Origin of the sequence: Sphingobium trunci (genome assembly GCF_022664535.1) — a bacterium.
GTDB lineage: Bacteria > Pseudomonadota > Alphaproteobacteria > Sphingomonadales > Sphingomonadaceae > Sphingobium.
Map to the genome: position 1 here is coordinate 1 of NZ_JAKUJY010000021.1, position 54,741 is coordinate 54,741.

60 protein-coding genes and 1 pseudogene (1 of these 61 only partly in view) are annotated in these 54,741 nt (G+C 64.9%); 37 read left to right on the forward strand and 24 right to left on the reverse strand.

What is annotated here, in order from left to right; genetic code table 11:
* The first annotated feature begins 21 nt into the window (after positions 1 to 21).
* On the forward strand, positions 22 to 1,800 hold the full coding sequence (locus MJ601_RS16355; RefSeq protein ID WP_242128474.1) for an AMP-dependent synthetase/ligase: 1,779 nt from the start codon (positions 22 to 24) through the stop codon (positions 1,798 to 1,800).
* Between the two features lie 3 nt (positions 1,801 to 1,803).
* Here MJ601_RS16355 and MJ601_RS16360 read toward each other — a convergent pair whose 3' ends face one another.
* From MJ601_RS16360 to MJ601_RS16370, 3 genes are read right to left on the reverse strand one after another with little or no spacing between them, the layout of a single operon-like run.
* On the reverse strand, positions 1,804 to 2,205 hold the full coding sequence (locus MJ601_RS16360) for a hypothetical protein (RefSeq protein ID WP_242128345.1): 402 nt from the start codon (positions 2,203 to 2,205) through the stop codon (positions 1,804 to 1,806).
* A 54-nt stretch (positions 2,206 to 2,259) separates the two neighbouring features.
* On the reverse strand, positions 2,260 to 2,982 hold the full coding sequence (gene gloB / locus MJ601_RS16365) for a hydroxyacylglutathione hydrolase (protein WP_242128475.1): 723 nt from the start codon (positions 2,980 to 2,982) through the stop codon (positions 2,260 to 2,262).
* A gap of 5 nt (positions 2,983 to 2,987) precedes the next feature.
* Complete coding sequence (locus tag MJ601_RS16370) at positions 2,988 to 3,422, reverse strand: VOC family protein (protein WP_242128477.1); 435 nt, start codon at positions 3,420 to 3,422, stop codon at positions 2,988 to 2,990.
* Positions 3,423 to 3,646: 224 nt separating this feature from the next.
* Here MJ601_RS16370 and MJ601_RS16375 point away from each other — a divergent pair.
* Positions 3,647 to 3,775, forward strand: a pseudogene (locus MJ601_RS16375) (SIMPL domain-containing protein); the annotation flags it as partial.
* 87 nt (positions 3,776 to 3,862) lie between these two features.
* Here MJ601_RS16375 and MJ601_RS16380 read toward each other — a convergent pair.
* Positions 3,863 to 4,390 (reverse strand): helix-hairpin-helix domain-containing protein, encoded by a 528-nt coding sequence (locus MJ601_RS16380; protein ID WP_242128347.1) that lies wholly within the window; start codon positions 4,388 to 4,390, stop codon positions 3,863 to 3,865.
* Positions 4,391 to 4,455: 65 nt separating this feature from the next.
* On the reverse strand, positions 4,456 to 5,739 hold the full coding sequence (gene purD / locus MJ601_RS16385; RefSeq protein ID WP_242128349.1) for a phosphoribosylamine--glycine ligase: 1,284 nt from the start codon (positions 5,737 to 5,739) through the stop codon (positions 4,456 to 4,458).
* 7 nt (positions 5,740 to 5,746) lie between these two features.
* On the opposite strand from purD, the gene xseA reads away from it, so the two are divergent.
* From xseA to MJ601_RS16405, 4 genes are all read left to right on the forward strand, one after another.
* Positions 5,747 to 7,267, forward strand: coding sequence for an exodeoxyribonuclease VII large subunit (xseA, locus tag MJ601_RS16390; protein WP_242128351.1), 1,521 nt, complete (start codon positions 5,747 to 5,749; stop codon positions 7,265 to 7,267).
* Between the two features lie 39 nt (positions 7,268 to 7,306).
* Positions 7,307 to 7,516, forward strand: a complete 210-nt coding sequence (locus tag MJ601_RS16395) for a DUF2093 domain-containing protein (protein ID WP_242128353.1) — start codon at positions 7,307 to 7,309, stop codon at positions 7,514 to 7,516.
* Entirely contained in the window at positions 7,517 to 8,353 is an 837-nt protein-coding gene (locus tag MJ601_RS16400; RefSeq protein ID WP_242128355.1) for a M23 family metallopeptidase, read from the forward strand.
* 289 nt (positions 8,354 to 8,642) lie between these two features.
* Positions 8,643 to 11,687 (forward strand): TonB-dependent receptor domain-containing protein, encoded by a 3,045-nt coding sequence (locus tag MJ601_RS16405; protein ID WP_491572927.1) that lies wholly within the window; start codon positions 8,643 to 8,645, stop codon positions 11,685 to 11,687.
* Positions 11,688 to 11,763: 76 nt separating this feature from the next.
* Here the strand turns inward: MJ601_RS16405 and clpB are convergent, their stop codons facing one another.
* Entirely contained in the window at positions 11,764 to 14,343 is a 2,580-nt protein-coding gene (gene clpB / locus MJ601_RS16410; protein ID WP_242128359.1) for an ATP-dependent chaperone ClpB, read from the reverse strand.
* Positions 14,344 to 14,443: 100 nt separating this feature from the next.
* Complete coding sequence (locus MJ601_RS16415) at positions 14,444 to 16,072, reverse strand: M28 family metallopeptidase (protein ID WP_348635594.1); 1,629 nt, start codon at positions 16,070 to 16,072, stop codon at positions 14,444 to 14,446.
* A 137-nt stretch (positions 16,073 to 16,209) separates the two neighbouring features.
* Here MJ601_RS16415 and MJ601_RS16420 point away from each other — a divergent pair, with 137 nt between their 5' ends.
* The 3 genes from MJ601_RS16420 to MJ601_RS16430 all read left to right on the forward strand — a co-directional run bounded on the left by MJ601_RS16420 (position 16,210) and on the right by MJ601_RS16430 (position 19,988).
* Positions 16,210 to 19,077 carry a M16 family metallopeptidase gene (locus tag MJ601_RS16420; protein ID WP_242128363.1) on the forward strand — a complete coding sequence of 956 codons (2,868 nt, stop codon included), beginning with the start codon at positions 16,210 to 16,212 and terminating at the stop codon, positions 19,075 to 19,077.
* Between the two features lie 23 nt (positions 19,078 to 19,100).
* A complete protein-coding gene (locus MJ601_RS16425) occupies positions 19,101 to 19,403 on the forward strand; it encodes a hypothetical protein (RefSeq protein ID WP_242128365.1) in 303 nt (100 codons plus the stop codon).
* Between the two features lie 141 nt (positions 19,404 to 19,544).
* Complete coding sequence (locus MJ601_RS16430; protein WP_242128366.1) at positions 19,545 to 19,988, forward strand: MarR family winged helix-turn-helix transcriptional regulator; 444 nt, start codon at positions 19,545 to 19,547, stop codon at positions 19,986 to 19,988.
* 2 nt (positions 19,989 to 19,990) lie between these two features.
* On the opposite strand, the gene MJ601_RS16435 is transcribed toward MJ601_RS16430, so the two are convergent.
* The 5 genes from MJ601_RS16435 to MJ601_RS16455 are packed head-to-tail and all read right to left on the reverse strand — an operon-like array spanning position 19,991 to position 24,435.
* Entirely contained in the window at positions 19,991 to 20,614 is a 624-nt protein-coding gene (locus MJ601_RS16435) for a LutC/YkgG family protein (RefSeq protein WP_242128368.1), read from the reverse strand.
* Positions 20,611 to 22,032 carry a lactate utilization protein B gene (locus tag MJ601_RS16440; RefSeq protein WP_242128370.1) on the reverse strand — a complete coding sequence of 474 codons (1,422 nt, stop codon included), beginning with the start codon at positions 22,030 to 22,032 and terminating at the stop codon, positions 20,611 to 20,613. Before MJ601_RS16440 ends, MJ601_RS16435 begins: the two co-directional genes overlap by 4 nt.
* Complete coding sequence (locus MJ601_RS16445; RefSeq protein WP_242128372.1) at positions 22,029 to 22,784, reverse strand: (Fe-S)-binding protein; 756 nt, start codon at positions 22,782 to 22,784, stop codon at positions 22,029 to 22,031. The genes MJ601_RS16440 and MJ601_RS16445 overlap by 4 nt, the downstream gene beginning before the upstream one ends.
* Complete coding sequence (gene lra1, locus MJ601_RS16450) at positions 22,784 to 23,548, reverse strand: L-rhamnose 1-dehydrogenase Lra1 (protein ID WP_242128374.1); 765 nt, start codon at positions 23,546 to 23,548, stop codon at positions 22,784 to 22,786. Before lra1 ends, MJ601_RS16445 begins: the two co-directional genes overlap by 1 nt.
* Before the next feature lie 20 nt (positions 23,549 to 23,568).
* Positions 23,569 to 24,435, reverse strand: a complete 867-nt coding sequence (locus MJ601_RS16455) for an IclR family transcriptional regulator (protein WP_242128375.1) — start codon at positions 24,433 to 24,435, stop codon at positions 23,569 to 23,571.
* 168 nt (positions 24,436 to 24,603) lie between these two features.
* Between MJ601_RS16455 and rhmD the strand changes: the two genes are divergently transcribed.
* From rhmD to rhaT, 5 genes are all read left to right on the forward strand, one after another.
* The gene (rhmD, locus tag MJ601_RS16460; protein ID WP_242128377.1) at positions 24,604 to 25,812 is read left to right on the forward strand and encodes an L-rhamnonate dehydratase; all 1,209 of its coding nucleotides are present in this window, start codon (positions 24,604 to 24,606) and stop codon (positions 25,810 to 25,812) included.
* Positions 25,813 to 25,849: 37 nt separating this feature from the next.
* Positions 25,850 to 26,707: a 2,4-didehydro-3-deoxy-L-rhamnonate hydrolase gene (locus MJ601_RS16465; RefSeq protein ID WP_242128379.1), complete on the forward strand. Its 858-nt coding sequence runs from the start codon at positions 25,850 to 25,852 to the stop codon at positions 26,705 to 26,707.
* Positions 26,704 to 27,453: an SDR family NAD(P)-dependent oxidoreductase gene (locus MJ601_RS16470; protein WP_242128381.1), complete on the forward strand. Its 750-nt coding sequence runs from the start codon at positions 26,704 to 26,706 to the stop codon at positions 27,451 to 27,453. The genes MJ601_RS16465 and MJ601_RS16470 overlap by 4 nt, the downstream gene beginning before the upstream one ends.
* 66 nt (positions 27,454 to 27,519) lie before the next feature.
* Positions 27,520 to 28,428, forward strand: coding sequence for an amidohydrolase family protein (locus tag MJ601_RS16475; RefSeq protein ID WP_242128382.1), 909 nt, complete (start codon positions 27,520 to 27,522; stop codon positions 28,426 to 28,428).
* Positions 28,425 to 29,489 carry an L-rhamnose/proton symporter RhaT gene (gene rhaT / locus MJ601_RS16480; protein WP_242128384.1) on the forward strand — a complete coding sequence of 355 codons (1,065 nt, stop codon included), beginning with the start codon at positions 28,425 to 28,427 and terminating at the stop codon, positions 29,487 to 29,489. Before MJ601_RS16475 ends, rhaT begins: the two co-directional genes overlap by 4 nt.
* A gap of 66 nt (positions 29,490 to 29,555) precedes the next feature.
* On the opposite strand, the gene MJ601_RS16485 is transcribed toward rhaT, so the two are convergent.
* The 7 genes from MJ601_RS16485 to ybgC form a co-directional block, all read right to left on the reverse strand.
* Positions 29,556 to 29,804, reverse strand: a complete 249-nt coding sequence (locus MJ601_RS16485) for a hypothetical protein (RefSeq protein ID WP_242128386.1) — start codon at positions 29,802 to 29,804, stop codon at positions 29,556 to 29,558.
* A gap of 268 nt (positions 29,805 to 30,072) precedes the next feature.
* Positions 30,073 to 30,582, reverse strand: a complete 510-nt coding sequence (gene pal, locus MJ601_RS16490; RefSeq protein ID WP_242128387.1) for a peptidoglycan-associated lipoprotein Pal — start codon at positions 30,580 to 30,582, stop codon at positions 30,073 to 30,075.
* Between the two features lie 115 nt (positions 30,583 to 30,697).
* Positions 30,698 to 32,032 carry a Tol-Pal system beta propeller repeat protein TolB gene (gene tolB, locus MJ601_RS16495; protein WP_242128389.1) on the reverse strand — a complete coding sequence of 445 codons (1,335 nt, stop codon included), beginning with the start codon at positions 32,030 to 32,032 and terminating at the stop codon, positions 30,698 to 30,700.
* Positions 32,029 to 32,997 (reverse strand): cell envelope biogenesis protein TolA, encoded by a 969-nt coding sequence (locus MJ601_RS16500; RefSeq protein WP_242128479.1) that lies wholly within the window; start codon positions 32,995 to 32,997, stop codon positions 32,029 to 32,031. The genes tolB and MJ601_RS16500 overlap by 4 nt, the downstream gene beginning before the upstream one ends.
* A gap of 18 nt (positions 32,998 to 33,015) precedes the next feature.
* Entirely contained in the window at positions 33,016 to 33,483 is a 468-nt protein-coding gene (gene tolR, locus MJ601_RS16505) for a protein TolR (RefSeq protein WP_242128390.1), read from the reverse strand.
* Positions 33,484 to 33,514: 31 nt separating this feature from the next.
* Positions 33,515 to 34,234, reverse strand: coding sequence for a protein TolQ (tolQ, locus tag MJ601_RS16510; RefSeq protein ID WP_242128392.1), 720 nt, complete (start codon positions 34,232 to 34,234; stop codon positions 33,515 to 33,517).
* A complete protein-coding gene (gene ybgC / locus MJ601_RS16515) occupies positions 34,231 to 34,698 on the reverse strand; it encodes a tol-pal system-associated acyl-CoA thioesterase (RefSeq protein WP_242128393.1) in 468 nt (155 codons plus the stop codon). The genes tolQ and ybgC overlap by 4 nt, the downstream gene beginning before the upstream one ends.
* A gap of 153 nt (positions 34,699 to 34,851) precedes the next feature.
* On the opposite strand from ybgC, the gene MJ601_RS16520 reads away from it, so the two are divergent.
* Entirely contained in the window at positions 34,852 to 35,730 is an 879-nt protein-coding gene (locus MJ601_RS16520; RefSeq protein ID WP_242128394.1) for a 3-hydroxybutyryl-CoA dehydrogenase, read from the forward strand.
* Between the two features lie 3 nt (positions 35,731 to 35,733).
* On the opposite strand, the gene pspF is transcribed toward MJ601_RS16520, so the two are convergent.
* A complete protein-coding gene (gene pspF / locus MJ601_RS16525; protein WP_242128395.1) occupies positions 35,734 to 36,762 on the reverse strand; it encodes a phage shock protein operon transcriptional activator in 1,029 nt (342 codons plus the stop codon).
* Between the two features lie 188 nt (positions 36,763 to 36,950).
* Between pspF and MJ601_RS16530 the strand changes: the two genes are divergently transcribed.
* From MJ601_RS16530 to MJ601_RS16570, 9 genes are all read left to right on the forward strand, one after another.
* Complete coding sequence (locus MJ601_RS16530) at positions 36,951 to 37,124, forward strand: hypothetical protein (protein WP_242128397.1); 174 nt, start codon at positions 36,951 to 36,953, stop codon at positions 37,122 to 37,124.
* Between the two features lie 39 nt (positions 37,125 to 37,163).
* Positions 37,164 to 37,832: a phage shock protein PspA gene (pspA, locus tag MJ601_RS16535; RefSeq protein WP_242128398.1), complete on the forward strand. Its 669-nt coding sequence runs from the start codon at positions 37,164 to 37,166 to the stop codon at positions 37,830 to 37,832.
* 3 nt (positions 37,833 to 37,835) lie between these two features.
* Positions 37,836 to 38,117, forward strand: a complete 282-nt coding sequence (gene pspB / locus MJ601_RS16540) for an envelope stress response membrane protein PspB (RefSeq protein WP_242128400.1) — start codon at positions 37,836 to 37,838, stop codon at positions 38,115 to 38,117.
* Position 38,118: 1 nt separating this feature from the next.
* Positions 38,119 to 38,499, forward strand: coding sequence for an envelope stress response membrane protein PspC (gene pspC / locus MJ601_RS16545; RefSeq protein ID WP_242128402.1), 381 nt, complete (start codon positions 38,119 to 38,121; stop codon positions 38,497 to 38,499).
* Between the two features lie 164 nt (positions 38,500 to 38,663).
* On the forward strand, positions 38,664 to 38,867 hold the full coding sequence (locus MJ601_RS16550) for a hypothetical protein (RefSeq protein ID WP_242128480.1): 204 nt from the start codon (positions 38,664 to 38,666) through the stop codon (positions 38,865 to 38,867).
* 29 nt (positions 38,868 to 38,896) lie between these two features.
* The gene (locus MJ601_RS16555; protein ID WP_242128404.1) at positions 38,897 to 39,148 is read left to right on the forward strand and encodes a hypothetical protein; all 252 of its coding nucleotides are present in this window, start codon (positions 38,897 to 38,899) and stop codon (positions 39,146 to 39,148) included.
* A 31-nt stretch (positions 39,149 to 39,179) separates the two neighbouring features.
* Positions 39,180 to 39,413, forward strand: coding sequence for a hypothetical protein (locus tag MJ601_RS16560; protein WP_242128406.1), 234 nt, complete (start codon positions 39,180 to 39,182; stop codon positions 39,411 to 39,413).
* A gap of 53 nt (positions 39,414 to 39,466) precedes the next feature.
* Positions 39,467 to 39,880 (forward strand): SufE family protein, encoded by a 414-nt coding sequence (locus MJ601_RS16565; protein WP_242128408.1) that lies wholly within the window; start codon positions 39,467 to 39,469, stop codon positions 39,878 to 39,880.
* A gap of 67 nt (positions 39,881 to 39,947) precedes the next feature.
* Positions 39,948 to 40,442 carry a hypothetical protein gene (locus MJ601_RS16570; RefSeq protein WP_242128410.1) on the forward strand — a complete coding sequence of 165 codons (495 nt, stop codon included), beginning with the start codon at positions 39,948 to 39,950 and terminating at the stop codon, positions 40,440 to 40,442.
* Between the two features lie 8 nt (positions 40,443 to 40,450).
* On the opposite strand, the gene ggt is transcribed toward MJ601_RS16570, so the two are convergent.
* Positions 40,451 to 42,145: a gamma-glutamyltransferase gene (ggt, locus tag MJ601_RS16575; RefSeq protein WP_242128412.1), complete on the reverse strand. Its 1,695-nt coding sequence runs from the start codon at positions 42,143 to 42,145 to the stop codon at positions 40,451 to 40,453.
* 55 nt (positions 42,146 to 42,200) lie between these two features.
* Complete coding sequence (locus tag MJ601_RS16580) at positions 42,201 to 43,238, reverse strand: quinone-dependent dihydroorotate dehydrogenase (protein WP_242128482.1); 1,038 nt, start codon at positions 43,236 to 43,238, stop codon at positions 42,201 to 42,203.
* Positions 43,239 to 43,692: 454 nt separating this feature from the next.
* Between MJ601_RS16580 and MJ601_RS16585 the strand changes: the two genes are divergently transcribed.
* The 12 genes from MJ601_RS16585 (at position 43,693) to MJ601_RS16640 (ending at position 51,896) form a co-directional block, all read left to right on the forward strand.
* A complete protein-coding gene (locus tag MJ601_RS16585) occupies positions 43,693 to 44,523 on the forward strand; it encodes a helix-turn-helix domain-containing protein (protein ID WP_242128414.1) in 831 nt (276 codons plus the stop codon).
* 105 nt (positions 44,524 to 44,628) lie between these two features.
* Entirely contained in the window at positions 44,629 to 45,039 is a 411-nt protein-coding gene (locus MJ601_RS16590; RefSeq protein WP_242128415.1) for an RrF2 family transcriptional regulator, read from the forward strand.
* The gene (gene sufB / locus MJ601_RS16595; RefSeq protein WP_242128417.1) at positions 45,036 to 46,520 is read left to right on the forward strand and encodes a Fe-S cluster assembly protein SufB; all 1,485 of its coding nucleotides are present in this window, start codon (positions 45,036 to 45,038) and stop codon (positions 46,518 to 46,520) included. Before MJ601_RS16590 ends, sufB begins: the two co-directional genes overlap by 4 nt.
* Positions 46,521 to 46,629: 109 nt before the next feature.
* Entirely contained in the window at positions 46,630 to 46,821 is a 192-nt protein-coding gene (locus tag MJ601_RS16600) for a hypothetical protein (protein ID WP_242128419.1), read from the forward strand.
* 19 nt (positions 46,822 to 46,840) lie between these two features.
* Positions 46,841 to 47,296, forward strand: a complete 456-nt coding sequence (locus tag MJ601_RS16605; protein ID WP_242128420.1) for a hypothetical protein — start codon at positions 46,841 to 46,843, stop codon at positions 47,294 to 47,296.
* Positions 47,297 to 47,299: 3 nt separating this feature from the next.
* Complete coding sequence (gene sufC, locus MJ601_RS16610; RefSeq protein WP_242128422.1) at positions 47,300 to 48,046, forward strand: Fe-S cluster assembly ATPase SufC; 747 nt, start codon at positions 47,300 to 47,302, stop codon at positions 48,044 to 48,046.
* Positions 48,043 to 48,810 carry a SufD family Fe-S cluster assembly protein gene (locus tag MJ601_RS16615; protein ID WP_242128424.1) on the forward strand — a complete coding sequence of 256 codons (768 nt, stop codon included), beginning with the start codon at positions 48,043 to 48,045 and terminating at the stop codon, positions 48,808 to 48,810. Before sufC ends, MJ601_RS16615 begins: the two co-directional genes overlap by 4 nt.
* Positions 48,807 to 50,021, forward strand: coding sequence for a cysteine desulfurase (locus tag MJ601_RS16620; RefSeq protein ID WP_242128426.1), 1,215 nt, complete (start codon positions 48,807 to 48,809; stop codon positions 50,019 to 50,021). The genes MJ601_RS16615 and MJ601_RS16620 overlap by 4 nt, the downstream gene beginning before the upstream one ends.
* On the forward strand, positions 50,014 to 50,478 hold the full coding sequence (locus MJ601_RS16625) for an SUF system Fe-S cluster assembly protein (RefSeq protein WP_242128428.1): 465 nt from the start codon (positions 50,014 to 50,016) through the stop codon (positions 50,476 to 50,478). Before MJ601_RS16620 ends, MJ601_RS16625 begins: the two co-directional genes overlap by 8 nt.
* Positions 50,478 to 50,837, forward strand: a complete 360-nt coding sequence (locus MJ601_RS16630; RefSeq protein ID WP_242128429.1) for a HesB/IscA family protein — start codon at positions 50,478 to 50,480, stop codon at positions 50,835 to 50,837. Before MJ601_RS16625 ends, MJ601_RS16630 begins: the two co-directional genes overlap by 1 nt.
* Positions 50,838 to 50,849: 12 nt before the next feature.
* Entirely contained in the window at positions 50,850 to 51,647 is a 798-nt protein-coding gene (locus MJ601_RS16635; protein ID WP_242128431.1) for a Rossmann-fold NAD(P)-binding domain-containing protein, read from the forward strand.
* Between the two features lie 93 nt (positions 51,648 to 51,740).
* Entirely contained in the window at positions 51,741 to 51,896 is a 156-nt protein-coding gene (locus MJ601_RS16640) for a hypothetical protein (protein ID WP_242128432.1), read from the forward strand.
* Here the strand turns inward: MJ601_RS16640 and MJ601_RS16645 are convergent.
* Together MJ601_RS16645 and MJ601_RS16650 are read right to left on the reverse strand one after the other, a co-directional pair.
* Positions 51,893 to 52,786 carry a DMT family transporter gene (locus MJ601_RS16645; protein ID WP_242128433.1) on the reverse strand — a complete coding sequence of 298 codons (894 nt, stop codon included), beginning with the start codon at positions 52,784 to 52,786 and terminating at the stop codon, positions 51,893 to 51,895. The two genes, MJ601_RS16640 and MJ601_RS16645, sit on opposite strands and share 4 nt — an antisense overlap.
* A complete protein-coding gene (locus tag MJ601_RS16650) occupies positions 52,783 to 53,814 on the reverse strand; it encodes a threonine aldolase family protein (RefSeq protein ID WP_242128435.1) in 1,032 nt (343 codons plus the stop codon). Before MJ601_RS16650 ends, MJ601_RS16645 begins: the two co-directional genes overlap by 4 nt.
* A gap of 159 nt (positions 53,815 to 53,973) precedes the next feature.
* Between MJ601_RS16650 and MJ601_RS16655 the strand changes: the two genes are divergently transcribed.
* On the forward strand, positions 53,974 to 54,741 hold the 5' portion of the coding sequence (locus MJ601_RS16655) for a branched-chain amino acid aminotransferase (protein WP_242128436.1). The gene runs 324 nt beyond the window's last position; 768 of the gene's 1,092 nt are visible here — the first part of the coding sequence; its start codon is at positions 53,974 to 53,976; its stop codon lies off the right edge, out of view.

The window sequence follows — 54,741 nt, forward strand, 5'->3', positions numbered from 1 at the left end:
GGCGATTTGAGGAGATGCCGTTTGAAGGCGATCGAGCGTTTTCCCAATCTGGTGACCATGTTCTTCGCCCGGGCCAGAGCCATGGGCGATGCGCCCTTCCTCTGGCGCAAGACGGCGGGCCAATGGCAGTCGCTCAGTTGGACGGACGTGGCGCACCAGGTCGCCTCGCTCGCCAGCGCGCTCCAGGCGCAGGGGCTGAAACCGGGCGATCCGGTCATGCTGGTCAGCGAGAACCGGCCGGAATTCTGCATCGCCGACCTGGCGATCATGGCGGCGGGCTGCGTCACCGTGCCGACCTACACCACCAACACCACCCGCGATCACCAGCATATCCTGACAGACAGCGGCGCCCGCGCCGTCATCGTCTCCACCGCCAAGCTGGCACAGAATCTGATGCCCGCCGTGCTGCGGTCGCAGGCGAGCTTCGTCGTTGGCATGGAACCGTTGCGCGGCACGCAGGGCCATGTCGACTGCCACCTCTGGAGCGACCTGATCGCCCATCATCCCACCGATATCGACGCCTGCGCCGCCAGCCAGACCGCGCAGCGGGAGGATCTGGCCTGCATCATCTACACCAGCGGCACCGGTGGGGCGCCGCGCGGGGTGATGCAGCATCATGGCTCCATCCTCTGCAATATCGAGGGTGCCGGGCGGCTGGTCGAGGAGGATTTCGGCTGGGACGAGGAGGTTTTCCTCTCCTTCCTTCCCCTGTCCCACGCCTATGAGCATAGCGGCGGCCAGTTCCTGCCGATCATGCTGGCCGGGCAGATCTATTATGCCGAGGGGCTGGAAAAGCTTGCCAGCAATATAGAAGAAACGCGGCCGACGATCATGGTCGTCGTGCCCCGCCTGTTCGAGGTGCTGCGCACCCGCATCATCAAGTCGATCGAGAAACAGGGCAAATTCCCCGCCTATCTGCTGGGGCAGGCGCAGCGCATCGCGACGAAGGAGCAGGGGGGGCGCAAATCGCTGATCGACCTGCCGATGAAGGCGCTGCTGGCGCGCACGCTCAAGCCGAAGATCGCGGCCCGCTTCGGCGGCCGGATGAAGGCGCTGGTATCGGGCGGCGCGCCGCTCAATCCGGATGTGGGGCTGTTCTTCGATGCGATGGGGCTGACCCTGCTGCAAGGCTATGGCCAGACCGAAGCCGGGCCGGTGGTGAGCTGCAACCGACCCCGCGCGGGCATCGCCATGGACACGGTCGGCCCGCCGCTCGACGGGGTGGAGGTGAAGATCGCGGAGGATGGCGAAATCCTCGTCCGCGGCGAACTGGTCATGCACGGCTATTGGCGCAATCCCGCCGAAACCGAAAAGGCGCTGCAAAATGGCTGGCTGCACACCGGCGACATTGGCGAGATCGATGCGCGTGGCCGCATCCGCATCACCGACCGCAAGAAGGACCTGATCGTCAATGACAAGGGCGACAATGTCTCGCCCCAGAAGGTCGAAGGGATGCTGACGCTCCAGCCGGAAATCGGGCAGGCCATGGTCCATGGCGACCGCCGCCCGCATCTGGTCGGACTGTTGGTGCCCGATGCCGAATGGACCCGCGAATGGGCCGAGGCGCAGGGCCGGGCGGTGAACGGAATCGAAGGCGACGGCGCTTATCAGGCGGCGCTGCGCGCGGCGGTCGACCGGGTGAATGACGAGCTTTCCGTGATCGAACGGGTGCGGCGGTTCATCCTGGCCGACGAACCCTTCACCATCGACAATGGCGAGATGACCCCGTCGATGAAGATCCGCCGCCATGTCATCCGCGCCCGCTATCAGGACCGGCTGGACGCGCTCTACAAGGGCTGAAGCCTATTTGGCCGGCGCGCGATAGGGCGTGAAATCGCCGAGCGCGCAATTGCCCGTCACGATTCCGCTGGTCAGGTCAGCGCTGGTCGCCATGTCGCCGCGGCAATATTGCGAGCCCCAGGTCCTGATGATCAGCGTGTCGCCCCGCGCCAGGCCCGAACAGCTGCCGATCAGGTCGTTGCGATAGACCAGCCGCCTGCTGACCCGGTAGAGCAGCACATTGCCGCTGATCGCGGTCAGATTGGCCTGGGGTTCGCGATTGACGCAGCTCATCTTCTCGCCCGCGACCTTGCCGGCGAGCGCCTGTTCCAGTTCGCTGGTCTGTTTTTCCGTCAGCTTGGGCGGCTCATAGCTGCCCGAACAGCCCGCCAGCAGCAGCGGAGCCAGAAACACCCATGCGCGCATGACACCTCTCCTCATCGGCCCCACTGAAAAGACGCTCGAAAGCCTCAAAATCCGTCACGCCGCATCCTTCGCCGCGCGGCGCTCCGCCAGTTGCGCCACATCGCGGGAGCGCATGAAGACATTGGTGGCCCGCTCCAGCCCGATGGTGGTCGGCACGGTCGGTTCGCCCCGCCCGCGCGCCGCATCCACTTCCGCCATGCGCGCCCGCAGCGCGGCATTGTCCGGTTCCACCGTCAGCGCGAACCGGCCGTTCGATTGGGTATATTCATGCGCGCAATAGACCGCCGTATCGTCCGGCAAGGCCGCGAAACGCTGCATATTGGCGTACATCTGCGCGGGCGTCCCCTCGAACAGACGGCCGCAACCCATGGCGAACAGCGTGTCGCCGACGAACAGGATGCGATCCTCCGCCAGATGATAGGCGATATGGCCGGCCGTATGAGCGGGCACCTCCAGCACGATGGCCTCATGCCCGCCGATGCGGACGCCGTCGCCTTCCCGTACCTGGCAGTCCAGCGTGCCGATCTTCCCCGCTTCCGCCGCCGGGCCAGTGATGGTGCAGCCCGTCGCGGCCCTGATCGCCGCATTGCCGCCCACATGATCGCCGTGCCAATGGGTGTTCCAGATCTGGCCGATCGTCCAGCCCCGCGCCGCCGCTGCCTCCAGCACCGGATCGGCCACGGCGGGATCGACCGCGACCGTCTCGCCGCTGACGGCGTCGTGCAGCAGCCAGACATAATTGTCGTTGAGGACGGGGATGCGGACCACCTCCAGCATCGCGCTCACCACACGCCTGTGTTGGGCATGGACGCCCAGGGTTCGGCGGGTTCGAGACGCCCGTCCTGCAACAGCTCGATCGAGATATTGTCGGGCGTGCGGATGAAGGCCATGTGCCCGTCGCGCGGCGGCCGGTTGATCGTGACTCCCGCATCCATCAGCCGCTGACAGGTTTCGTAGATATTCTCCACCTGATAGGCGAGATGGCCGAAATTGCGCCCGCCGCCATAGACTTCGGGCGGGGTGCCGTCCTCGGCGGGCCAGTTATAGGTCAGCTCGACCTGCGCCGCCTCGTCGCCCGGTGCCGCCAGGAAGACCAGCGTGAAGCGGCCCTGCTCGCTGTCGATCCGTTTCTGCTCCTCCAGCCCCAGCAGTTTGAAGAAGGCGACGGTCTGGTCGACATCGGTCACGCGGATCATGGTGTGCAGATATTTGGGCAATGGATCGCTCCGTTCGTCGCCATAAAGCAACGGTTCATCTCATGTGTGGCAGGAACCTCCCCAAGATAAGGTGCGCAGGCCCCGGAAGGAAGGGGCGAGATCGAACGGGGGATATCCATGGCGCCGACCTGTCATGACAAAGTGCTGCTGGGCTGCGCCGGTCTGCTGGCGGCCGGGATCGTCAGCGTCGGCTATCTGCTGGGCGACGGGCTGAAGTGGGCGAGGGCGGCATCAAGAGCGCGACCCAGGGCTATTTCTCGATCGACCCGCGCGACGGCGAGGCGGACGGCGCCAGCGACACGCCCTATAAGAAGGTACGCGTCGTCACGACCATCGACTTCTATCTGAACTGACGCCGGAAAAGCGCGGGGGACCGGGGGCAAATCCCCCCCGATCAGCGCCAGCCCCGCTGCCCTCCGCGCCGCTATCGGCCTGAAATCTCAGATCTTGCCATATTTGGCTTCGAACCCGGCGATATCACCGGCGGCGAGATATCTGGCCTGATCGACCCACTGGTCGCGCACCGGACGGCCCTTGAAATTGCCCAGCCGGGCATCGATGGCGGCAATATCGGTTTCGCTCCATCCGGCGATCTGCGCATAGCGGGTGACGCCCAGTTCGATCAGCAGCATGTTGAGCTTGGGACCGACGCCCTTGAGCTTCAGCAGATCATCAGCCTCCTCCACGGGTGCCGCGACGGCAGGAGAAGCCGGGATCGGTCCGGGCGCGGGCGGCGCCATGACGGGTTCCGGGGCGACAGCTGCCGGCTCGGGCACCAGCGGCTCCCGCGCCACCGGCGCCACCGGCGCCACCGTCGGAGCGGCAACCGGAGCAGCCACCGGCTTCACCTCTGCGGGTGCGGGGGGTTCGGCAGGCTTGCTGCGTCCCGACAGCAGGAAGACGATGCCGATGATGACCAGCAGCGCGATCAGCAGCCACAGGCCATAGTCCATGAAAAATTCTTGCATCGATCGTCCCTCCCTGACTGACTTTGCCTTATTTAAGGGCGCTTAACCGCGGGCGGCAAGGGGGGTCAGCGCGCAGCTTCCTCGCGCGCGACCTCGCGCCAGCCGATATCGCGGCGGCAAAAGCCGGTGGGGAAGGCGATGGCATCGACTGCCCGATAGGCCGCCTCCTGCGCTGCCTTCACGGTTTCGCCCGTCGCCGTGACGTTCAACACGCGGCCTCCGTTGGCGACGATCACGCCGTCCTTCTCCGCCGTACCGGCATGGAAAACCCGCGCGCCCGTGGCTTGCGCCGCATCGATGCCGGTGATCGCGCCGCCCTTTTCGGGCGTGCCGGGATAGCCGTTCGCGGCCATGACGATGGTGAGCGCGGTGCGCTCCGCCAGCTCCACCGGCCCCTGGTCGGCAAGCCTGCCCTGCGCCACCGCCAGCAGCAGTTCGACCAGATCGCCGTCGAACCGCATCATCAGCACCTGGCATTCGGGATCGCCGAAGCGGGCATTATATTCGATCAGCTTCGGCCCCTCGTCGGTCAGCATCAGCCCGGCATAGAGCACGCCCGAATAGGGCATGCCCTCGGCGGCCAGCGTCTCGACGGTCGGGCGGATGATCTTTTCGATGACCTCCGCTTCCAGTTCGGGTGTCAGCACGCGGGCGGGACTATAGGCGCCCATGCCGCCGGTATTGGGTCCGGTGTCGCCGTCGCCGACCCGCTTATGGTCCTGCGCCGATCCGAAGGGCAGGATGGCGCTGCCGTCGGTGAGCGCGAAGAAGCTCGCTTCCTCGCCCGTCATATACTCTTCCAGCACCACTTCGGCGCCCGCCGCGCCGAACGCGCCGGAGAACATGTCCTCGATCGCCTCGACCGCCAGTTCGCGGGTTTCGGCGATGATGACGCCCTTGCCCGCCGCGAGGCCATCGGCCTTGATGACGACCGGCAGGCCGAAATCGTCGAGCGCGGCCAAGGCGCCGTCCTTGCTGGACAGCCGCTCATAGGCGGCGGTGGGAATGTTCGCGCGCTTGCACAGATCCTTGGTGAAGCCCTTGGACCCTTCCAGTTGCGCCGCCTTCTTGCCGGGGCCGAAGACCGGATAGCCCTTCACCCGCAGATTGTCGGCCAGGCCGTCGACCAGCGGCGCTTCGGGGCCGATCACCACCAGGCCGATCGAATGGCGCAGGCAGAAATCGACGACGGCGCGATGATCCGTGGCATCAAGGTCGACCAACGTCGCATGCTGGGCTATGCCGGGGTTGCCCGGCGCGGCATAGAGGGTGGTGAGGGCAGGCGATTGCGCCAGCTTCCACGACAGCGCATGTTCGCGGCCGCCGCCGCCCAACAGAAGGATGTTCATTTCGCCCATGTCCCCGGAATATGAAGCTGGTTTCGACGTGTCGGGGCGCCTGTTAGCCGAGGAACGCTCAGGGGACAACGCGCCGCCGCTTTCGGTGAGCGAATTGTCGGCCCTGCTGAAGCGCACGGTCGAGGACCGTTTCGGCCATGTGCGCATCCGCGGCGAGATTTCGGGGTTCAAGCGGGCGGCGTCGGGCCATCTATACCTTTGCCTCAAGGATGACAGCGCCGTGATCGACGGCGTGATGTGGAAGGGCGGGGCGGCCCGCCTGCCCTTCGCGCCGCAGGACGGGGTGGAGGTGGTCGCCACCGGCAAGCTCACCACCTATCCCGGCCGGTCCAAATATCAGATCGTGATCGATCGGATGGAACTGGCGGGCGAAGGCGCGCTGATGGCGCTGCTCGAAAAATTGAAGCAGAAGCTGGCGGGGGAGGGGCTGTTCGAGTCGACACGCAAGCGCCGACTGCCCTTCATGCCGCGCGTGATCGGCGTCGTGACCTCGCCCACCGGGGCGGTGATCCGCGACATTCTCCACCGTCTGGAGGACCGCTGCCCGACGCAGGTGCTGCTCTGGCCGGTGCTGGTGCAGGGGCAGGGCGCGGCGGAGCAGATCGCCCGCGCGGTGCGGGGATTCAGTGCGATGCAGCCTGGCGGTCCCTTGCCCCGGCCCGATCTGGTGATCGTGGCGCGGGGCGGCGGCTCGATCGAGGATCTGTGGAGCTTCAACGAGGAAATCGTCGTCCGGGCCGTGGCCGAATGTTCGATCCCGATCATCTCCGCCGTGGGGCATGAAACGGACACGACGCTGTGCGACTATGCCGCCGACATGCGGGCGCCGACCCCCACCGCCGCCGCCGAAATGGCGGTGCCGGTGCGTGCCGAACTGATGGCGATGCTGACCGAGCAGGGGCTGCGCATGGAACGCGCGGTGCGGCGCGGAGCATCGCAGGCGCGCGAACGGCTGGACATGCAGGCGCGGCTGATGCCGACCCCCGACACGTTGCTCGCACCGCAGCGGCAGCGGCTGGACCAGCTCTCCGACGGGCTGGCGGGCGGCCTGCGCCACCGGTTGGCCGATGCCCGCGCCCATCTGGGGCAGGCGGGCGGGGCGCTGCGCCCGGCGCTGTTGCAGCACTATGTCAGCCGCGCGAAGGAACGGGTCGACCGGCTCCGCCTGCGGCCCGAAGCGCTGGCCCGCGCCTATCGCGACCGGGCGACGGCCTTCGACCGGGTGTCGCGCCTGTTCGCCTCGGTCAATCCCGACCTACCGCTGGAGCGTGGCTTCGCCAGGGTCATGGCGGGCGACCGGCTGGTGAAGTCGGTGGCCGAGGCGCGCGGCGCGGGCGTGGTCAGCCTCCACTTCAGGGACGGCGCGGTGGACGCCGCCATCGACGGTCCGGCAAGTGACGGTTCGGCATCGGCCGCGCCCCTTGAGAAGCCCTCCGCTCAAGCTATATCGACTCCATCCCGTGCGCCGCGCAAACCGCGCGAGCCGCATCGGGACGGGCAACAGGACCTGTTTTCCTGATGTCCGCGGAAATGCCGTCAAGAAAGGCCGTATGATCCCATGCTGATGTCCAACCGCGATCGCCCGGCCCGGCTGCATTATATGGCCTACAGCTTCCGCGTGCTGCAGGCGGGCGACCATGTCGTCTGCGCCGTCAGCGGCCGGAGGATTCCGCTGGAGGATCTGCGCTACTGGAGCATCGCGCGGCAGGAGCCCTATGCCAGCGCCGAGATTTCCGCCCAGGCCGAACTGAAGGCGCGCGGCCTGTAGATGAAGCCCTGGATCGCGGCCCTCGCCCTGGCGATGGCGGGCGCGACGGCTGCGCCCTCGGCCACGCCCCCGCCCGTCGAAATCGCGCTGAACGGCACCCCCACGCAAGGCGGCACATTGCTGGGCACGGCGCCCCGTGGCACGGTCGACCTGCGCTTCAACGACCAGCCCGTGCCCGTCGATGCCGACGGCCGCTTCCTGATCGCGTTCGACCGCGACGCGGGGCCGCAGGCGCGCCTGACGGCTAGGCTCGCCGACGGGCGCCTGATCGATCGCCCGCTGACCGTCGCCCCGCGCGCGTGGCGGATCGAGCGGGTCGACACCCCCCTGCGCCCGACGAAGGACAGCGAAGCCTTCCTCGCCCTGCGCAAGCCCGAACTTGAACAGATCGCCGCTGCCCGCGACAAGGTCACGGATGCGCAGGGCTGGCGCCAGCGCTTCATCTGGCCGCGCACCGGTCGCATTTCCGGTCTGTTCGGATCGCAACGCCTCTATCAGGGCCAGCCGGGCGCCTATCATGGCGGCGTGGATGTCGCCGGTGCGACCGGCGAGCCGGTGGTCGCGCCTGCCGACGGCGTGGTGATCCTGGCCGCCGATCATCCCTTCACGCTGGAGGGCAATCTGCTGATGATCGACCATGGTCATGGTCTCAACAGCGCCTTCCTGCACCTGTCGCGGATCGACGTGATTCCCGGCCAACATGTGATTCAGGGGCAGCGGATCGGCGCGATCGGTGCCACCGGACGGGCGACCGGACCGCATCTCCATTGGGGAATGAAGTGGAATGACGCGCGGATCGACCCGCTGCTGCTGGCCGGACCCATGCCGGCGAATTGAATTTTTATTACCGGGAACTATTATTTTCTTCGTTCGTTTCCGCGCCCCGAAATCGAATATTTTCCCCGGAAAACCGCGCTTGCAACAAAGTTGTTACACAGTCGTTTAACTGCATGTAACGGCTTTGTGGCATAATTGCTACAGTTTCTATCAAATCCGATTTTTGTCCTCTGACACTGCTTTACACCCATAAAACGACTGAGCAGAGTGCCGCGCAGTACGTGTGAAGAGGGTTTGCTGTCGGGCTCCTTCGCCCTCTTCACGCGTCAAAAAACAAGCGCGCGGAGCTATGCCGCGTTACTCCAGAGCAAGGGACTGGATTGTGAAAAACACTTCGAATAACGCGTGGCTGCGCGGAAGCGCGGCGCTGCAGGCGCTTGCATTGGCGGGCGCCGGTTTTGCTGCTTTCTCCACTCCTGCCTTCGCGCAGAACGCGGCTCAGGGCGCCAGCGCCGATGAAGGTGATGTCATTGTCGTCACCGGGTCGCTGATCCGCCGCACCGATGCGGAAACGCCCTCGCCGGTCACGACCGTCTCGGTCGAAGACCTGGACAAGCGCGGTATCAGCACGGTGCAGGACGGCTTGCAGCGCCTGGCATCCAATAATGGTCCGGCGCTGACCAACAGCTTCTCGGCCAACGGCGCCTTCGCGGCGGGTGCATCGGCGGTATCGCTGCGTGGCTTGTCGACCAATTCGACCCTGGTGCTGTTCGATGGCATGCGCGCTGCCTATTATCCGCTGTCGGACGATGGCACGCGTAACTTCGTCGATCTCAATACCATCCCGGATGACATCATCGAGCGCGTGGAAGTCGTGCGCGACGGCGCATCGTCCAACTATGGTGCGGACGCGATCGCCGGCGTTGTCAACATCATCACCAAGAAGAACTTCAAGGGTGTGGCCGGCCGCGCCGAAACCGGCATTTCCAGCCGTGGCGATGGTGCGCAATACCGCCTGTCGCTGACCGCCGGCACGGGCGACATCGACGATAATGGCTATAACGCCTATATCAGCGGCTTCTATGTCAACAGCCAGCAGCTCAAGAACAGCCAGCGGCGTTATCCATACAACAGCAACGACTTCCGCAACATCTGCAACAACGGCGTCTGCGGCGCGAACAATACCGTCGATGGGCTGGACGGAAACGGAGAGTATCCGGCCTTCAGTCCGGTCGTAACCAACACGGGCAGCACGCTCTTCGTGCGTCCCGCCAGCGCGCTCGACGGCACGCAGAACGGCCGTTATCAGATGCTGAATCCGGCGGCCGGCTGCCATCTGAGCACGCCCTACAATCTGACTGCCGCGGACCTCGCCGCCAATCCTTCTGCGCCGACCACGGTCTGCAATGAGGATCTGGTCAAGAATTACGGTATCATCAACCCGGATATCGAACGCTATGGCCTGTCGGCCAAGTTCACGGCCCGTATCGGCGATTCGAGCGAAGCCTATGCGGAATTCAACTTCCTGCAGACCAAGGTCGCCTATGACGGCTTGCCCAGCACGATCCGTGGCAATGCGCCGGCGCCCTATTATTTCCCCCGCTACAGCACCTCGGGTAATGTTGCCTATTATGGCAACGATACCATCCTGCAACTGCCTGTCTATGTCTGCCCGCGTGGCACGACCGTGGCCTGCACCGCGGCGAACGGCACGCTGAACCCCAACAATCCGTTCGCGGCGCAGGGGGAAAATGCGGCCATCATCGGTCGTTTGCCCAACTCCATCGAGCATGACGAATCGCGCACCCGCGCCTATCGTGGCGCTTTCGGCATCAAGGGGCCGATCAACGACAACTGGAACTACCAGGTCGATGCAACGGCGATGCACATCGACTTGCGCCGCAAGTCTGACGGCTATGTGTATATCCAGCACCTGCTGGACGTGATTGCCGATGGCAGCTTCAACTTCGTCAATCCGGCGGCCAACAGCCAGGCGACGCTGAACTATCTGATGCCCACGGCCATCGCGACGTCGACCTCGGATCTGGTCCAGACGCAGGCGACCGTGACCGGCAAGCTCATGGACCTGCCGGGCGGTCCGCTCCAGCTCGCCGCGGGTGTATCCTTCCGTTACGAAGCGATCGACTCGCCCAGCATCAATTCGGACTTCAATGGCGGGACCGAGCGCTATTATCGCCTGAACGGCTTTGCCGTGAAGGGCGACCGCCGGGTCTATTCGGCCTTCGCGGAACTTAGCGCGCCGATCATCGACCAACTCGAGATCGACGCTGCCGGCCGTTACGACCGCTATTCCGGCGGTCTTGACAATTTCTCGCCGAAGGTCGGTGTGAAGATCAAGCCGGTCAAGCAGGTCCTGCTGCGTGGCACCTATTCGCGTGGTTTCCGCATCCCCAGCTTCGGTGAAGCGAATGCCACATTCCCGACGACCGGCTATGTGTCCAACACGCAGAATTTGTTCAACGACACCTATCTGTCGCAATATGGTTGCACGGTCGCCACGTTCAGCAGCTGCCCGGCCTATATCCGCTCGGGCACCTATGGACAGACCTCGCTTGCCAATCCGCAGCTGAAGCCTGAAAAATCGCGCAGCTTCACGGCTGGCATTCTGGTTGAGCCGATGCGGGGCGTGTCCCTCTCCGTCGATTATTATAATATCAAGAAGACGGGCGCGATCACGACCCCCGACTATTCGCCGGCTCTGATCGCTTATTATCAGGGTCAGCCGATCCCGGCGGGTTATACCGTGATCGAGGACGTGCCCATTGCGCCGGGCGACACCCGCACGCCGCGCGTCGCCTTCGTCCAGGCACCCTTCATCAACGCCAATACGATCAAGACGGAAGGCCTGGATTTCGAGTTCAATGTCGATCGTCCGGTCACCGACAGCATTCGTTGGAGCAGTTCGCTGCAGGCCAGCTACATCATCCGCCTGGAAACGGAGTTTCCCGATGGCACGGTGCAGCGCTATGATGGCACGCTGGGCAACTTCAACCTGACCGCCGGTTCGGGCACGCCGAAATGGCATGGCACCTGGCTCAACACGGTGGACTTCGGAAAGTTCGCGCTGAGCGGCACGGTCAACTTCTTCGGTGGCTATGATCTGTCCGCTATGGACCAGGGCACGGGCTACAAGGATTGCGGCCTGGATGACGGTTCGCTGCCGTGCCGGGTGAAGGATTACATCACCTTCGACCTGAATGCCCAGGTCAAGGTCAACGACAACTTCACCTTTTATGCCAATGTCCTGAACCTGTTCGACCGGTTGCCGCCGATCGACACGGTTACCTATGGTGCGAACGCCTATAACCCCGTTCAGGGTGGGTCGGGCATCCTGGGCCGTTATTTCAGCGTTGGCGTGAAGGCCAAATATTGATCCCCACGGATCAAGACTGAACAGAAGAAGGGGCGCTTCCCATCGGAAGCGCCCCTTCTTGCATCGGATCGGAAAATCAACCCAAGCTGAGCCGCAACGCCCCATCCCCCTCATCGACCCGCACCGTCGATCCATCCGGCACCTCGCCGCGCAGGATCAGGTCGGCCAGCGGGTCCTGCAGATAGCGTTGCACCGCCCGTTTCAAGGGCCGCGCGCCATAGACCGGGTCATAGCCCACCCGCCCCAGCCAGGCCCGCGCGCCGTCGGTCAGGTCGAGCGTCACCTTGCGGTCCTTCAGCAGCTTGCCGATGCGCGCGACCTGGATGTCGACGATCGGGGCCATGTGCGCGGCGCCCAGCCGGTGGAACAGGATCACCTCGTCCAGGCGATTGAGGAATTCCGGCCGGAAATGCGCGCGGACGATGTCCATCACCTGATCCTCGACCTTCTCGACCGGCTCGTCGTCGGCGAGGGAGGCGATGAACTGGCTGCCCAGGTTCGACGTCAGCACGATGATCGTGTTGGTGAAGTCCACCGTGCGGCCCTGCCCATCGGTCAGGCGGCCATCGTCCAGCACCTGCAGCAGCACGTTGAACACGTCGCCATGCGCCTTTTCCACCTCGTCGAACAGCACCACCTGATAGGGGCGGCGGCGGACGGCTTCGGTCAGCACGCCGCCCTCCTCATAGCCGACATAGCCCGGAGGCGCGCCGATCAGCCGGGCGACGCTGTGCTTCTCCATGAACTCGCTCATGTCGATGCGCACCATCGCGCTGTCGTCGTCGAACAGGAAACCCGCCAGCGCCTTGGTCAGCTCGGTCTTGCCGACGCCGGTGGGGCCAAGGAACAGGAAGGAGCCGAGCGGCCGGTTCGGGTCCTGCAACCCCGCCCGCGAACGGCGCACGGCGGTCGACACGGCCTTCACTGCATCGGCCTGGCCGATGACCCGCTTGCCGAGTTCCGCTTCCATGGCGAGCAGCTTTTCGCGTTCGCCCTCCATCATCTTGTCGACGGGGATGCCGGTCCAGCGCGACACCACAGAGGCGATGTCCTCCGGCGTCACCTCCTCGCGCAGCATCGCGCCTTCCGAAGCGGTCTGCGCCTCGGCCAGCCTGCGCTCTAGCTCGGGGATGGTGCCATAGGCCAGCTCCCCCGCCTTGGCGAGATCGCCCGCCCGCTGCGCCTGATCCAGTTCGACCCGCGCGGCATCGAGCTGCTCCTTCAGCCTGCTCTCGCCCGCGATCTTGTCCTTTTCCGCCTGCCAGCGCTGCGTCAGTTCAGCCGACTGCTGTTCAAGGTTCGCCAGATCCTCCTCCAGCGCGGCCAGACGGTCGGCCGACGCCTTGTCCGTTTCCTTCTTCAGCGCCTCCCGCTCGATCTTGAGCTGGATGATGCGGCGGTCGAGCGTCTCGATCTCCTCGGGCTTGCTCTCCACCTCCATGCGCAGGCGCGACGCGGCCTCGTCCATCAGGTCGATCGCCTTGTCGGGCAGGAAACGGTCGGTGATGTAGCGGTTGGAGAGGGTCGCCGCCGACACGATCGCGCCGTCGGTGATCCGCACGCCATGGTGCAGCTCATATTTTTCCTTCAGGCCGCGCAGGATGGAGATGGTGTCCTCCACCGTCGGCTCGCCCACGAAGACCGGCTGGAACCGCCGCTGCAACGCAGGGTCCTTCTCGACATATTTGCGATATTCGTCGAGCGTGGTCGCACCGATGCAGTGCAGCTCGCCGCGTGCCAGCGCAGGCTTCAGCAGATTGCCCGCGTCCATCGCGCCTTCCGACTTGCCCGCGCCGATCAGCGTGTGCATCTCGTCGATGAAGAGGACGATCTGGCCTTCCGCGCCCTTCACCTCGTCCAGCACGCCCTTCAGCCGCTCCTCGAACTCGCCGCGATATTTGGCGCCCGCGATCAGCGACCCCATGTCGAGCGCCATCAGCGTGCGGTCCTTCAGCGTATCGGGCACGTCGCCATTGGCGATGCGTAGCGCGAGGCCCTCGGCGATGGCGGTCTTGCCGACGCCGGGGTCGCCGATCAGCACGGGGTTGTTCTTGGTCCGGCGCGCGAGGATCTGGATGGTGCGGCGGATTTCCTCGTCGCGGCCGATGACGGGATCGAGCTTGCCTGCCCGCGCCGCTTCGGTGAGATCGCGGGCGAATTTCTTGAGTGCGTCATAGCGATCCTCCGCGCCCGCCGTGTCGGCAGTACGGCCGCCGCGCAGATTGTTGATCGCGGCGTTGAGCGCTTCGGCCTTCACGCCCGCGGCCGCCAGCGCCTTGCCCGCCGCCGTGGTGGTGGCAAGGGTCAGCGCCAGCAGCAGCCGTTCGACGGTGACGAAGCTGTCGCCCGCCTTGGTCGCGACCTGTTCGGCGGAATCGAGCACGCGCACGGCGTCATTGTCGAGGCCAGGGCTCTGCTGCGCGCCGCTGCCGGACACGGAGGGAACCTTGGCCAGCGCCGCATCGGTTTCGCGCAGCGCCACGGCGGGATCGCCGCCCGCCGCCTTGATGAGGCCGGACGCCATGCCCTGCTGGTCTTCCAGCAGCGCCTTCAACAGATGCTCCGGGCTGATGCGCTGGTGGCTCATCCGGATCGCGACGGTCTGCGCCGACTGGAGAAAGCCCTTGGCGCGGTCAGTGAATTTTTCGAGGTTCATCATGTTCCCCTTCGTGAGACAGTCACGATGTAGTGTTGCTCAAAAGCCACACAAGAGGCGCTACGCAAATATCCCTAATGCAGTCAATTCGCCGGATCGCTCATGGTTTCACGGCTTTCGGCGCATCCGGCGCAAAGGCATCCCCGAAAAAATCCCCCTTATACCAGCGCGGCGCTTCCGGCTCCTCGGCAATCTCGCGGGCGATGGCGTAATTGACCTTCGCGAATTTGGCGGCCGCCTCCCAATGGAAGGGCAGGCTCATCTGGTCGGAGGGCTGATGATAGTCGGTCTTCAGGAAATGCTCGAACGCCTGCTTTCCCGGTCCGGCGAACCCCGTCATCAGAAACACTGCGGGCACCCCTTCCTGCACGAAGCGATAATGGTCGGACCGGGTAAACAGCCCCTCGGCGGGCAGCGGGTCGGGGGACAGGGCAATGCCTTCCGCTTTCGCGGCCTTCTCGACGATGGGGCCAAGGGTCGAATGTTCGGCCCCGAAGGCGATCAGGTCCTGGAAATCATAGGTCAGGATCGGCATGTCGAGATTGACCACGCCGACCAGCTTTGCCCCGGCCGGCAGTACCGGATTTCGGGCGAGATATTGCGATCCCAGCAGCCCGTCTTCTTCCCCCGTCACCGCCGCGAACAGGATGGAGCGCTTCGGGCGGCTCCCGCTTTCGGCAAAGGCCTTCGCCACCGCCAGCATGGTCGCCACGCCGGAGGCATTGTCCATCGCACCATTATAGATTTTATCCGGTCCCCTGGCGCTTTCCCTGATCCCCAGATGGTCGAGATGCGCCATCAGCAGCACATATTCCTTTGCCAATGCCGGGTCTGAACCGGGCAGCACCGCCAGCACGTTCCGGCTGGGCGCCGTGGCGACGCTGCTGGAGCGATCAAGCTGCACCATGGGTTTCAGCGCAAAGCCCCTGGGCTGCCCGCCCGGTTTCGCCGCCTGCGCTCGGATCATGGCAAGGCTTTTGCCCGATCCGGCGAGCAACGCTTCGGCGGCGGCGGCATTGGCATAGGCGGTGCCGCGGATGCCGGGCGTGCGGACATAGGGCTGGCCCTCCTTGTCGAGCCAGCTCACGGCGGGGGACTGCGCCCGTTCGCGCAGCTTTTCCCAGGGCGTGCGGGCGAGAAAGGCGTCGCTCGGAATGGTGATGAGGCCGATCGCACCCGCCTCCTGCGCGGCGAGCGATTTCTCGGCGGCGAGATGCGCGCCGATCTCGCTTGGCATGCCCGCGGGCGATCCGGCGAGGGCGACCGCGAACTTGCCGCGCAGGTTGAGGCCGGCATAGTCGTTGATCTTCTCACGGTCCGACTTCAGCCCATAGCCGACGAATACCGCCTGTCCCGACAGGCTCTGCTTCAACTCGCGGCCGAAGGCGCCGATGGCGACGTCATCGGTGAAGCGCCTGCCCCCGATGGTGAGCGAGGGGATCGAGTCCGGGTCGAGCCGCGCGACCGCCAGCGTCACCGGCTGATACCAGCTATCGGACACGGCCTGCTTCAGGCCCAGCATTTCGAACCGCGCGGCGACATAGCGGGCGGCGATGTCATAGCCGCGCGTGCCTGCGTCGCGCCCCTCCAGCAGATCGTCGGCCAGGAAGCCGATATCGGCGCGGATCTCCTCGCCGGTGATGGCGGGGGCCGTTTCGGCCGAAGCGGAGTGGGGGGCGGTGAGGGCAAGGACAAGGAAAGAGGCGAATGCGAAGGGACGAAGGCGCATCAGGCTCAGGAAACCTCTCTTCATGGTTGGGCATCGAGCCTATCGCGCGGCGCCGAACTGTCCAGCGGAAAGCGTATTGCGAGTCTAAAACGCCCCGCTATGCTGCCCGTCGATCCATGTCCTTGCTCGAGGCGCTCATGACCCTTTCTCTCCTTTCCCGCCGGGCGGCCCTGATGCTCGGCCTGTCCTCGCTCGCGCTGACGCCGACGACGCACGCGATGGCGGCCCCGGCAGCGGGCGTGGCCGCGCCTGCGCCCCTCTCCAGCCTCGTGGCGGCGGTGAACATTCCCTATGAGGAATTCACGCTGAAAAACGGCCTGCGCGTCATCGTCCATACCGACCGCAAGGCGCCGGTGGTGGCCGTGTCGGTCTGGTATCATGTCGGGTCGCGCTTCGAACCTGCGGGCAAGACGGGTTTCGCCCATCTGTTCGAACATCTGATGTTCTACGGTTCGGAAAATGCCGACGGTCCCTTCTTCGGGCGGCTGGAGGATATCGGCGCGACCGACTGGAACGGCACGACCTGGTTCGACCGCACCAATTATTTCGAGACGGTGCCGACCGGCGCGCTCGATCGGGCGCTGTTCCTGGAGTCCGACCGGATGGGGCATCTGCTCGGCGCCGTGACCCAGACCAAGCTCGATACCCAGCGCGGCGTCGTGCAGAATGAAAAGCGCATGGGCGAGAATGAGCCTTACGGCCTGGTCGAATATGCGCAGCTTGCCGCCATGCTGCCGGAGGGGCACCCCTATCGCCACTCGACCATCGGCTCCATGGCCGACCTGAACGCCGCCAGCCTGGCCGACGTGCAGAACTGGTTCAAGACCCATTATGGTCCCAACAATGCCGTGCTGGTGCTGGCGGGCGACATCGACGTGCCGACGGCCAGGGCCAAGGCCGAGAAATGGTTCGGCAATATCGCCGCCGGGCCGGCGCCCCAGGACGTCGATGCGACGGTGCCGACGCTCGACAAGGATGTCGAGAAGGTGATGCACGACAATGTCGCGGCGACCCGGCTCTATCGCAACTGGATCGTGCCGGGGGTGAACTCCGGCGACCTGTCGCAGCTCGACCTGGCGCTGTCGGTGTTCGGCGGCCTCAAATCGTCGCGGCTGGAAAATATCCTCGTGCGGGAGGAAAAGGTCGCGGTCGGGGTGAAGGCCAGCATCCAGCCCTTCGAGAAGCTGAGCATCGCCGAAATCACCGTCGACGTGAAGCCGGGGCAGGATCCGGTCGCGGTCGGCAAGCGGCTGGACCAGCTGCTGGCGGACTATCTCGCCAAGGGCCCCACGGCGGACGAGGTGCAGCGCGCCGCGACGCAGCAGCTTTCGGGCACGATCGGCGGCCTGGAAAAGGTCGGCGGCTTCAACGGCAAGGCCGTGGCGCTGGCCGAAGGGGCGGTCTATTCCAACGATCCGGGCAAATATAAGAAGGATCTGGCGGAATATGCCGCCGCCACCCCGCAGTCGGTGAGCGAGGCCGCGCGCAAATGGCTGGGTCGGCCGGTATTCCGCCTGACCGTGGCGCCGGGCGAGCGTTCGGCGGAGGATAATGCGCTGGCCGGCAACGCCACCCATCATCCCGCCTATTTCCGCGATCCCAAGAAGCTGGCGCCAGTGGCCGCCACACCGCCGCCGCCCACGAAGATCGCGGAACCGGCGATCGATCCGGTCAAGGATCTGGAATTTCCGGCGGTGGAGCATGCGACGCTCAAGAACGGCATTCCGGTGGTCTTCGCCCGCCGCGCGACCGTGCCGGTGGTGCGGGTGTCGGTGTCGTTCGATGCGGGCAATGCCGCCGACGACAAGGCGAAGCTGGGCACGGCGGGACTAACCACGGCGTTGCTGGACGAAGGCACCACCACCCGCAGCTCGCTTCAGATCGCCGAGGAGCAGGAGCGTCTGGGCGCCTCCATCAGCGCGGGCAACGGCATGGATGCCACCAATGTCGGCCTCTATGCGCTGAAGCCCAATCTCGATGCCTCGCTGGGGCTGCTGGCCGACGTGATCCGCAATCCCGCCTTCGCGCCCAATGAGGTCGAGCGTCTGCGCGGCCAGGTGTTGACCCGGATCGCCGCTGAAAAGACCGAACCCATGCCCATCGCGCAGCGCCTGCTGCCGCCGCTGCTCTACGGGCAGGCGCATCCCTACGGCATTCCCTTCACCGGGTCGGGCACGACGACCGGCGTGAAGGCGGTGACGCGGGCCGATCTGGTGGCTTTCCACGACACCTGGCTGCGGCCCGACAATGCGACCATCTTCGTCACCGGCGATACGACGCTGGCCGATGTGATGCCGCTGCTCGAAAAGCGCTTCGGCGACTGGAAGGCGCCCAAGGTGGCGAAAGGCACCAAGCTGTTCCGCATGGACCGCATGATGCGCCCTGCGCGGATCGTCCTGGTCGACAAGCCGCAAAGCCCGCAATCGATGATCCTGGCCGGGCTGCTTACCAACAAGGCGGGGACCGACAATCCGGTGACCCTGATCACCGCCAATGAGGTGCTGGGCGGCAGCACGACCTCCCGCCTGATCATGGACCTGCGCGAAACCAAGGGCTGGGCCTATTATGCGGGAACCGGCCTGCCGGGGGTCAAGGAGACGATCCCGCTGCTGGTCTATGCTCCGGTGCAGACCGACAAGACCGGCGAATCCATCGCCGCCGCGCGCAAGGACATCACCGATTTTCTGACGACCAGGGGCACCACCGAGGTCGAGCGCAATCAGACGATCAACAGCCAGATATTGTCCCTGCCGGGCAGCTTCGAAACCTCCTCCGACCTGCTCGGCGCAATGATGCGCAACCGGATGCTCGGACGGCCGGATGATTATTATGCGACGCTGCCGGGCGTCTACCGTGCGATGACGGCCGCGGACCTCGACAAGGCGGCGCGCGAGGCGATCAATCCCGACCGGCTGATCTGGGTGGTCGTGGGCGATGCGAAGCTGGTGAAACCACAGCTTGACGCGGTCGGCCTTCCAGTGGAAATGGGGACATTGGCGGATTGACGCTAACGTAAAGGAGAAGACCTATGGCTTCGGTGGATGGTGCCTATGACTGCGTGGCGAAGACCCCGATGGGCGACCAGAACGGCGTGCTGACCGTCATCAGTTCGGGCGACAGCTTCCACGGCACCTTTGCCGGCATGATGGGTTCGCTCGACGTGGCGGAGGGCAAGGTCGACGGCAACAAGCTGAGTTGGAAGATGAACATGACCCTGCCCATGCCGATGACGCTGGAATGCGAGGCGGAGGTGAGCGGCGACAGCATCACCGGCACGATGCAACTGGGCGCATTCGGCGCCGCGGGCTTTTCGGGCACGCGCCGGGGCTGAAACCTTATGTTGCATGAGAAAAGGGCTGGGAGCGCGCTGCTCCCAGCCCTTTTGCTTGTCCTCGAACATCCGCCCGATCAGGAGGTGGAGAGGAGAAATGAATCCCTTTGATCCTGGATATTAGCTAGCTATCTAATCGAAATGTCCCGGTCCGAACACGCCCGCGCGCTGGCGCACAGGATGCCGCAGGTGGCGCGCCAGTGGCGACAACTCGCCGATCAGGTCCTGGCCGAGTTCGGCGTTTCGAACAGCGCCGGTTGGTGCCTGATCCATCTCGCGCGGCTCGGACCCGATGCACGGCAGGCGGATGTGGCGGAGGAACTGGGAATCACCCAGCCCTCGCTGGTGCGTACGCTGGACCAGTTGCAGGCAATGGGTCTGGTCGATCGCATCCCCAACCCCGATGACCGGCGATCGAACCGCGTCGCCCTCACGCCGGAGGGACGGAAGCTGGTGGGGCGGATCGAAACCAGCCTCACGGACTTGCAGCACGCGTTGCTGAACGGCGTGCCCGATGCCGCCATCGAGATTGCCGTCAATCTGCTCAACCTGCTGGGGCAGCGGATCACGGAGCGCCGAAGCTGAGCTTATGGCCGGAGCAGGATCACATGCAGGAAGCGCGGACCATGGGCGCCACGGACATAGGTGCCTTCAATGTCGGTCGTGCCGGAAACGCCGGTGACCCAATAATGGGCGCGGGGTTGGGTGCCGGGGAGCGGGGCGTCCTCCAGATAGGGAGCGATGTCGCTGGCCGCCAGCAGCACGATATGGTGCAGGGCCAGGAAATTGGGCAGCATCGGCGCTTCGGCCGCGGTTTCGAAAATCAATGATCCGGTCTCGGCAATGCCCTTGCGCGCAATGGCGAGGGCAGCGCTTTCCTCGGGCGCGGCAGACATGTGCAGGGTGAAACCGCTCCAGTCGCATGGCGCAAGGCGCGGATCGGGCGGCAGGCAGAGAGAGAGGGGTTCCCCCTGTCCTTCCAGATAGCGGGCGATGGCGGCGGGCAGATCGGCCAGCGTCTGGATACTGTCATGGCTGGCGCTCACGCTGGGAAGGGCGAGGCGGGCGAGGAATTCGGCCTCCAGCGCGCTTTCGTCCACCGCCGGGCGTTCCGGGGCGATGAGCAACGCGTCGGCCTCTGCCTGCTGGGGGGCCGGGCCCTTGAGGCGGGCGAGGATGGCGCTCCTGCTGTCGGACGGGCGGGCGCTCATGGGCGGCGTTCCTTCCGATATTGGGCCATGAAGGTCCTGGCGGCAGGCTTGGGCATGTCGCGATATCGGGTCCAGCCGCCGGCCATAGGCAGTTTGCCGATCCACCCTGTCTTCCCCATCAACCGCAGGGCCCGCGCCGCAACCCCCGTGCCGAAGCGATAGAGTGCGGGGCGACGGGCGACGAAGGCCCAGAGTCCGACGCCCATCCGCATGGATGTCGGTTCCAGCCCCTCTCGCCAGCTTTTCTCGCGCCAGCCGCGCAGCAGCGTGGGGAGGGGAATGCGGACGGGGCAGACCTCCTGACACTTGCCGTTGAGGGTGCAGGCATTGGGCAGGTCGCGGCTCTGCCGGAGACCGTCCAGCGTCGGGGTCAGCACCGATCCCATCGGCCCCGGATAGGTGCCGCCATAGGCATGGCCGCCGATCTGGCGGAAGACGACGCAATGATTCATGCATGCCCCGCAACGGATGCAGCGCAGCATTTCGGCCAGCCCTTCCTCGCGCATCTTCGTCCGGCCATTATCGACCAGCACGATGTGCATTTCCTCCGGCCCGTCGCGGTCGCCGGGGCGCCTGGGACCGGCATAGAAGGTCGTATATTGGGTCAGCGCCGCGCCGGTCGCCGACCGTGCCAGCATGCGCAGCAAATGGATGGCGTGCGGCATCGAGGGCACGATCTTCTCGATCCCTGCCGTCACAATATGGATGCGCGGCGGCACCAGCGAGAGTTCGGCATTGCCCTCATTGGTGACGGTGCAGATCGCGCCCGTATCCGCGATCAGGAAATTGGCGCCCGAAATGCCGACATCGGCACCCAGCATCTGCGAGCGCAGTTCCCGCCGGGCGCTTTCGGCCATGGCGGCGATGCTCTCTTCCTCATGCGGCGTGCGATGCCTGGCCTTGAACAGCGCCGACACCTGCTCCCGCGTCTTGTGCATGGCGGGCCAGATGATGTGCGAAGGGCGCTCGTCCGCCAACTGGATGATATGTTCGGCCAGATCGGTTTCAACGCGCCCGATCCCGGCTTCGGCCAGGGCGTGGGGCAGCCCGATTTCCTCGCCCAGCATCGATTTGGAGCGGGCGACGCTCCTGGCATCGGCCGCCTTGCAGATGTCGACGACGATCCGGCAGGCTTCGTCGGCGGTGCTGGCCCAATGAACCTTGGCTCCGGCCGTGATGGCATTGGCTTCGAACTGTTCCAGATAATGGCCGAGATACGCGACGACATGATCCTTGATCGCCGCGGCGCGGGTCCGGGCCGCTTCGAAATCGGGGAAGGTCGAGACGGCAAGGCCGCGCTTGGCTTCGGCGGTCCCGGCGGTGCGTTCGACCGCGATCTTCAATATCGGGTCGGCCAGCGCCGCGTCGGCGCGTTCCTGGAAGTTCGCCCTCTCGGCGTTGGCGGCGCCGCCGCTCATGCCTCTTCCCCGATGGCGGGGCCGTCGCCCATGCCCGCGATCAGCTCTATGGCATGATAGGCGCGCACCTTGCTGCCCTTGCGATGGAGCTTGCCCGCCATGTTCATCAGGCAACCCAGATCCCCGGCGAGCAGCAGGTCGGCGCCGGTGGCGTCGATGGCGTCGGCCTTCTCCCCGACGATGGCGTTGGAGATGGCCGGATATTTGACGCAGAAGGTCCCGCCGAAACCGCAGCATGTCTCCTCGCCCCGCAGCGGCGCGAGGGAAAGGCCGCCGACAGACTTCAGCAGGCGGCGCGGCTGCGCCTTGATGCCCAGCTCGCGAAGGCCCGAGCAACTATCGTGATAGGTGGCGCTGGCGTCGAGGCTGACGCCTTCGGGCCTCCAGCCGAGCACCTCGTCGAGATAGGCCATGATCTCGAAGGTCCTGTCCGCCACCGCGCGCGCGCGCGGGAGCCATTCGGGATCATGCTCGAAGAGTTCGGGATAGTGGCAACGGATCGTCCCCGCGCAGGAGCCGGATGGGACGACGACGGCTTCATAGGGTTCGAGCGCTTCGATCGTCTGCTTCGCCAGCGCCGCCGCATGGCCGCGGTCGCCGCTGTTGAGCGCGGGCTGGCCGCAGCAGGTCTGGCCCTCCGGCACGACCACCTCGCAACCCGCCGCCTCCAGCGCGCGGATCGCCGCGAAGCCGATGCGCGGGCGCATCAGGTCGACAAGGCAGGTGACGAAAAGGGCGACCCGCCGGGCCATTATTGCAGGTTCACATACATGCCGCCGTCGACCAGCAGCGCGGCGCCGGTCACATAGGCCGCCATGTCGGACGCGAGGAATATGATCGGCCCTGCCAGATCCTCCGGCTGGCCGAGACGGCCCAAGGGCGTGCGCGCTTCCATATATTTCCGCTTCTCGACGTCGGCGAGATCGTCCTTGTTGATCTCCGTCAGGATGGTGCCGGGCAGGACGCTGTTGCAGCGTATGCCATGCTTGCCCAATGCGATGGCGGTCGACTGCATCAGCGAATGCACGCCCGCCTTGGTCGGGGTATAATGGGTCTGGAACTCGCCGCCGACCAGCGCCGAGATCGAGGACACGGCGACGATCGAGCCGCCATGGCCCTGTTTCACCATCTGCTGCGCGGCCGCTTGCACCATGAAATAGGCGCCGTGCAGGTTCACCTGGAAGGTCCGCTCCACCACGTCGACCGGCATGTCGAGAAAGGCGTGGAAGGGGCAGATGCCGGCATTGCTGACCATCACGTCGACCTTGCCGAAGGCGTCCACGGCCCGCGCCACGAAGTCCTGCGCGGTCTGCGGATCGGCGACGTCGCCCTTCACCGCGACGGCGCGCTGGCCGAGCGCCTCGATCTCCGCCACGCAGCTTTGGGCCGGACCGTCGCTGTTCGCATAGTTGATGACGACATCCGCGCCATGCCGGGCGGCACCGATGGCGGCAGCGCGGCCGATGCCGGTCGATGCGCCGGTGACGAGGACGGTCTTGCCTTCAAGCAGCTTCATGGAAACGGTTCCTTGGTGGGTTAGCGCCGCGCCGGGCGGCGGGATGGTTTGACGCCGGGGGTCCAGCCCAGATCGGCGCTGATCCTGCGGGCAGTGCCGACGACGTCCTGACTGAGCGTCTGCATGCGCTCATCGTCCATATATTGAGCAGCGCTCGACAGGCTGATGGCGGCGACGATCGCGCCCGACGCGTCGCGAACGGGGGCGGCGACGCAGCGTATCTGATCCTCATTCTCTTCCAGGTCGAAGGAGCGCCCTTCCAACGCATAGCTGCGCATCCGCTCCAGCCATAGGTCATAGCCGACGGGGTGGGTGCCCGCCGCCTGGTCCGCATCGAACAGCCGGTGCCAGTTGGCTTCCGGATCGTCGAGCAGCAGCGCCTTGCCCAGACCGGTGGAGGTGAGCGGCTGGCGGTCGCCGATACGGCTGGAGATCTCCACGCGGCGGCGGCCCGGAATCTTGTCGAGATAGAGCGCCTGATCCCCGTCGAGCCGCCCCAGATGCACCACATCCTCGCTGGCGGCGGCCAGCGCCTCCAGATGCGGCCGCGCGATCTGCACCACGTCCGCCTGCGCCTGCGCCAGGAAACCCAGTTGCAGCAGCTTCGGCCCCAACTGATAGCCCTCGCGCGGCAGGAAGGTCAGGAAGCCGCGCTCCACCAGCGCATTGGCGAGCCGATGCGTGGTCGAGCGGGTCAGGCCCATGCGTTCGGAGAGTTCGGCCAGCTTCACCGGGCCGTCGACTACCTGGTCAAGCAGGTCCAGCCCGCGCTGCAGGGTCTGCGATCCCGAAGCCTTTGCCGCATCGGCTTTCCCGTCATCCTTTTCGGGGGCCTTCGACATTTCCTCTCGCTCGCCTGATTCTGGGTTTGACGAATTTTGTCTCATCTACTAACACTCTATCCCACAAAATGAGAAAAACAAGGGTGAAGGAGGGGCTGACCTGATTCTTTTCCGATCATGCCAGTCCCGCGCTCAACCCATATAATGCGGTTTTGACCATATATTGGAATTTATCGCCAGCCGTTCCCACATCCTGAACGGCGGCGACACGGAATGGGAGTTTTTCGCGTGCCGATCGTGACGTTGCCGAAGATCAAACATGTCCGCGCCTTCACCGTGCGCGGCGGCGGTGCCGACTATCATGACCAGGGCGAGGGCCACTGGATCGACGATCATATCGCCACCCCCATGTCGCGCTATCCCGAATATCGGCAGTCGCGGCAGAGCTTCGGCATCAATGTGCTGGGCACGCTGGTCGTGGAGATCGAGGCGGAAGACGGCACCATCGGCTTCGCGGTCACCACAGGCGGCGAACCGGCCGCCTACATCGTGGAGAAGCATCTGGCCCGCTTCCTCGAAGGCCGTTCGCCCACGGATTACGAGAAAATCTGGGATCAGATGTATTTCTCGACCCAATATTATGGACGCAAGGGTTTGGTCGTGAACGCGATTTCCGGCGTCGACCTGGCATTGTGGGATCTGCTCGGCAAGCTGCGGCAAGAGCCGGTCTATCACCTGTTGGGCGGGGCGGTGCGCGACGAACTGCAATTCTATGCCACCGGCGCGCGGCCGGACAAGGCCAAGGAATTCGGCTTCATCGGCGGCAAGCTGCCGCTGCACCACGGTCCGGCCGAAGGGATCGAGGGCCTGAAGCAGAATATCGCCGAGCTGGCCGACATGCGCTCCAGGGTGGGCGACGATTTCTGGCTGATGTGGGACTGCTGGATGGCGCTGGATGTCGACTATGCCACCCGCCTCGCCATCGCGGCCCATGAACTCGGCCTCAAATGGATCGAAGAGGCGATCAGCCCGGACGATTATTGGGGCTACAGCCAGCTCAAGCGCAATGTGCCCAAGGGGATGCTGGTGACCACCGGCGAGCATGAGGCGACCCGCTGGGGCTTCCGCATGCTGATGGAAATGGACTGTTGCGACATCATCCAGCCCGATGTCGGCTGGTGCGGCGGCGTCACCGAATTGCTGAAGATCAGCGCGCTGGCCGACGCCCATGGCAAGATGGTCGTGCCGCACGGATCGTCAGTCTACAGCTATCATTTCGTCATCACCCGCCACAATTCGCCCTTCGCCGAATTTCTGATGATGCATCCGGGGCCGACGGAGGTGGTGCCGATGTTCCACCCGCAACTCATCGGCGAACCGGTGCCGGAAAATGGCCGCCTGAAGGTCGGCGCGCTCGATGCGCCCGGTTTCGGCGTCGAGCTGAACCGCGATATCGTGATGCACCGTCCCTATACGCACTGATTTGGCACCCATTGATCGCCCAGAAGAGAGAAAAGACATGAAATTCTGCCGTTTCGGACAACGTGGCCAGGAAAGGCCCGGCGTCATCGACAGCGAGGGCCGGATCCGCGACCTGTCGGGCGTCGTCGCCGACATCACGATCGCCAGCCTGCCGGCGGCCAAGGCGGCGGACATCGCGTCGCTGCCGGTCGTCGAGGGCGAGCCGCGCTACGGCGTGCCGGTCAAGGGCATCGGCAAGATCGTCGCCATCGGCCTCAACTATGAGGATCATGCGATCGAATCCAACCTGCCGATCCCGACCGAGCCGGTCATGTTCATGAAGGCGCTCTCCTCGCTCAACGGCCCCAATGACGAGGTGATGCTGCCCAGGGGGTCGACCCATGGCGACTGGGAGGTCGAACTGGGCGTGATCATCGGCGAAACCTGCCGCTATGTGCCGGAGGACCAGGCGCTGTCGAAGGTGGCGGGCTATGTCCTCGCCAATGACGTGTCGGAACGCTTCAACCAGAAACAGCGCGGCACCCAATGGTCCAAGGGCAAGGGCCACGACACTTTCTGCCCGGTCGGCCCCTGGCTGGTGACGGCGGACGAGATCGGCGACCCGCAGGATCTCGCCATGCACCTCGACGTCAATGGGACACGGATGCAGACCGGCAACACGAAGACGATGATCTTCACCGTCGCGCAGCTCATCTCCTATGTCAGCGAATATGTGACGCTCCAACCCGGCGACCTGATGATCACCGGCACGCCGCCGGGCGTGGGCGAAGGCAAGAAGCCGGACGCCATCTATCTGAAGGCCGGTGACGTCATGGAGCTGAGCATTGCGGGGCTGGGCACGCAGAAGCAGAATGTCGTCGAATGGCGCCATCTGGGTGACGAGGTGCTCGGATGAGCGCCTTCGCCGGACGTTATGAGGGACGCTGTGCCATCGTCACCGGTGGCGCATCGGGTCTGGGCAAGCAGGTCGCCGCGCGCATCGTTGCCGAGGGTGGCAAAGTTGTGCTGTGGGATCTCAACGCCGATACGCTGGCCGCCGCGGGGCAAGAGGTCGGCGCGGTGCATGTGGTGGCGCTCGACGTCAGCGATCGGGCCGCCGTCGCCGTCGCCGCGCAGGAAAGCGCCGCCGCGCTCGGCAAGATCGATGTCCTCGTCTGCTCGGCGGGGATCACCGGCGCGACCGCGACGGTGTGGGACTATCCCGTCGACAGTTGGCAGCGGGTGATCGACATCAACCTGAACGGCCTCTTCTACTGCAACCGGGAAGTCGTGCCCTTCATGCTGGAGAATGGCTATGGCCGGATCGTCAACTTGGCTTCCGTCGCGGGCAAGGAAGGCAATCCCAACGCCAGCGCCTATTCGGCGAGCAAGGCGGGCGTCATTGGCCTCACCAAGTCGCTGGGGAAGGAACTGGCGGGCAAGGGCGTCATCGCCAATGCGCTGACCCCCGCGACCTTCGAAAGCCCGATCCTGGACCAGCTGCCGCAGAGCCAGGTCGACTATATGCGATCGAAGATCCCGATGGGGCGGCTCGGCCTTGTCGAGGAATCGGCGGCGATGGTCTGCTTCATGGCTTCCGAAGAGTGCAGTTTCACCACGGCGTCGACCTTCGACACCTCCGGCGGGCGCACCACCTTTTGACAGTCGGGATGGCGCGACCGGTCAGGCAAGAGCCGGCGCGCCATCCGTTTCCCCGGCGGAGAGACGATGTCCGAAATCCCCTTTGTCGACGCGCATATCCACCTGTGGGATCTCGCGCACATCCATTATGACTGGCTCAGCCCGCCCTTTTCCGATGAAGGGCCGAACGGCAGCGTGGAAGCCATCGCCCGGGATTATGGCGTGGCCGATTATCGCGCCGATCTCGCCCGCTGGAATGTCGTCGGCGCCGTGCATGTCGATGCCGGTGCCGCGGCGGAGAGCGCGCTGCGGGAAACGCAATGGCTGGACGCGCTGGCCGCGGTCGAAGGACTGCCTACGGGCTTCGTCGCCTTTGCTGCGCTGAACGACCCGGATGCCGATGCGCTGCTGGCGGCGCAGGCTGCCCATCCGCGGGTCAAGGGCATCCGCCACATCGTCAACTGGCACCCCAGCCCCCAGCGCACCTACGGTCCCATCGACCTGACCGCCGATCCGCAATGGCGGGCCGGCTATGCGCTGCTGGCCCGGTATGGCCTGTCCTTCGACCTGCAATGCTATCCGGGGCAGATGCCGGGCCTTGCGCCGCTGATCGAGCGGCATCCCGACATTCCGGTGGTCATCAACCATATGGGCATGCCGGTGCTGACCGACGCCGATGGGCTGGAAGACTGGCGCAAGGGATTGAAGGCGCTCGCCGCGCTGCCCCATGTCGCGATCAAGCTGTCGGGCATGGGCTTCATCCGTCGTGACTGGACGAAGGAGATGGTCGAGCCGCTGGTCCGCGAGGCGATCGACCTGTTCGGCGTCGACCGCTGCGCCTTCGCCAGCGACACGCCGACCGACAAGCTCTTCGGCTCCATCGACCGCTATATGGAAGCCTATCACGCCGTCGTCGCGGACTTCGGGGAAGAAGACCGCCGCGCCCTGTTCGGCCGCAACGCCAATCGCCTCTATCGCCTGGGACTGACGCTATGACCCCCAATCCGCTGATCGGTGTCCTCTTCCACTGGCTGGGCGGTCTCGCCTCGGCCAGCTTCTATGTCCCCTATCATGGCGTGAAGCGCTGGAACTGGGAGATTTTCTGGCTGACCGGGGGAATATTCTCCTGGGTGCTGGCGCCCTGGTTCTTCGCCTATGTCCAGACGCAGAACCTGTTCGGCGTGATGGCGCAGGTGCCGTCCTCCATCGTCGGCCTGTGCGTCTTCTTCGGCTTCCTGTGGGGCTTTGGCGGCCTGACCTATGGCCTCACCATGCGCTATCTGGGCCTGTCGCTGGGGATGGCGGTGGTGCTGGGGCTGTGCACCGTGTTCGGCACGCTGATCCCGCCGATCGTCGATGGCAGTTTCATGCACGAGATTGCCGGTACCCTGCATGGACAGATCGTGCTGCTGGGACTGGCGGTGACGATCCTGGGCATCGTCGTCGTCGCGATGGCGGGCGCCCGCAAGGATGCCGCGCTGTCGGCCGAGCAGAAGGCCGCCGCCGTCGCCGAATTCAATTTCCGGAAGGGCATCGCCGTCGCGATCTTCTCCGGCATCATGTCCTCCTGCTTCGCCTTCGGGCTAGCGGCGGGTCAGCCGGTCAATGAACTGAGCCGCGCGGCGGGCACCGGGCCATTGTGGGTCGGTCTGCCGACGCTGTGCATCGTCATGTTCGGCGGCCTCGTCACCAATGCGCTGTGGTGCGGCTGGCTGATCCTTCGCAACAGGTCGGCCGGGCAATGGTTCGGCGCGGCGGACGAGCAGGGCCATAGACCAGCCATTTTGCCCAATTTCCTGCTGTGCGCGCTGGCGGGCACGGCCTGGTATTTCCAGTTCTTCTTCTACACCATGGGTGAAAGCCAGATGGGCCGTTTCGGCTTTTCAAGCTGGACGCTGCACATGGCGTCGATCATCATCTTCGGCACCTGCTGGGGCTTTGCCTTCAAGGAGTGGAAGGACGCCGAACCCAGGGTACGCCGGATGGTGTGGAGTGGGGTTGGCCTGCTGATCTTCGCAACGCTCATCATCGGCTACGGCAATCGGCTGGCGGCCTGATATTCTGACATGTCCTGCCCGCGTGGGTGGCGTCGCGATCGCCACCAACAGGGCCATGAACGGCGATCAGCGCTGCGCGAGCTGGGTGGCCGGCTTGCGGGTGATGGTCAGCCCTGCATCGGCCCGTGCGTCCGCTGTGCGGCAGGTGACGAGCGGATTGATGCGGCCCGGCACGCTCTGTTTCAGGCAATATTTGCCGGTCTTTTCGTTGAGGGTCATCTTCGCTTCCCCGAACCGGCCTTCCACCCGGGCGAACGAAGGCGTGGCGAGCGTGGCGGCAGCGGCGATGGCGGCGATAAAAATGCTGTTTTTCATGAACATGGTTTCTTCCCTGAATGCGTCTGGACGGTCTTGATGGACCGTATCCAGATCATTGCAGGAGCCGTGCCAAATCGCTGAAAACCCGAAAACAGCCGCCTTTTCCGGTCTTCAGACCATTTCGTGCCTTATAAAATCCCCGTCAGTTGGGATTATTTTCGAACTATCGGGATTTCAAACGGCCAAAGCGGCAAAAGAAAAACCCGCCGGTCACGCGACCGGCGGGCCTGAAGCATTGGTGCGACCCGAAAGCTTCAACAAAGCATCAATATTGGACGGTCACCGTCACCGCGCGGCGGTTCTGCGCCCAGGCGGCCTCGTCCGAACCCAGCGCGGCGGGCCGTTCCTTGCCATAGCTGACGGTGGTGATGCGGCTGGAATCGATGCCCAGCGACGCCAGATAATTCTTCGCCGCATTGGCGCGCCGTTCGCCCAGCGCAATATTATAATCGCGGGTGCCGCGCTCGTCGCAATGCCCTTCGATCGTGACGCGGACATTGGGATTCTGCTGCAACCAGGCCGCCTGGCTCTGCAGGATCTGCTGGTCCTGGGCGTCGATATCATATTGGTCGGTGCCGAAGAGAACGCGATCCGACGTGACGGAGGCCACGAAATCCTCCTGGCTGCCCTTGACGGGGCCGGACGACGTGGCGGGGGTGCTGGTCTGCGCCGAAGTGTCGGCGGGCGGAGGCGGCAGTTCCTTCGGCGGCTTCTTCGAACAGGCCGCAAGAGCGACGATCGCAGTGGCCATCAGCAGGGGCCGGGACAATTTCATCGGGGATCTCCTCAAATAAAATATCTCAGTTACGCGCGGGCGACCTCACTATGCGGCCTAGGTCGTTACGCAGTCAGGACGATTCAGTTCCGTTACGAAATATATTTACGCTTTTTCAGGGCAGCAGCGGACCCCAGGCCGGGTCGGAGCCGCTCAAGGGCGTCGGAATGCGCCGCTCGTTCACGCCGGTCAGGTCGACCTGCCACACCTGGCTGTTGCCGTCGCGGCCCGGCGTGGTGCGGAAGAATTGCAGCACGCGGCCGTTGGGCGACCAGCTGGGCTGCTCATCCTGCCAGCCATTGGTCAGGATGCGCTCATTGTCGCCGGTTGGCGTCATCACCGCGATCTTGAAGTCGCCCGAAATCTTGGTGAAGGCGATCAGGTCGCCGCGCGGGCTCCATTCGGGCGTCGCATAGCGGCCGCCGCCATGGCTGATCCGGCGCTGGTTCGACCCGTCGGCGTTCATGACATAGATTTGCTGGCTGCCCGACCGGTCGCTTTCGAACACGATCTGGCGGCCGTCCGGCGAATAGCTGCCGCCGACATCGATGCCGGGCGCGGTGGTCAGGCGCACCGGCTGGCCGCCCTGCGCCGGGACGCGGTAGATGTCGGTATTCCCCGCGATCGCCATGGAGAAAAGGATATTGCGTCCATCGGGCGACCAGCGCGGCGCGAAGGTCGGGTTGCTGCTTTCCGTCACCAGCCGCTGCCTGCCCGTGCCGATATCATAGACGTAGATGCGCACCCGGTTGTTCAGGTAGCTCACATAGACGATCGACTTGTAATCGGGCGAGAAGCGCGGCGTCAGCGCGATCGACTGACCGTTGGTGATGAAGCGGTGGTTGGCACCGTCCGAATCCATGATGGCGAGGCGCTTGGTGCGGTTCCCCTTGGGGCCGCTTTCCGCGATATAGGCGATGCGGCTGTCGAAGAAGGGGCTTTCGCCCGACAGGCGCGCATAGATGGCGTCGGCGCATTTATGCGCGGCCCGGCGCCAGTCACGCGGCGCGACGACATAGCCCTGCCGCGTCAGTTCCTGCTTCAGCGCAACGTCGTACAGATAACAGCCGACGGTGATGTCGGCCTCGCCGCCGGTGGTGCGCACGAAGCCCTGCACCAGCGCCTGATAGGCGCCCCACTTGTCATAGGCCGGGTTGGTGACTTCAGGGAAGGCGATGGTCGGGATGCCGCCCGGCCCGGAGGGAGCGAACAGGCCGGAGCCTTTGAGGTCCGCCGCGATCACCTCGGCGATCTTGCGGCCCAGTTCGGTCGAGCCGCCGGCGGGGGTGGAAACTTCGGCCTGCGCCGGAAGCGCGGGCACGACGATCTTGAGGTTGCTGTCGATCTCGCCGGTCACATCAACGGACAGCTGGGCCAGAGCGGGCGCTGCGGCAAGGGCCATGAAGGCGGTGGCGGCCACGCTCAGGCGGCGCATCAATATCGTCATCATCGGTTCAGCCTCGCGTCAAAGCGGAGTGGCTTCAGCCATTTCCACTGTTCGTAAAATTCGGGCGGCAGGTTGCGGAAGGGCGACGCCAGCTTCACCGCCTGTATGGCCCGCTCGGCATGGAGTTGCGCCTGCGGACGGTTGCTTGCCGTGACGCCCTGCTGATCGATCACCTGCGGCGATCCGATCACATTGCCATTCTTGTCGAGCCGCACCTCCAGCAAGGTCACGAGCTGGTCGGCATCCGCGCCTGAGGGCGGCCGCCAGTGCGGCTTCAACTGACGGCGGATCTCGGCGTCCAGCGCGGCCTTCTGCGCCGCTCCCATGGCGGCGGCGGGTGGCGGCGCGGGCGTGCGGGGGGCGTCGGCATTGGTGTCGATGCCCTTGAGGAAATCCTTGCCCAGCAGGGAGCCTCTGGGCTTGTCGGCCTTGCCCTGGCCGGAAGCGCGCGCCGGAGCGTCCGGCTTCGGCTTGGCGGCGGGCCTGGATGACGATTTGGCGGGTGCAGCGGTAGCGGGCCTTGGCTTTTCGGGCGCAGGCCTGGGCTTGGCCGGAGCAGGCTTTTCCGCTGCCGGTTTCGGCTTGGGCGCCGCCTTGGCCACATCCTTCTTTGGGGGCGTGGGCGCTGGCTTGGGCGGTGAGGGTTTTGCCACCGGCTTGGGCGGCGCGGCTTTTGGCGTCGGCGGGGCCGGGGTCGGCTGTGGTTCAGGCGCGGGTTCAGGCTCCGGCGCGGGCGCGGCGTCCTCCGTCGCTCCCCGTTCCGGCGCGACGCTGGGCGGGGGAGGCTGCGTCGAGACTTTGGGCGCCATCGACTTCAACGCCACCTCGTCCACCAGGCTAACGTCCATCGGCGGTGAATTCAGCTTCAACGGGTTGGGCGTAGCCAGAAAGCCGGTCGACAGCAGGCCGAACAGCAGGACATGTCCCGCCGTCGCCACGCCAAGGCCGATTTTCTCCGCGCGATCCATGGGCAAGACCTATGGCCCCTATTCTGAACTGCCGCTGACAGCAGCGCCGTCCTCGGCTCCGGTACTGACCAGCGCGACCTTGTTCAGGCCGGCCCGGTTCAGCTCGCCCATGACCAGCATCACCCGGCCATAATCCAGCCCCTTGTCGGCGCGCAGAAAGATCTGCGGCGGCTCGGCCTTGCCCGCATTGGCCGACATGATCTCGGCCAGACGGCCCGGCAGATCGGCGTCGCTGATCTGCGTATCGTCGATGAAGACGCCGCCGTCGCGATCGATGGAAACGACCGTCGGCTTCTGGTCCTGGTCCAGCCCCTTGGCGCGGGTTTCGGGCAGGTTCACCGGCACGCCCGTCACCAGCAGGGGGGCGGTCACCATGAAGATGATCAGCAGCACCAGCATGACGTCGACCAGCGGCGTCACGTTGATGTCGGCCATCGGCGCCCGGTTGCGCCCGCGACGGCCGGATGGAGGCCCCGACATCGCCATTACAGCGCCTCCCGCCCAAGGCGGCGCGCCGTCACCGCTGCGCCTCCAGTTCGCGGCTCAAGGTCGAATAGAAGCCGTCGGCAAAGCGGGTCAGCCCCGATTCCATGCGGTTGATGCCATGGCTGAAGCGGTTATAGGCAATCACCGCCGGGATTGCCGCGAACAGGCCGATGGCGGTGGCGAACAGCGCTTCGGCAATGCCCGGCGCCACCACCGCGAGCGAGCTGTTCTGCTCCGCGGCGATGCTGGTGAACGCACGCATGATGCCCCACACCGTGCCGAACAGGCCGACGAACGGCGCGACCGATCCGATGGTGGCAAGGATGTTGAGCCGGTCGGACAGCCGGTCGACCTCCGCGCCGATGGTGCTGGTCATCGCGGTGGACAGGCGGTCGCGCGTGCCCTCGCGGTCGATCACCTTCTGCGCGGTCGAACGGCGCCATTCGGTGACGCCCGCCGCCATCACCTTGGCGGCGGGGAATTCGGCCTTGCCGCGCGCTTCATAGAAGCGGTCGATATCCTCCGCCTTCCAGAAGTCGCGTTCGAACGCCGCGCTCTGCCTGCTTGCCCTGCGCAGGGTGAAGCTGAAGCCGATGATCATCGCCCAGGTCCATATGCTGGCCAGCAGCAGCCCCAGCATCACCACCTTCACGACGATGTCGGCCTGAAGGAACAGGGCCAGCGGCGAAATGGTGGCGGCTTGCGCGGCGGTGCCGACAGCGGCGCCAACGTCGGGCATCGAAAGGCTCATGGGTTGATGTCTTCCCCTCTCATCAAGCGGCTGAAAATGTCGGTCCAGGATTTCGGTTGCCTGCGCGGGCGGCCCTGGGGCGTCAGAAAGGCGACGGAAACCTCGCCTTGTGTGAGTAATTCATCATCGCGCATGACCGTCTGATGAATGGAACATGAAGCCGCGCCCACTTTCGTCACGCGGCTGACCACCATCAGCGCGTCGTCGAGCCGGGCGGGGCGGCGATAGCCGATCCGCAGGTCGGTGACGGCATAGACTCCCTCTCCCCCCTCCAGATTGCTTCGCTGGTCGATCCCGGCGATCCGCAGCATGTCCGACCGCGCCCTTTCCATATAGCGCAGATAATTGGCGTGATAGACCAGCCCCGAAAGATCCGTATCCTCGAAGTAGACGCGCAATGGGAAATGATGCACGGCGGCGATGAACCTTCCGGTCGCCGGCGCGGGCAGCTCTGAAACGGACATGCCGGGGCTTTTAACCATCAAGCAGGCGCGGCGCAAAGCAGGAAATCACCGGCATGGCACCAGCCTGCCGGTCATTAGGGGCTTTCCGTCTGGTCCGCGTGCGCCCTTGCCGCTACCGGGTGGCGATCAGGCGATTCAGCAGGAGGGTGAAGCATGACCGAAATTCGGACCGTGGGCGTGATCGGCGCCGGGCAGATGGGCGCGGGCATCGCGCAGGTGGCGGCGCAGGCGGGCTATGACGTCATCCTGTCCGACATCGACCTGCCGCGCGCGCAGAAGGGCCGCGACGGCATCATCCGCCTGCTCGCCAAGGCGGTGGAAAAGGGCAAGCTGGCCCAGGCCGATGCCGACGCCGCCATCGCCCGCATCCAGCCCGTGGGCGAGATCGCGCCGCTGGCCTCCTGCCAGCTGGTGATCGAGGCGGCGACCGAGCGCGAGGACATCAAGCGCACCATCTTCGCCAATGTCGGCGCGCTGCTCGCGCCCGGCGCGATCCTCGCCTCCAACACCTCCTCCATCCCGATCACCCGGCTGGCGCAGGCGGCGCCCGACGCCAGCCGCTTCGTCGGCGTGCATTTCTTCAACCCCGTGCCGGTCATGGCGCTGGTCGAGGTGATCCGTGGCCTCGCCACCAGCCCTGAAACGGTGAGCGCGGTCGAAAGCTTTGCCGCCCGCCTCGGCAAGCAGGTGGTCCATGCCTTCGACGCGCCCGGTTTCGTGGTGAACCGCATCCTGCTGCCGATGCTCAACGAGGCGATCTTCGCTTTGGGCGAAGGCGTGGGCAGCGTGACCGATATCGACAAGGGCGTGATGCTGGGCCTCAACCATCCGATGGGTCCGCTGACGCTGGCGGATTTCGTCGGTCTCGATACCTGCCTGGAAATCTGCAAGGTGCTGCAAGGCACGACCGGCGATCCCAAATACCGCCCCGCGCCGCTGCTGGTCAAATATGTCGAGGCGGGCTGGCTGGGGCGCAAGACCGGCAAGGGCTTCTATGATTATTCGGGACCGGAGCCGGTTCCCACCCGTTAAGGGCTACCCCGCACTCAACCCATGCTTCTTCATGCAATGGCGAAGCTGGTCATAGGTGAGGCCCAGCCCCTTGGCGGTGGCGCGCTGGTTGTAGCGATAGCGCTCCAGCGCCGCCCGCACGATCGCGGCTTCATGCGCATCGACGGCGGATTTGAGGTCGCTGATGATCTCGAAGCTGATGGCCGGAGCGGTGGCCATCGGCGTGCTTACTGCCGACGGGGCCGCTTCCGGAGCCGCGGGCATCAGCGGCCTGGGCTTCCAGGGTGAGGCGAAGGGATCGAAGACGATCGCCGCGACCGGCCGTCCCGGATCGGGCCAGCGATAAACGGCGCGCTCGACCACATTGCGTAGTTCGCGGATGTTGCCGGGCCAGTCATGTGCTTCCAGCTCGGCCATGCAGGCGGTGGAAAAGCCCGGCCATTGTGGCCAACCGATCTCGGCCGCCATGCGCCGGCCGAAATGATCGGCCAGCACCGCGACGTCACCCTCCCGCGCCCGCAGCGGGGGCAGGGTGATGACCTCGAAACTGAGGCGATCCAGCAGGTCGGGCCGGAAGCGTCCGGCATCGGCGGCGGCGGGCAGATCCTCGTTGGTCGCCGCCACGATCCGCACATCGACATTGATCGGCCGCGACGCGCCGATCCGCGTCACCTCGCCATATTCGATCACGCGCAACAGCCGCTCCTGCGCCGCCATGGACAGCGTGCCCAGCTCGTCCAGGAACAGCGTGCCGCGATGCGCCTCCTCGAACCGGCCCGCCCGCGCCCGCGCCGCGCCGGTGAAGGCGCCCTGCTCATGGCCGAACAGCTCCGCCTCGATCAGCGTTTCGGGCAGCGCCGCGCAATTCATGATGATCAGCGGCTCGTCCCATCGCGGGGAGAGGCGATGGAGCCGCTCGGCGATCAGCTCCTTGCCGGTTCCGCGTTCGCCGATCACCAGCACCGGCCGGTTGAGCTCGGCCGCGCGCCCGGCCTGTTCGACCGCATCCAGAAAGGCCAGCGACTGGCCGACGAACTGGGTATTTTTCTCCATTCCCCAACTTATGGTGAAATTTCCCACCTTTCGGCAAGCGCTATTCTGGCGCGGACCGGTTTTACCCCTGTAAAACCCCGCAAATCAGCCATTTTCAAAAATTGGCACGGCTTCTGCAAAGCTGGAAGCAAAGCCGCTGAACAAACAGGCGGCATGATTTTGAAGGCCAAGTGTCAGGGAGTTCAGTCATGGAAAAGCAGAGCTACAAGGTTCGTGAAATCGGTCAGTTGCTGTCCGTCGCCATCGCCTCCGTCCTGTTCGGATCGACCCTGGTCCTTTCGGCGGTCGGCCCGGCCCGCGCCAGCGAATTGCCCCTGATCGCGAACCATGACTGCCCGGCGGCCGCGCATTATCTGGCGTAAGGCCGCGACCCACCAGTTCGTACCAGGAGTGAAGTTCAAATGGGTATTTTCTCCCGCACCCGCGATATCATAGCCGCCAATGTCACCGACCTGCTCGACCGGGCGGAAGACCCGGCGAAGATGATCCGCATGATCATCCTCGAGATGGAGGAGACGCTGGTCGAGGTACGTGCCTCCGCCGCCCGCACCATCGCCGACCAGAAGGAAATGCGGCGCCATATCGCCAAGCTGGAGGCGCTGCAGACGAGCTGGACGGAAAAGGCCCAGCTTGCCCTCAGCAAGGATCGCGAGGATCTCGCCAAGGCGGCGCTGGTCGAAAAGCAGAAAGCGGCCGACATGGCCGGACAGCTTGGCCACGAGATCGAAGTGCTGGACGAAGCGCTGCGTGCCTCGGAAGAGGATATCGCCAAGCTCCAGGCGAAGCTGCGCGAGGCCCGCGCCCGCCAGAACAGCCTTGTGACCCGGATGGAAAGCGCCCAGAACCGGCTGCGCGTCCGCGAAGCCTATGCCGGCGAGAAGGTGAACGACGCCTTCGCCCGCTTCGACATGCTGGAACGCCGCGTGGACATGGCCGAAGGCCGCGCCGACGCCATGGGCCTGGGCGCCCAGCCCAAGACGCTGGAGGAAGAGATCGCAGAGCTTCAGGCGTCGGACAAGGTCGATGCCGAACTCGCCGCGCTCAAGGCCTCGATGAACAAGGGAGAGTGACGCATGGAAGATATCGTCGTTCCCATAGCCGTCGTCGGCATGCTGTTCATCGGCATGCCCTGGCTGATTTTCCACTATGTCACCAAGTGGAAGCAGGCGCCCAAGATCACCGATGAGGACGAAAAGCTGCTGGACGAGCTGCATCTGCTCGCCCGGCGGCTGGAGGAGCGGCTGCAGACGGTCGAGCGGATCGTCGCCGCCGACAACCCCGATTTCCGTCCTGCCCGCCCTTCGCAGGACGAGGGCTATGATTTCGACCGCCCCTATTCCGAACGGAGGAACTGAGATGGCTGCCCGTCGCACCAAATTCTATCTCGACAAGCAGAATGGCAAGTGGATGGGCGTATGCGCCGGCATCGCCGACTATACCGGGATCGATGTGGTCTGGGTTCGGGTCGGCGCGGTGCTGGTGACGCTGATGGGGGCTTTTCCCTGGTCGTTCATCGCCTATTTCGCGGCCGCCTATTTCGCGGAGAACAAGCCGGTGGGCCTCTATTCCGACCGGGATGACGAGAAATTCTGGCAGGGCGTGCGCTCCAACCCGGCACGTTCGACCCGCGATGTCCGGTCCAAGTTCCGCGACATCGACCGCCGCCTGGCCGATATCGAGATCTATTATACTAGCCGTAACAACCGGTTGTCCGAAGAGATCGACAGCCTGCGCTGAGGGGGAACCCGACGCCGTTCATCGAACCGGCGGCGGCGCCCGTCGAAAAATCAGCCTCGCCCGCCGGCAAAGCATGGACGGGTAGACGATATCCGGAAAAGGATCGATCAATGAATCACATAGCAAGCTGGATCTGGGTGCTCATCCCGCTCACAGCCATCGGCATGAAGGGGTTCAGAAGCTGGCTGGCGCTCAAGGAACGGCAGCTCGACGCGCAGTCGCGCGAAACCGCCGAGAAGACCGCGCAATATGCGGCCCATACCGAAAGGCTGGAGCAGCGCGTGCGCGTGCTGGAGCGGATCGTCACCGACAAGGGAATGGACCTGTCCGACGAAATCGAGCGGCTGCGGGATGCGCCGTTGAATTGAGGATGGGCTGACAAGCAAGGGTAAAATCGATGAATCCGTTTGAAATGGTCGTCGCCATCGTCGCGATCACTGCCATCGCCAGCGTCGTCCGGGCCAAATATGGTGTCGTCCGGCGCGGTAAGGGCGAGGACTTCGTCCGGCCCGGTCCGGACCCGGAAGCGGAACGGCTTCGGGCGGAAGTGAAGGCGCTCAAGGATCGCGTCGCCGTGCTGGAACGGCTGGCGACCGACAGTTCCACCGCGCTGGAGCGCGAATTCGACAAGCTTCGGGACCGCGACTGACGCGGCCCGGTAAATCTCTAGGGAGGACGATATGCAGGACCCCCTTATCACTTTCACTCTGGCGGCGGCGGGTTTGTCGGGACTCGCCATCATCGCGCTGACGGCCCTTCGGGGATGGAATGGCTGGCTGGAACTGAAACGCGCGGAACTGGCGCGGCGGGCGGAGGACACTGCGCCGCCTTCCACCGCGACGCGGATCGAGGTCGCCGATCTCAAGGAACGCATCCGCAAGCTGGAAGCCATCGCGGCGGGCGTCGACCTGTAATGGCTGGGGGAAAAGCGGCTTTCCTGAGCCGCTTTTCCCCCTATATGGCGGCTATGAGCCAAATGCCTGCCCTGACCGATCTGGTCGAAGAATATGAATTTCTTGATGCCGACGATCGCTACCGCATGCTGATCGACCTCGGGCGGACGCTGGAACCCATGCCCGACGCGCTCAAGACCGATGCGACCCTGGTCAGGGGCTGTTCGGCGGCGGTGTGGGTCTATCCCACGGTTCTTGACGATGGGCGGCTGCATTTCCTGGCCGACAGCAATGCGGCAATCACCAAGGGAATCATCGCGCTGGTGCTGCTGACCGTGCAGGACCAGGCGCCCGCCGCCATCGCCGGAACCGATATCGAAGGCGCGCTGGCGCCCTTCGACCTCAGGAACCAGCTCAGTTCCAACCGGACCCAGGGCATCCCCAACATGATCGCCCTGATCCGGGAAACCGCCTTGCGCTACAGCTGAACCGAGGGAAACCGCGCCGTGCTGATGCGTTCTCCTGCCGTAATGATGACGGGAAAGGAGAGACGCGATGCGAAGCCTTTGGGCATTGGCTGCCATGGGAATGATCGCGGCCTGTTCCTCGCCGGAGGACAAGGCGCCAAGCCAGCGCGAGCAGATCGGGCAGGCCTGGAAATATGAAGGCGGCGCGGACGGAAAGACGAAGGTCGCCTATATCGGCAGCGCGAACACGGTGCAGACCATGACCGCGGCGGACACCTTCTCGGTCCTGCTGGTCCAGCCTATGGCGAAGGGAGAGGCGGACGTCACCGTCAAGCTGGTCGGCGCGCCTTTCACCTGCGATCTGTCCGACTGCCGGGTCACGGCCACGACCGATGACGGCAAGGCCCATGAATGGAAGGGGCGAATGACCGAGAACAGGGACGGCATAGAGGTGCTGCCCGCCGCCAGAGCCTATGATGCGATCAGGCGCAGCAAAAACATCAAGGTCGATCTGGTGGTGGGACCGAAGGACACGAGCTTTCCCTTCCGGTTCAACGTCTCTGGGCTGAAGCTGAAGGGATGAACGCAGTCCTATTCCTGTAGGGACACGCCTGGACTGCGCGGGTCTGCGGCGCCAATCCAGTGGCCGTCGGCCGTGCGCTCGGCCGCATTGGCCTTAAGACCGAAGCGGCTGACCGACACCTTGTGGCCCAGCTTCTCGAGCGGTGCCTTCATCGCTTCGAGCGACGTGCCCTGCTCCAGCACCAGCCCGTCCTTGTCGAAGAATTCAAAGCCGAGGGCGATCGAATCCTGCGCCGACAGGCCCCAGTCGAAATGCGCGATCAACGCCTTGGCGACCTGCATGATGATGGTCTTGCCGCCCGCCGCGCCGACCGTGAAGATCGGCGTTCCCTGGCCGTCATAGACGATCGTGGGCGACATGGAGGAGAGCGGACGCTTGCCCGGCTCCACCCGGTTGGCGACCGGGGCACCGTCCTTTTCGGGCGTGAAGCTGAAATCGGTCAGCTCATTGTTCAGGATCACGCCATTCGCCACCAGCTGGCTGCCGAAGAAGCTTTCGATGGTGGAGGTCCAGGCGGCGATGTCGCCGTTGCGGTCCACGGCGACGAAATGGCTGGTGCCCGCCTCGGGCCGGGGCACGGCGGCGGTGCGGGGCTGCGCCCCCGGCGGGGTGCCGGGGCGATAGTCGTTGAGCGCCTTGCCCAGGGAAATCAACGCCGAACGCCGTTTCAGATAGCCGGGGTCGATCAGCCCGGCGATGGGTACGGTTACGAAGTCAGGATCGCCCAGCCAGGTGTCGCGATCGGCATAGGCGAGTTGCATCGCTTCCCCGATGACATGCCACGATCGCGGATCATCCTTGCCCCATGCTGCGAGGGGGAAGCGCTCCACCATGCCCAGCACCTGCAGCACCGTGATCCCGCCCGCCGAAGCCGGTCCCATGCCGCAGATCGTGTAGACGCGATAATGGCCGCAGACCGGCTTGCGCGGCTTGGCCTGATAACCGGCCAGATCGGCCTCCGTCATCGGCACCGGATTTTTGGGTGCGTTGCTGACCGTGGCGGCAATCGCCCTGGCATTGTCGCCCCGATAGAAGGCATCCGGCCCTTCGGCCGCGATCCGCCTGAACAGTGCGGCCAACGGAGGATTTTTGAGCATCGTGCCCATCGGTGCGGGCTTGCCGTCGATCCAGAAATATTTCTGGATTTCCGGGAAGTCGGCCCAGACCGGCGCGACCGCCTTCATCGCTGTGTCGAGCCGCTGGCGCACCTCGAACCCCTGTTCGGCCAGGCGGATGGCGGGCTGGAACAGATCGGCCCAGGGCAGCTTGCCCCATTTGCGGTGCGCGTCCCACGCCAGCCGCACATTGCCCGGGACGCCCACGGAATAGCCGCCCGGCCAGGCCTGGCGAAAGGGTAGGGGCTGCCCGTCCGGCCCCATGAAGCGATCCGGCCGTGCCGCTGCGGGCGCCGTTTCGCGCCCGTCGATCGATTCGAGCACGCCGGTCCGCCCGTCATGGTGCATCAGGAAACCGCCGCCGCCGATGCCGCTATTATGCGGCTCGACCACGTTCAGCGTCAGCATCATGGCGATGGCCGCATCGGTGGCGCTGCCGCCCTTGCGCAATATTTCCTGCCCCGCCTCGGCGGCACGAGGGTCGGCGGCGGAAACGGTGGCATTGACCGAAACCGGCTCGCGGGCGGGAAGGGGCGTGGGAAGGAGAAGGGCGAGGGGAGCCAGAAGGCCGATCAGGCGGAACGTCATGCACGGCACCCTAGCTTCAACGTTGCATACTGCAACCCGTGCCGGGCAGGACGGATCAGGCGTCTGTACCCACTATCTCGCTGATATTGCGGACGCCATCGCGCGCCATGAGCGCCTTCAGGCCCGCGTTGATCCGTTTGGCCAGATAAGGCCCTTCATAGACCAGCGCGCTGTAGAGCTGGATCAGGCTGGCGCCTGCCCGGATGCGGGCATAGGCCTGCTCCGCGTTGGCAATCCCCCCCACGCCGATCAGCGGCAGGCGGGAGCCCAGCGCCTTGCGGAAGTCCCGCAGCCTTTGGAGCGAGAGGTCGTGCAGCGGCGCGCCCGACAGGCCACCGGTTTCCCCTGCCAGCGCCGAACGCAGCGAAGGCCGGGAAATGGTGGTGTTGGAAACGATCAGTGCGTCGATTCCGTGATCGATGCAGGCGGCGGCAATATCCTCGACATCGGCGGGCTCCAGATCCGGCGCCACCTTCAGGAAAATCGGCGTCTTGTGGCTTCCTCGCGCCGTTATCACAGCGCCCAGCAACGGATCGAGCGCCGTCCGGTCCTGCAGGGCACGCAGTCCGGGCGTGTTGGGGGAGGAGATGTTGACCGTCAGATAGTCGGCCAGCGGCGCCATGCAGGTCACGCCCGTCGCATAGTCCGCGATCCGGTCTGCGGCGTCCTTGTTCGCGCCGATATTGATGCCGATCACCGGCCCGCCGGGCCGCTTGCGCTTGGCGATCCGCTCCGCCGCTGCCGCCTGGCCGCCATTGTTGAAGCCCATGCGGTTGATCACTGCCCTGTCTTCCACCAGCCGGAACAGCCGGGGCAGGGGATTGCCCGGCTGGGACAGGGGGGTCAGCGTCCCCAGTTCGGCAAAGCCGAAGCCGAGGCCGTGCATCTTGTGCGCAACCAGCCCCTCCTTGTCATAACCCGCGGCCAGACCGACCGGATTGGGAAATGCGATACCCGCCACCGTCTGCGTCAGAGCCGAATCGGGTGCCAGCGGCGCCGGGGTCGGCATCAGCCGAAGCAATTTGATCGACAGATGATGGGCGCGTTCTGCTTCCAGCGCGAAAAACAGGGGGCGGATGAGGCGGTAGGACATGGCCGCGCTATGCCAGCGCCGGACGCTCCCGTCGAGTCGCTGTTGCAAGCTGGCCACAGTCGCTCCCGAACGACATTTCTTAACAAGATTCCTTGGGATTCGTCCCGTTTTGGTCCGGCTAATGTCCGATTCATCCAATATAATTTCCCCGATTCGGACGTAAGAGAGTCCTGCGACCCGAAGGCTCTAGGCCATATGGCTGACGAGACCTTTTCCTGACCCGGCGGTGAAAACCGCCGGGTCATTTTTATCTTGTCACCCCCAGGGCGGACCAAAACTGGTATTCCCACAAGCATAGCCCTTGCACCTTTCCGTCGATGGCGCATATTGCGGGACGGGGTGAGAAATGGGTTCGCATGAAAGCGAAGCGTCCGGGGGGGCGCCAAATATTACGGCAAAAGACGATAGAGCACCATTATCCTACACGGTCGACGCGGCGCAGGGACCGGTACGGTTGCGTTACTTTGCGTTGCCCGATCAACTGAACGCTTATTTCGGGTCGCTCTACATCTTTACCGAAACCGCCGAACATTATTCGGACGTCACCCGTGCCGATGTACCGCAACTTCGCTTCATGCTGGAAAGCCACGGTGATTATCATTTCCATGACGGAACGGTTGCTCCGACGCCGGAAATATGCCTGCTCGGTCCCACATTGGGCGCGACCCGCTTCGAATTGAGGGGACCGGGCCGGGTAGTCGGCATTTCCCTGCTTCCCGCGGGATGGATCGCGTTGCATGGCGGCGATGCCAGTATCCTGACTGACCGGGTGCAGGATATGGGAGACCGGCCGGGTTATCGGGACTTGCTCGACAAGCTGCGTGCCGCCGAGGGTGCGGAGGAGATGGCGACCCTGTGCTGGGCCTTTCTGGCGGAACGGCTGGTCGCCCTGCCGGAATCGACCTGGCGCTTGCTGGAGGCGGTCGATGGCTGGCTGATGGGAGAAGGGTCGCCGCGCATAGAGACATTGGCGGACATGACCGGCCTGTCGCCGCGGCAGCTCGCGCGGTTGACCAACAAATATTATGGCTGCTCGCCCAAGCTGCTGGCGCGTAAATATCGGGCGCTTCGGTGCAGCGCGCGCATCGCGCTCGATCATGAAAGCTGGCAGGAACTGTGCGAGGATGGGCGCTTCTACGACCAGTCCCATTTCATCCGGGAGATTAAGCATTTCATCGGCCTGACCCCGCACCAGTTGCAGACAGAACCTACCGCTGTTGCGCAATTGACCCTGCTGCGCCGGTCGCTGGGTGGCGATGTGGCGGTCATCAACCGTTTCAGCTGAGCGGCGACACCCAAGCAGAAATGCCTTGATTCCCGGGACAAGGGGGACCACATGCCAATCGGATTGATTCGATCCGATTTGAGAATGGTTCGCAAGACTAAGGCTATGAGGCTTTCCAGTTTCGCAGATTATGCCGTAGTGCTGATGTCGGCCGCAGCGCGCCATTGCGGCGCGGCCAGGATGAACGCGACCACGCTCTCCGCCGAGACCGGCATCCCCCTGCCCACCGCGCAGAAGCTGGTGAGCCGTCTGTCGGCGGCAGGCCTTTTGGAATCGAGCCGGGGTACGGGCGGGGGCGTGCGCCTCAGCCGTCCGCCCGCCGCGATCACGCTTGCGGATGTGGTGGAGGCCGTCGAAGGCCCGATCGCCATGACCGCCTGCGCCGACCAGGGCGCGCATGACTGTTCGTTGGAGCAGGAATGCCGCGTCCGTCCGCATATGAATGTGGCGAACAATGCGATCCGGTCGGCGCTGGCGGGCGTCACCATCGCCAGCCTGACACGAGAAATGGCATGACCGAAGAAGCAACCACCGTCCGTAACCGCGAAGCGCAGGAGGCGGCCGAGCGGGCCTCCACCTACGAGCATGGCTGGTCCTCGGCCATCGAGCAGGACTTCGCGCCCAAGGGGCTGAACGAGGACACGGTCCGCTTCATCTCGGCCAAGAAGAAGGAGCCGCAATGGCTGCTGGATTGGCGGCTCAAGGCCTTCGCCATGTGGCAGCAGATGGAAGCGCCGGACTGGGCCAAGCTCAACGTGCCGCCGATCGACTATCAGGACGCCTATTATTACGCCGAACCGAAGAAGAAGGCGGAGCTGAATTCGCTGGACGAGGTCGATCCGGAGATTCTCGCGACCTATCAGAAGCTGGGAATACCCATTGCCGAGCAGGAAATGCTGGCGGGCGTCAAGGGCAGCCGCAAGGTCGCCGTCGACGCGGTGTTCGACAGCGTGTCCGTCGCGACCACCTTCCGCAAGGAGCTGGAGGAAGCGGGCGTCATCTTCCGATCGATCAGCGAGGCGGTGCGCGAATATCCGGACCTGGTGAGGAAGTGGCTCGGCAAGGTCGTGCCGATGCACGACAATTATTTCGCGACGCTCAATTGCGCGGTCTTTTCCGACGGCACCTTCGTCTACATCCCCAAGGGCGTTCGCTGCCCGATGGAGCTTTCCACCTATTTCCGCATCAATGCGGAGAATACCGGCCAGTTCGAGCGCACGCTCATCGTCGCGGACGAGGGGAGTTACGTCTCCTATCTCGAAGGCTGTACCGCCCCGATGCGCGATGAGAATCAGCTCCACGCCGCCGTGGTCGAGCTGGTTGCGCTGGACGATGCGGAGATCAAATATTCGACCGTCCAGAACTGGTATCCGGGCGACGAGAACGGCAAGGGCGGCATCTATAATTTCGTGACCAAGCGGGCGCTTTGCCAGGGGCGCAACAGCAAGGTCAGCTGGACGCAGGTGGAAACCGGCTCTGCCATCACCTGGAAATATCCGAGCTGCGTGCTGAACGGCGAGAACAGCGTGGGCGAATTCTACTCGGTCGCGCTGACCAACAATCTGCAGCAGGCCGATACCGGCACCAAGATGATCCACAATGGCAAGGGCTCGCGCTCGACCATCGTGTCAAAGGGCATCTCGGCCGGGCGGAGCAACAACACCTATCGCGGCCTGGTGCGCGTGGCGCCCGGCGCGGAGGGCGTGCGCAACTTCACCCAGTGCGACAGCCTGCTGCTGGGCGACCAGTGCGGCGCGCATACGGTGCCCTATATCGAGGTGCGCAATCCGAGCGCCCAGATCGAGCATGAGGCGACCACCAGCAAGATCAGCGACGACCAGCTTTTCTACGCGATGCAGCGCGGACTGGATCAGGAAAGCGCGGTGTCGCTGATCGTGAATGGGTTTGCCAAGGAAGTGCTGCAACAGCTGCCGATGGAGTTCGCCGTCGAGGCGCAGAAGCTGCTGGGCATTTCGCTGGAAGGGTCGGTCGGTTGACCCTTGCTGTCTCCTTCACCGTCAGGCCGGACTTGATCCGGCATCCCGTTTCTTCCTGTGCAACGGGTGAAGGCAGCGGGACCCCGGATCAAGTCCGGGGAGACGAGCGATGGCGAGGATCGAGCTTGCCGAAATGCTGGAACGCTTCGTTGGCGATGCGCCTCATTGCGGTAAGTGGGAGTGGGATGCTTTTACGTCGGTAAAGGCAAGCCCTGAACTGGAGCCATTCCGGCAACGCCTGCTGGAGCAAGGCGACGGCTGGATGGCACTGATGAAATTCGCGAGATCATCGCTGAACTGAGAAGTTGAAGGACTGAGACTTGAGCGACGAAGACGATATTCAGGATGCGCTGGCCGATTTCGCGGAGGATGTCGGCAATGGCCAGGCATGGACCGCCGCGATCCGCATCCTGACCGAGGATTATGAGCTGGAGGATGGCGAGCTTCAGGCGCGCGCCGTCAAGGATTTCGGCGACCTCGACGCCTATCAGGCCGAATGTCGCGAGGCGCTGGACAAGGGCGATGCCGCCTTCACCGAGAAGCTCAAGAGCGACAAGGCGTTCCACAAGGCCAAGGCCCCCAATCTCGCCCGCATGGGTCCCGTGACCGAGTTCGTGACCGGCGTGCTGGAAAAAGGCGCGCCTGAACCGGGTGCTGACTGGTGGCCCTATATGCCGATCAAGCGCCATATCGACACGCTGTTCCCTGCGCCGGGCGATGTGCGGGACATGGCCTTCTGGACCGCGCGGACGCTCCAGCGCGCGCACAAGGGATAAGCAATGCTCACCATCGAGAATCTCACCAACGAAATCGACGGCAAGGCGATCCTCAAGGGCCTGTCGCTCTCGATCAACGCGGGCGAAATCCACGCGATCATGGGGCCGAACGGCGCGGGCAAGTCGACGCTGGCCTATACGCTGGGCGGCCGTCCGAACTATGAGGTAACCGGCGGTACCGCGACCTTCGAAGGGCGTGATCTGTTCGAGCTGGAACCGCATGAGCGCGCCGCCGCCGGGCTCTTTTTGGGCTTCCAATATCCGGTCGAGATTCCGGGTGTCTCCAACCTGCAATTCCTGCGCGAGAGCCTCAATTCGCAGCGCAAGGCGCGTGGACAGGAACCACTGTCGGGCGGCGAGTTCATCAAGCTCGCCAAGGAAAAGGCTGGCCTGCTCGGCCTCGACATGGAGATGCTGAAACGGCCGGTGAATGTCGGCTTTTCGGGCGGCGAGAAGAAGCGCGCCGAAATGGTGCAGATGGGTATTCTCGACCCCAAGCTTGCGATCCTCGACGAGACCGACTCCGGCCTCGACATCGACGCGCTCAAGATCGTGGGGTCGGGCATCAACGCCATCATGCGCAAACCCGACAAGGCGGTGCTGCTCATCACCCATTATCAGCGGCTGCTCGACTATGTGAAGCCGGACTTCGTGCATGTGCTGGCCGCAGGCCGTATCGTGAAGTCGGGCGGCCCCGAACTCGCGCTGGAACTGGAGCGCGAAGGCTATGCGGAGGTAGTGGCCGCGTGACCACGCTCACCCTTGCCTCGCCCCCCCTGCCCACACGAAGGGCCGAGGAATGGCGTTACAGCGACCTGGAGGCTGTCGCTTCCATCTGGCCGACGCCTGCACCGACGCAGATCGAAGTGGCGGCTGGGGAAACGGCATGCCACCATCTGCTGCAGGACGTGGCCGAAGGCGCGACGGCGGTGCATGATTATGTCATCACCATCGCGGACGGCGCCCGCCTCGACTTCCATGTCCTGAACATCGGCGGGAAGTTCGGCCGCGTGACCTTCACCGTCACGCTGGGCAAGGGTTCACATTTCGAGCTGAGCGGCGCGATCATCGGCGGCGGCGACCAGGTGCTGGAGATCATCACCGCCGTCACCCATGCGCAGCCCGATGCGACCAGCGGCCAGACCATCCGCTCGATTCTGGGCCAGCGCGCCACCGGCAGCTATCTCGGATCGATCAACGTCGCCCGCGATGCGCAGCGCACCGACGCCTTCCAGTCGGTCAAGGCCATGCTGCTGGACCGCACCGCCACGGCCAATGCCAAGCCCGAACTGGAAATCTACGCCGACGACGTGAAATGCGCCCATGGCGCCACCGTGGGTGAACTGGACAAGCAGGCGCTTTTCTACATGGCTTCGCGCGGCATGGATCCGGCGACGGCCAAGACGCTCCTCTTGAAAGCCTTTGTCGCGGGCGTGTTCGACGATGTCGCCGACAAGGGCGTCAAGGACAGGCTTGAAGCCGCCGCGCTCGCCAAGCTGGAAAGGCTGGTATGACCGTCAGCACCTTCGACCGTCTCGACCTGCGCCACGATTTCCCTGGCGTCGGTAGCTGGCACTATCTCGACAGCGCCGCCACCGCGCAGAAGCCCAATGCCGTGATCGACGTCATCGCCCGCGCCTATGGCCCGGACTATGCGACGGTCCATCGCGGCGTCTATGAGCGGTCGGCCAATATGACGCTCGCCTATGAAGCGGCGCGGCGCAAGGTCGCAAGCTTCATCGGCGCGGCGTCGGACAGCGAGATCGTCTATGTCCGTGGCGCGACGGAAGGCATCAACCTTGTCGCGCAATGCTGGGCGGGCACGCAGCTCAAGGCGGGCGACCGTATCCTGCTCTCGATGCTGGAGCATCACAGCAATATCGTGCCCTGGCAGATCGTGGCCGAGAAGGTTGGAGCCGCCATCGACGTCGTGCCACTGACCGCGGACGGCAAGATCGACCTTGATGCCATGGCCGCGATGATCACCCCCGCGCACAGGATGGTCGCGCTGGCCCATGTGTCGAACGTGCTGGGCAGCGTGCTCGACGTCCGCCGCGCCGCCGACATCGCCCATGGCGTCGGCGCGAGGATATTGATCGACGGCTGTCAGGCCGTGCCGCGCCTCGCCGTCGATGTGCAGGCGCTGGACTGCGACTTCTACGTCTTTTCCGCGCACAAGTTGTACGGCCCTACCGGCATCGGCGCGCTCTGGGGGCGCAGGGAACTGCTCGACGCCATGCCGCCCTATCAGGGGGGTGGGTCGATGATCGACAAGGTGACTTTCGAAAAGACGACCTATGCCCCGGCGCCGACCCGGTTCGAGGCGGGGACGCCGCATATCACCGGCGTCGTCGGCCTTTCGGCGGCGATCGATTATGTGCAGGCCATCGGTCTCGACGCGATCCACGCCCATGAATGTGCGCTGGTCGCCAGGGCGAGGACGGCGCTGGAGAGCCTGAACAGCGTGCGCGTCTTCGGGCCGGGGGATTCGGCGGGCATCCTCTCTTTCGAGGTGGAGGGGGTGCATCCGCACGATGTCGGCACCATATTGGACGAAACCGGCGTCGCGATCCGGGCCGGGCATCATTGCGCGCAGCCGCTGATGCGCCATCTGGGCGTCGAGGCGACCGCAAGGGCCAGCTTCGGCATCTACAGCGACGAAAGCGATGTGGACGCGCTGGTCAAGGGCATAGAAAGAGTGAGGAAGATCTTCGCCAATGACTGAATCTCATTCCGAGGACCGCAAGATTTTGGTGGAAGAGGTCGAGGCGGTGGAAACCCCGCCCAAGGCGCGCGTCGAAGAGGAACCGCGCCAGCGCGACTATCTTGCTGGCTTCCTGAACGCCAAGCCTGCCGAAACGCCCAAGGGCGAACCGGGCGGCAGCCTCTATGACGCGATCATCGATGCGCTGAAGGAAATCTACGACCCGGAAATCCCGGTCAACATCTATGACCTCGGTCTAGTCTACGGCGTCGACGTGACCGATGACGGCCATGCCGTCGTCACCATGACGCTGACCACGCCGCATTGCCCGGTCGCCGAATCCATGCCGGGCGAAGTCGAACTGCGCGTCGGCGCGGTGCCCGGCGTGGGCGACGCGCAGGTGAACCTCGTTTGGGATCCGCCATGGGATCCGCAGAAAATGTCGGACGAGGCGAAGCTCGAACTGGGAATGCTCTGATGACCGTAGAAACGAAAATCCGCGCCCGTCCCGCCGCCGTCATCCTGACGCCGAGCGCCGAGCAGCGTATCGCCGACCTGATGCGCCAAGCGCCCGAAGGCACGATCGGCGTCAAGCTCTCGACCCCGCGCCGGGGCTGCTCGGGCCTCGCCTATTCGGTCGACTATGTGAGCGAGGAAGCGAAGTTCGACGAGAAGATCGAGACGCCCGGCGGCACCTTCTACATTGACGGCGCGTCGGTGCTCTATCTGGTCGGATCGACGATGGATTGGGTGGAGGACGACTTCACCGCCGGTTTCGTCTTCAACAACCCCAATGCCAAGGGAAGCTGCGGCTGCGGCGAGAGCTTCACGGTCTGAGGATAGCGGTCCATGCCCCATATGCTGATTCTGGGGCTGGGCTATACCGCATCGCGCCTCGCGGCCCGGCTGCGCGCCGAGGGCTGGCATATCACCGCCGTCCGCCGCACTGCCGATGCCGAAGCACTCGCCTTTGACGATGAAAGCGCTGTCCGTGCCGCTATCGCGCAGGCCACGCATATCCTCTCCTCCGTCCCACCGGAGGGCGATGCGGATCCCGTCCTGACCCGCTATGGCGCTGCCATTGCCGCCGCGCCCGCGATCTGGACCGGCTATCTCTCCTCCACCGGCGTCTATGGCGACGCGGCAGGGGCATGGGTGGATGAAAGCAGTCCGGTCGGCCTTGGCCGCCGCGCCGCCCGCGCGCAGGCCGACAGGGACTGGGGCGCGCTCCGCCCCGACATGCGCCGCTTTCGCCTGCCGGGCATTTACGGCCCCGGCCGCTCCGCGCTCGACCGGGTGCGGGACGGGCGCGCGCATCGCATCGACCTGCCCGACCAGGTGTTCAGCCGCGCCCATGTCGACGATATCGTCGCAGGCGTGATCGCCTCGATCCACCACGGCCCGCCCGGCATCTACAATCTCTCCGACGACTGGCCCTGTGCGCAGAACCGGCTGATCGAGGAGGCCTGCGTTCTTCTCGGCCAGCCTGTCCCGCCGCTGCTCACGCTGGCGCAGGCGCAGCTTTCCCCGATGGCGCGGGCCTTCTATGCGGAAAATCGCAGGGTTGCGAATGGCCGGGCCAGACGCCTGCTCGGCTGGTCGCCGCGCTACCCCACCTATCGCGAAGGCCTGCGCGCCTGCCTTTGACTCGGCTCGTCGCAAGCTGAAAATATTGCTAACGCCTTCTTAACCATCGCGGCCCGAAGGCTGTCCTGTCAGCTTTTTCAAGGGATGCAGGACATGGACCATTTCGATCACGCCTTCACCGCTTTGGGCCAGCGCATCAACGGCCTGCCGCTGCCGGAACGAGCGGCATCCGCGCCGGTCCCGCTTGCCAGCCTGATCGACCGGGTGAACGCGGCCAAGCGCCTCTACCAGCCAGGCCTGCGCCGTTAGGCCGTTTTGGTCCGCAGCGCCACGACCATCCCGGCGATGGCCAGCAATGCGCCCAGCCCGGCCAGCGCCGTCCAGCGATAGCCCTCCACGGCCGTCGAGATCAGCATGGCGATCACCGGGATCAGCACGCTCGTATAGGCCGCGCGGCCCGCGCCGATGCGCTGGATCAGCCGGAAATAGAGCGGAAAGGTCACCACCGATCCCGCCAGTCCCAGCCAGGCAATCCCGAAGAGATAGCCCAGCCGCGCCTCGATCACCGGCGGCCCGGTCGTGACCCATGCGAACAGCGCGTCGATCCCGGCGCCGATCAGCATGGCCCAGGCCAGCACGGCCACCATGGGAAGCCGCCGCGCAATCTCCATCCCCTGCATGACGTTGGCGGCAGACGCGCTCATCAGCCCCGCGACGGCAAGAGCGGCGCCCAGCAGCACCATGTCCGGGCGGACGCTGGCGGCATGATATTCATGCGCCAGCATCAGCGCGATCCCCGTCACAGCGACAACTGACCCGGCGATGAAGCCCCGCCCGACCGGCTGGCGGAAGAAGAGGAAGCTCATGATGCTGTTGGGGATCAGCAGCATCGCATAGACCACCGCGACTACGCCGGAGGTCAGATAATGTTCTGCGCGATAGACGAAATTGAAGTTCAGCACGAACTGCGCCACCCCCAGCAGCCCGGCAAAGACCAGCCCCCTGCCGCCGATCTTGAGTGAAATCCCGCGCACCCTGGCGAAGATCGTCATCGCCACCCCCGCCACCAGAAAGCGGTAGCAGACCGACCAGCTTGCAGGCACGTTGCCCAGCTGGTCGCGGATCACGATCCAGGTCGAACTCCAGATCAACGTGACGAGGATGAAGGGGATGACGACACCCCCCTTGCTCTCCGTCATGCCGTCAAGGCCCGCAGCGCGTCCGCCAGCGGCCGAACGCTGGCGGCATCCTGCGACCAGTTGGTCACCAGCCGCGCCGCGCCCTCGCCCCAATCGTAGAAATCGAAGCCCTGTGCCCGCAGCGCTGCCGCTTCCTCCCCGGTCAGCCGGATGAACAGCTCATTGGCCTCCACCGGATGCATCAGCCGCCCCTCGGCCCCCGCCGTCAGGGCAGCTTTTGCCAAAGTTTGGGCCGCCGCATTGGCCGCCCGCGCATTGCGCAGCCACAGCCCATCCTCGACCATCGCCAATAGCTGCGCCGCGAGATAGCGGCCCTTGGAAAGGAGATGCCCGCCCCGCTTGCGCCAGCGCGCCGCCTCCGCCGCGCGCTTTGCTGCCCGGTCCCCGAAAAAGACGAGGGCCTCGCCCATCATCCCGCCATTCTTGACGCAGCCGAAGGAGAGGATGTCGACCCCCGCCCGCCAGGTCACGTCGCCCGGATGACAGCCCAGATGCGCCACCGCATTGGCAAAGCGCGCCCCGTCCATATGGAATCCCAGCCCATGTTCCTGCGCGGTCGCGCCCAGCGCCGCCACCTCGTCGGGGGTGTAGGCCAGCCCATATTCGCTCGCCTGCGTGATGCTGATCGCCCGCGCAGGCACCTGATGCACATCGGGCCGGATCGCCCTCAACCGCTCCCGCACCGCCTCCGGCGCCAGCTTCGCGCCGGCGCCGGGCAGCGCCATCAGGCTCGCGCCATGGGTATAGAAGCCCGGAGCGCCGCATTCGTCGACGACGACATGCGCCTCCTCATGGCAGATCACCCCGCCATAGGGTGGGCAGAGGCAGGCCAGCGCGATGCTGTTCGCGGCCGTGCCGGTGGCGATCCACAGCGCCTCGACCGGCGCCCCGAACAGATCGGAAAAGGCGCCGTTCAACCGGGCGCTCCACTGGTCGCCGTCATAGCCATGGTCCGCCCGGTCGGCGGCGGCTATGGCGGCCATCACTTCGGGGCAGACCGGCGTCGCATTGTCGGAGAAAAAATGCATGGGAGGAAGGGATAGCCGTGCGATCCGCCAGCGCCAAGATGCCACCCGCCGCCGACCGGCCCTGTCGGCGCGAAAATTGGTCAGTAATAATGACCCATTGTTTCGCACCGCCATCTGTGACATAGGGGCGGCCCCGTCCAACCAAAGGAGCTTGCCATCATGGACGTCCAGCAGACTTCGCGCTTCACCGTCACCCGCAGCGGCAAGGCCGTATCGGCTGACCGGCGCGCCGCATTGCTGGCGGACCCCGGCTTCGGCAAGCTCTTCACCGATCATATGGTGACGATCCGCTATACCGAGGGGCAGGGCTGGCACAGCCACGCCATCGGCCCGCGCGAACCGTTCCAGCTCGATCCGGCCTGCGCCGTGCTGCATTATGCGCAGGAAATCTTCGAAGGCATGAAGGCCTATCGCCTGGAGGATGGCAGCATCGCCATGTTCCGGCCGGAGGAAAATGCCCGCCGCTTCGCCGAATCGGCCGAGCGCATGGCCATGCCGGCCCTGCCCGAAGACGTCTTCATGGAGGCGGTCGAGGAACTGGTGAAGATCGACGGCGACTGGATTCCGGGCGGCGAGGGCAGCCTCTATCTGCGACCGTTCATGTTCGCGAGCGAGACCTTCCTGGGCGTGCGTCCAGCCAACGAATATATTTTCTGCGTCATCGCTTCCCCCGCTGGCGCCTATTTCAAGGGCGGCAAGAAGGCGGTCACGCTCTGGGTGTCGGAACATTTCACCCGCGCCGCGCGCGGCGGCACGGGCGCGGCCAAATGCGGCGGCAATTATGCCGCTTCGCTGGTCGCGCAGAAGGAAGCGATCAGGCATGGTTGCGACCAGGTCGTCTTCCTCGACGCCGCCGAGAACAAGTGGGTCGAGGAACTGGGCGGCATGAACGTCTTCTTCGTGATGGACGACGGCTCGATCGTCACG

Coding starts and splice junctions, on each gene's coding strand:
- MJ601_RS16380 (WP_242128347.1), bottom strand. CDS start 4,390: ATGCAAGAATTTTTCATGGACTATGGCCTGTGGCTGCTGATCGCGCTG.
- MJ601_RS16465 (WP_242128379.1), top strand. CDS start 25,850: ATGAAATTCTGCCGTTTCGGACAACGTGGCCAGGAAAGGCCCGGCGTC.
- MJ601_RS16435 (WP_242128368.1), bottom strand. CDS start 20,614: ATGAGCGCCCGCCCGTCCGACAGCAGGAGCGCCATCCTCGCCCGCCTC.
- ybgC (WP_242128393.1), bottom strand. CDS start 34,698: ATGTCCGTTTCAGAGCTGCCCGCGCCGGCGACCGGAAGGTTCATCGCC.
- MJ601_RS16415 (WP_348635594.1), bottom strand. CDS start 16,072: ATGCGCCTTCGTCCCTTCGCATTCGCCTCTTTCCTTGTCCTTGCCCTC.
- MJ601_RS16470 (WP_242128381.1), top strand. CDS start 26,704: ATGAGCGCCTTCGCCGGACGTTATGAGGGACGCTGTGCCATCGTCACC.
- sufC (WP_242128422.1), top strand. CDS start 47,300: ATGCTCACCATCGAGAATCTCACCAACGAAATCGACGGCAAGGCGATC.
- MJ601_RS16485 (WP_242128386.1), bottom strand. CDS start 29,804: ATGAAAAACAGCATTTTTATCGCCGCCATCGCCGCTGCCGCCACGCTC.
- tolB (WP_242128389.1), bottom strand. CDS start 32,032: ATGATGACGATATTGATGCGCCGCCTGAGCGTGGCCGCCACCGCCTTC.
- pspC (WP_242128402.1), top strand. CDS start 38,119: ATGGCTGCCCGTCGCACCAAATTCTATCTCGACAAGCAGAATGGCAAG.
- MJ601_RS16550 (WP_242128480.1), top strand. CDS start 38,664: ATGAAGGGGTTCAGAAGCTGGCTGGCGCTCAAGGAACGGCAGCTCGAC.
- xseA (WP_242128351.1), top strand. CDS start 5,747: ATGTCCCCGGAATATGAAGCTGGTTTCGACGTGTCGGGGCGCCTGTTA.
- MJ601_RS16600 (WP_242128419.1), top strand. CDS start 46,630: ATGGCGAGGATCGAGCTTGCCGAAATGCTGGAACGCTTCGTTGGCGAT.
- MJ601_RS16570 (WP_242128410.1), top strand. CDS start 39,948: ATGCGAAGCCTTTGGGCATTGGCTGCCATGGGAATGATCGCGGCCTGT.
- rhmD (WP_242128377.1), top strand. CDS start 24,604: ATGGGAGTTTTTCGCGTGCCGATCGTGACGTTGCCGAAGATCAAACAT.
- pspB (WP_242128400.1), top strand. CDS start 37,836: ATGGAAGATATCGTCGTTCCCATAGCCGTCGTCGGCATGCTGTTCATC.
- MJ601_RS16580 (WP_242128482.1), bottom strand. CDS start 43,238: ATGTCCTACCGCCTCATCCGCCCCCTGTTTTTCGCGCTGGAAGCAGAA.
- MJ601_RS16590 (WP_242128415.1), top strand. CDS start 44,629: ATGAGGCTTTCCAGTTTCGCAGATTATGCCGTAGTGCTGATGTCGGCC.
- MJ601_RS16645 (WP_242128433.1), bottom strand. CDS start 52,786: ATGACGGAGAGCAAGGGGGGTGTCGTCATCCCCTTCATCCTCGTCACG.
- pspF (WP_242128395.1), bottom strand. CDS start 36,762: ATGGAGAAAAATACCCAGTTCGTCGGCCAGTCGCTGGCCTTTCTGGAT.
- tolR (WP_242128390.1), bottom strand. CDS start 33,483: ATGGCGATGTCGGGGCCTCCATCCGGCCGTCGCGGGCGCAACCGGGCG.
- MJ601_RS16560 (WP_242128406.1), top strand. CDS start 39,180: ATGCAGGACCCCCTTATCACTTTCACTCTGGCGGCGGCGGGTTTGTCG.
- MJ601_RS16620 (WP_242128426.1), top strand. CDS start 48,807: ATGACCGTCAGCACCTTCGACCGTCTCGACCTGCGCCACGATTTCCCT.
- MJ601_RS16630 (WP_242128429.1), top strand. CDS start 50,478: ATGACCGTAGAAACGAAAATCCGCGCCCGTCCCGCCGCCGTCATCCTG.
- MJ601_RS16455 (WP_242128375.1), bottom strand. CDS start 24,435: ATGAGACAAAATTCGTCAAACCCAGAATCAGGCGAGCGAGAGGAAATG.
- MJ601_RS16500 (WP_242128479.1), bottom strand. CDS start 32,997: ATGGATCGCGCGGAGAAAATCGGCCTTGGCGTGGCGACGGCGGGACAT.
- gloB (WP_242128475.1), bottom strand. CDS start 2,982: ATGCTGGAGGTGGTCCGCATCCCCGTCCTCAACGACAATTATGTCTGG.
- MJ601_RS16400 (WP_242128355.1), top strand. CDS start 7,517: ATGAAGCCCTGGATCGCGGCCCTCGCCCTGGCGATGGCGGGCGCGACG.
- purD (WP_242128349.1), bottom strand. CDS start 5,739: ATGAACATCCTTCTGTTGGGCGGCGGCGGCCGCGAACATGCGCTGTCG.
- MJ601_RS16440 (WP_242128370.1), bottom strand. CDS start 22,032: ATGAGCGGCGGCGCCGCCAACGCCGAGAGGGCGAACTTCCAGGAACGC.
- pspA (WP_242128398.1), top strand. CDS start 37,164: ATGGGTATTTTCTCCCGCACCCGCGATATCATAGCCGCCAATGTCACC.
- MJ601_RS16430 (WP_242128366.1), top strand. CDS start 19,545: ATGTCCCGGTCCGAACACGCCCGCGCGCTGGCGCACAGGATGCCGCAG.
- MJ601_RS16405 (WP_491572927.1), top strand. CDS start 8,643: ATGCCGCGTTACTCCAGAGCAAGGGACTGGATTGTGAAAAACACTTCG.
- ggt (WP_242128412.1), bottom strand. CDS start 42,145: ATGACGTTCCGCCTGATCGGCCTTCTGGCTCCCCTCGCCCTTCTCCTT.
- MJ601_RS16425 (WP_242128365.1), top strand. CDS start 19,101: ATGGCTTCGGTGGATGGTGCCTATGACTGCGTGGCGAAGACCCCGATG.
- MJ601_RS16565 (WP_242128408.1), top strand. CDS start 39,467: ATGAGCCAAATGCCTGCCCTGACCGATCTGGTCGAAGAATATGAATTT.
- tolQ (WP_242128392.1), bottom strand. CDS start 34,234: ATGAGCCTTTCGATGCCCGACGTTGGCGCCGCTGTCGGCACCGCCGCG.
- rhaT (WP_242128384.1), top strand. CDS start 28,425: ATGACCCCCAATCCGCTGATCGGTGTCCTCTTCCACTGGCTGGGCGGT.
- MJ601_RS16635 (WP_242128431.1), top strand. CDS start 50,850: ATGCCCCATATGCTGATTCTGGGGCTGGGCTATACCGCATCGCGCCTC.
- MJ601_RS16520 (WP_242128394.1), top strand. CDS start 34,852: ATGACCGAAATTCGGACCGTGGGCGTGATCGGCGCCGGGCAGATGGGC.
- MJ601_RS16625 (WP_242128428.1), top strand. CDS start 50,014: ATGACTGAATCTCATTCCGAGGACCGCAAGATTTTGGTGGAAGAGGTC.
- MJ601_RS16650 (WP_242128435.1), bottom strand. CDS start 53,814: ATGCATTTTTTCTCCGACAATGCGACGCCGGTCTGCCCCGAAGTGATG.
- MJ601_RS16445 (WP_242128372.1), bottom strand. CDS start 22,784: ATGGCCCGGCGGGTCGCCCTTTTCGTCACCTGCCTTGTCGACCTGATG.
- MJ601_RS16395 (WP_242128353.1), top strand. CDS start 7,307: ATGCTGATGTCCAACCGCGATCGCCCGGCCCGGCTGCATTATATGGCC.
- clpB (WP_242128359.1), bottom strand. CDS start 14,343: ATGAACCTCGAAAAATTCACTGACCGCGCCAAGGGCTTTCTCCAGTCG.
- pal (WP_242128387.1), bottom strand. CDS start 30,582: ATGAAATTGTCCCGGCCCCTGCTGATGGCCACTGCGATCGTCGCTCTT.
- MJ601_RS16555 (WP_242128404.1), top strand. CDS start 38,897: ATGAATCCGTTTGAAATGGTCGTCGCCATCGTCGCGATCACTGCCATC.
- lra1 (WP_242128374.1), bottom strand. CDS start 23,548: ATGAAGCTGCTTGAAGGCAAGACCGTCCTCGTCACCGGCGCATCGACC.
- MJ601_RS16360 (WP_242128345.1), bottom strand. CDS start 2,205: ATGCGCGCATGGGTGTTTCTGGCTCCGCTGCTGCTGGCGGGCTGTTCG.
- MJ601_RS16640 (WP_242128432.1), top strand. CDS start 51,741: ATGGACCATTTCGATCACGCCTTCACCGCTTTGGGCCAGCGCATCAAC.
- sufB (WP_242128417.1), top strand. CDS start 45,036: ATGACCGAAGAAGCAACCACCGTCCGTAACCGCGAAGCGCAGGAGGCG.
- MJ601_RS16475 (WP_242128382.1), top strand. CDS start 27,520: ATGTCCGAAATCCCCTTTGTCGACGCGCATATCCACCTGTGGGATCTC.
- MJ601_RS16420 (WP_242128363.1), top strand. CDS start 16,210: ATGACCCTTTCTCTCCTTTCCCGCCGGGCGGCCCTGATGCTCGGCCTG.
- MJ601_RS16530 (WP_242128397.1), top strand. CDS start 36,951: ATGGAAAAGCAGAGCTACAAGGTTCGTGAAATCGGTCAGTTGCTGTCC.